Genomic DNA, 57671 nt, shown 5'->3' with positions numbered 1-57671 from the left:
AAATACGGCAATAAAGTATGCTGCAGTTTTGGCAACTTTGGTTTTTATTTTATTAATGGCTTTTCCGGAAGCCATAACAAAAATGTTTACCAGCGATGTTGAGGTTATTAAGCAAACACCAAGCGATATGCGTTGGGTATTTGCTGCTACACCAATTATTGCGCTGCAACTTATCGGAGCAGCTTATTTTCAAGCTATTGGTAAGGCGACCCCCGCTTTATTGTTAACGTTGTCAAGACAAGGGTTTTTCTTCATCCCGTTGATTTTAATATTACCAAAGTTTTATGGAGAATTAGGTGTTTGGATGTCTTTCCCGATTTCAGATGTATTGTCAACTTTGGTTACCGGATATTTTTTAAACCGTGAAATTCGAAAAGATTTAATTGCTAAAACTGAATAAATATTAGTTTATGTTATGGAATATTACAACTACATAAAATCGTTGCACCTTATTTTTGTAATTACATGGTTTGCCGGATTGTTTTATATTCCGAGGTTGTTTGTTTATCAAATTGAAGCTTCAGAAAAGCCATCGCCAGAAAAGGAAATTTTAGGTAAACAACTGGCGCTTATGGCAAAACGTTTGTGGAATATTATTACCTGGCCATCGGCTATTTTAGCAACTTTTTTTGCAGTGTGGCTACTTGTTTTAGTGCCGGGTTATTTACAACAACCATGGATGCATGTAAAGTTAGCTTTTGTTGTATTGCTTATTATGTATCATTTAAAAACGCATCAGTATTACAAACAATTGCAAAAAGGGCTGGTAACCAAAACCTCTAATTTTATGCGTTTATGGAATGAAGGCGCAACCTTTATTTTATTCGCGGTAGTATTTTTGGTTATTTTAAAAAGCGCTATTAATTGGGTGTTTGGCGTGGTTGGTATCGTTGTTTTAGGGGTTTTAATCACCTTAGGATTTAAAGTTTATAAGAATATTCGCGATAAAAATCCGGAAGCTTAGATGCTTATTCTTTATTAAGACAATATTGGTGTGATTATTGCTATATTTAGTCAATTATTTAGATAAATGAAATTAAAAAAGTTGTCTTTACGAACCCGTATTTTCTTAGCCATGATTATGTTGGTGTTCTTAGCTTCGGTACTTATTTCGGCTGTAGCAATTTACCAATATAAAGAGCAGAGTGAAGCCTATCATAATGAGAATTTAGAGAATAAGGAGCGTAATATTCAAACGCATTTAAAGCGTATTTTAAATGGACGACAAAATACCTGGGAGGTAAAAACAGAGAATATTCCCATTATTTTTAAGGAAGAAATTTTCAATATTGCCGATATTCACAAATTACAAATTAACCTTTACGATCTGGATGGTGGATTGTTAATTTCATCGCGAGCTGGAATACAGAGGCAAGAGGCAGATAGTTGTTTAAAGGCTGAAATTCTAAATGCTATATCTAATACCGCCGAGCATATGTATATGGATGTGCATAAGGAAAATGGTGAGATTTTCCAGTCGTCGTATACGTATCTTCTCGATCAGCAATCCAAAGCTATTGCGATTTTAAATTTACCTTATTTAACAAAAGACGACTTTTTAACTAATGAAATTTTAGCCTTTTTACAACGCATTGCTTATGCGTTTATTTTTGTATTGTTACTGGCTATAGGTATAGCATTTTTGCTGTCAAAATACATTACAAAATCATTACAGACTATAAGCGAAAAAATTAATGCGACACGTTTAGAGCGCCGAAACGAAAAAATTGATATTGAAGAAACCAGTGAAGAGATTTCAATTCTGGTGAATTCGTATAATAGTATGGTTGATGAGCTTGAAGAAAGTGCTATTCAGTTAGCCCGAAGTGAGCGCGAGCAGGCGTGGCGAGAAATGGCGAAGCAGGTGGCTCATGAAATAAAAAACCCGCTAACGCCTATGCGCTTAACAGTGCAGAATTTTCAGAGGAAATTTAATCCTGAAGATGAAAATATCAATGAAAAACTTGACGAGTATAGTAAAACGTTAATTCAGCAAATTGATACCATGAGTGCGATAGCTTCTGCGTTTTCGAATTTTGCAAAAATGCCAGCGCAACAAAACGAAACTTTAAATGTGGTTAAAGTAGTGAAGTTAGCACTTGATATTTTCACCGAAGACTATATTCATTTTCATGCCAATGAAGAAGAAATTATTGCTAAATTTGATAGAACACAGCTAATTCGTGTGATTACGAATTTGGTGAAAAATGGCATTCAGGCCATTCCGGAAGATCGAGATCCTAAGATTGATATTGAAGTTTCATCAACCAATAAAGATGTAATTATGACTATTAGGGATAATGGTTCAGGGATTTCAGAAGAAAATATCGATAAGGTTTTCGAACCTAAATTCACCACAAAATCAAGCGGAATGGGACTTGGTCTGGCGATGGTGAAAAATATTGTTGAAACATACAGAGGTTCGATAACAGTAACCTCAGAAAATAATGTAGGAACAACATTTAAAGTGATGTTTCCAAAGGAGTTTATAGATTCTTAATTCTAAATAAAATTAAATCATGACGTTTAACAACATTCTTTTTGAAGAAGACAATAGTATAGCAACCATAACCATTAATCGCCCAAATAAGCTGAATGCGCTTAATAAAGAAACTATCGCAGAGCTTCATAGAGCCGTGAAGTTAGCTGAAGAAGATGGTGATATAAATGTAATTATAATTACAGGAAGTGGAGAAAAAGCTTTTGTAGCAGGTGCTGATATTAGTGAATTTGCCAATTTTTCTGTTGAAGAGGGTACAAAACTGGCAGCTAACGGACATAAGATGTTGTTTGACTTTATAGAGAATTTATCCAAGCCGGTTATTGCAGCTGTTAATGGTTTTGCCTTAGGTGGCGGGCTTGAGTTGGCTATGGCCTGTCATTTCAGATTAGCAAGTGATAATGCTAAAATGGGGCTCCCTGAAGTGTCTCTTGGTGTTATTCCTGGTTATGGTGGTACACAGCGTTTGCCTCAATTAATTGGTAAAGGTCGTGCTATGGAAATGATTATGACAGCTGGTATGATTGATGCCAATAAAGCCTTAAGTTATGGTTTGGTGAATTATGTAACTACTCAAGATGAACTACTTCCGTTTTGTAAAAAAATAGCAGCAAAAATCTGCAATAACTCACCCGTTGCGATTAGCTCCGCAATACAAGCTGTAAACTCTAATTTTAAATCAGGTGTTAATGGTTATGATGTTGAAATTAAAGAATTCGGTAAATGTTTTGGAACAGCTGATTTTATTGAAGGAACTACTGCCTTTTTAGAAAAGCGTAAAGCTAATTTTACCGGAGAATAAAAGGTAAGTTACTATACCATACAATATAAAAAAAAGGTGAGCATATTGCTCACCTTTTCAGTTGTTTTAAGTGTTATGTTTGTGTGTTTTTATTTTGTTATTTCTTCGGTAAAAACTTTACCTTCAGTCTTGTAAACAATTTTGTAATCACCTTTGTTTAAGCCAGAAAGTCTGAATATTCTACTTACGTTTTCGGTGTTTGTAACAGTTTCAGAATGCATTAATTCTGGAATAGAAGTTACACTGTCTTCGCTTGTAAAGTAAACATTAATTTCTAATGGTGCTTTGTTTAAAGATAGTCTGGAAATATAAACCATTTCACCTTTAACTCTTGTAACTGGTTTAAACATTGTGTTTTCTAATTCTTTTTGAAAAGAAACAATGTCGTTGTTAACAGTAAAAGGAATTGTTGTGATTTCTACATCTTTATCTAATTCAAAAAAGTAACTACCATTAGGAAGCGATGTTAAATCGAATCCTTTAGTGTAAGTTCCGGTTTTCTGGATTAGCTCTTTATATAGTACAATTCCGTTATTATCTTTAATAGATAATAGGTTGCCTGCTTTAACATCACTTAACGTTACAGAAGTCAATTTAGCATCTTCTTTAATTGTAAATAACGATGCATCGTTCGCGAAACTTAACAAGGTAGCAAACATTGTTACCATTAAGAATCTTTTTCTTGTGTTGTTTAATACGTTTTTCATGATTTGGTGTTTTTAACGTTTCACAATGTAAAGATATGTCGGTAATTTTGTTTGTAAAACACTGAAATTGACTTATTTATATACTAAATTATCCATTATTTAATTGTGAATTTTTGGTTAAGTCAATTTGGTTTATAAAGAGGTTAAATGTCTATATAATTAGATTTTTGTAAGAATTTATTATCAAACTTGCTTAGTTCATTTCTCTTGCATTAAAGTGAACGTAAAACAAAGAGCAAAAAAAAAAGTGAGCCACCACAGCTCACTTTACCAACTAAACTAAATAAGACATTAAACTAATTATTAATGAATTTCGTGTATTCCTTGTTATCAGAGACAAATACTATTTTATAGTCACCTTTCCCTAATTTATATGCTTTTTCAATAGACTGAACACCTTTAATTCTTTCAGAGTGAATTAATTCGTAGTCGCTATTGTTGTTTGCGTAGATGTGAATGTTTAAAGCTTCTTGCTTTGGAGCTAACTTTGTGATGTAAACAATACCATTTTCTTGTCTTACATAAGGTTTGTAGCTTGTAGTTTCCTTTTCTTTGTTAAAGTAAACATTTTCAAAGTTTACAGTAAAAGGAATTGTTTTAACTTCTAGGTTTTTGTCGATTTCGAATGTGTACTCACCGTTTGGTAAAGCAGATAGATCGAATCCTTTTTTATACGTTCCGGTTTCTTTAATTTGTTCTGTATAAAGAACAACACCGTAGTTATCTTTAAGAGATAATATGTCTCCAGCTTTAACATGGTTTAATGTAATAGCTGTTTTAGAAATTTCTGCAGCATTTGTTGAAACTATAATATCGCTAGCGTTACTTAATAAAGATGTAGAAACTGCTAATAATAAAATACCTTTCTTTAATACGTTAATTGTCTTTTTCATAATGATTTGTTTTTCAACGTTCAACGAGACAAAGATATGGCAGTTATAAGGTTAAGAAAACATCGTTTTTGATGAGTTTATGTGCTATTTTATCAATTAATGCTATGTTAAATTAATGTAAAGTTAAAATAGTATATAATGTGGTTAAATGTTTATATAATGGTGTTTTTAATGGCTTTTTTGGTTCAAATAATATTAAGTGATTTGATTTTTATTAAATACTCTGGATAAAATAGGATATAAATATTTAGCTAGATGTTGCCTGATATTATAGAGAATTTCCAAAGTTGTATCTACTTTGAATTTCTATTAATTGCGAGATTTATATTATCAATTTTAATGATAATTAAATTTATATATACTGTATAGGATGAGGAAGGAAGATCTAAAAAATAGACAAAAAAAAAGTGAGCCACCACAGCTCACTTTACCAACTAAACTAAATAAGACATTAAACTAATTATTAATGAATTTTGTATATTCTTTATCGTTAGAAATAAATACTAACTTGTAGTTAGATCCTTTTTCTAATCTGTAAACACGTTCTATAGATTGTATTCCTTTTATTTTTTCAGAGTGAATTAATTCGTATTCATTATTGTTCAAAGTATAAATGTTAATTTTTAACATTTCATGTTTTGGAGCTAACTTAGAGACAAACAGCATTCCGTTTTCATGTTTTAAGAACGGTTTGTAAATTGTCGTTTCTTTGTTAAAAGCAACTTTATCAAAAGTTACTGTAAAAGGAATTGTTTTAATTTCTAATGATTTTTCAACTTCGAAAAAATAATCTCCATTTGGTAATGACGAGAAGTCAAATCCTTTTTTATAAATTCCTGATACTTTAATAGCCTCATTATATAATGTAGCACCATTTATATCTTTTATAGATAACAAATCTCCGGCTTCTACATTATTAATAGTAAATGCGGTATTTGTAATTTCGTCATTGTTAATAGACACAGATACTTCGTTAGCGCTACTTAATAATGAAGTAGATAAGGCTAAAGCTAAAAAGCTATTCTTTAAAAATTTTACTGCGTTTTTCATAATGTGTTGTTTTTAATTGTTCAACGGTACAAAGATAGGGTAGAGTAAGAGGCTAGAAAACAACTGTTTTGACGAATATATATGCTATTTTATCAATAAGTATGCTTTTTTGCTTTTAATATGAAAATTTAGTTTAAATTTGAGTTAATTAAGCATATAATGTGATTTAAGGTATGTATAATTAACAGGGAATTTTAAATTAGTAACGAAATGAAGATAAAATAGTGCAAAAAAAAAGTGAGCCACCACAGCTCACTTTACCAACTAAACTAAATAAGACATTAAACTAATTATTAATGAATATTGTAAACTCTTGTATCGAGTTATATTTATATCGAAATTTCTTATTTAAGAAATTCTAGATGTCAAAATTTTATTTTTCTTAAAATTTATCTCTTTAAATACGAAGGATTTTAAGAACCCGTTGTTATCATAAATCAACAATACAAATATAGCACAGGTTAAGTGTCAAGAAAACAACTAATTTACCGTATTTATATGCTATTTTAACTGTTAACTAAATGTTAAATCAATGCTAAGGTAAAATAACATATAATTGAGATAATAAAAAATATGTTTGCACTGTAATATGTTGTAAATTTGCTTTAAACCCAATTTGTTATGATTAATAAAAAGCCAACATTCAGAAAGCTTACTCCAAGTTTTGGTAGTTCGATATTAGTTAAGCAACATGTCGATACCGTAGATAAGAGCTTTGCCTACTGGCATTTCCATCCAGAATTAGAGCTCATTTATATAAATAAGGGGCAAGGGAAGACACATATAGGAAACCATTTATCATATTTTAATAATAGTCAGTTAATATTAATCGGATCAAACTTACCACATAATGGGTTTACCGATAGGTTAACAGCTAATGGAACAGAAACAACTATACAGTTTAAGTCTAACTTTTTAGGTAACGATTTTCTTGAAGTTCCTGAAATGGCCAATATCGTTTCATTATTCGAGCGCGCTAAAAAAGGTATTCGTTTTCGAGTAGAAACCAAACAAAAAATTGGTCCGAAAATCGAAAAGTTAATGAAATACCAGGGACTTAAACGTGTTTTTAAGTTTTTAGAAATTTTAGATTATCTGGCAACAACCGATGATTACACCATTTTAAATGCTGATGGTTTTTCATTTGAAACTGAAGCTCAGGATAGTTCTAAGGTAGATGTTATCTATAAATATGTAAACAAAAACTTCCAGAGACATATTAGTTTAGATGAAATTGCTGAAGAAGTTAGTATGACTGTACCTGCCTTTTGTAGATACTTTAAAAAAGCTACGGGCAAAACATTTACGCAATTGGTAAACGAATACCGTGTGGTGCACGCTACCAAATTGCTTAATGAAAGCCAGATGAGTATCGCCGATATTTGTTTTGAGTGCGGATTTAACAACTTCTCACATTTCAATAAGCAGTTTAATGAAATTGTGGGGAAAAGCGCTTCGAATTATCGTAAGGAAATTAAAATGATGATTGGATAGCCTGTTATTTTAGGCCGTTCCATTCGTTGTAAAACTGATCTAAGAACTGAGTCATATATATATGACGTTCAGTAGCCACTTTTTGTGCCGTTTTGGTATGCATTCTATCTTTAAGTAGTAATAATTTTTCGTAGAAATGATTGATGGTCGGAGCGTTTGACGCTTTGTATTCTTCCTTAGTCATATTCAAATTAGGCTTTATTTCCGGATTGTAAAGCGCACGATTTTTGAATCCGCCATAATTAAAGCATCGCGCTATGCCAATAGCTCCAATAGCATCTAAGCGGTCGGCATCTTGAACAACATCAAGTTCTGGTGATTTAAATTTTTGAGTTTCATTACCACCTTTAAACGAAATATTTTCAATAATGTTAACGACATGCTCAATAACGGTAGAGTCTACGTTGTGCGTAAACAGGAATTCTCGAGCCACTTTTGGCCCAATGGTTTCATCACCATCATGAAATTTACTGTCGGCAATATCATGTAATAAGGCGCCAAGCTGAACCACAAAAAGATTTACAGGTTCCTGTTTCGCTATAAGTACAGCGTTATTGTAAACACGTAAGGTATGAAACCAATCGTGTCCGCCTTCGGCATGTTCCAAAGTGTCTTTTACAAAGACTTTGGTTTTATTGATGATATTGTCATTGTTCATGGTGCAATAAAAATAAAAATTCCTTTCGGTTAAGAAAGGAATTTAAATAAATTTATCTAGATGATTATTTTACAGTTGCTGGTTCTACCCATTTAAACTGATATGAATTTTCAGGAATTTTCATTCGGTCTGCCAATCGGTACATTCTATCCGGAAGCTTCATTAAATAGTCTCTTGCTTTTTCGGCTTCATCGGTTAGGTTGGTGATTTTATCAATTTCCCAACGATCAATCAGTTTTTGAAGAATATCTACATAATCTCTAGAGGTGTAAACACCAATACGTTGTGCTGTATTAGAGAATTCTTCGAAAGCCGTACTTATTTTATCTCCAGATTCACGTAAGAAGTGTGCTGGCATCGTGATTTTTTGTTTCATCATATAGTGAAACGCCATCATCATCTGGCTAGGGTCTACTTTAAAAATACGATCAACAAAATCTGAATACGCATGGTGGTGACGCATTTCATCTCCAGAAATAATCTGACACATTTTAGCTAAACGTTTGTTTCCGTTCTTTTTCGCAATTTTTGCCACACGGTTATGCGAAATGTAAGTTGCTAATTCCTGGAAACTAGTGTAAACAAAGTTTTTGTAAGGGTCACGGTCGGTACCAATATCAAAACCATCAGCAATAAGGTATTGTGTGGTTTTTTCAATTTCCTTCATGTTAACACGACCAGAAAGGTATAAGTATTTGTTAAGTACGTCGCCATGGCGGTTTTCTTCAGCTGTCCATTGTTTTACCCATTTAGACCAGCCGTTTCCGCCGTTTTCAACCTGGTTAACGCCTTCAACGTCCATAAGCCAGGACTCGTATGTTGGCAGGGCTTCTTCGGTAATCATATCACCTACTAAAACCACCCAGAAATCGTATGGTAATTCTTTTGCTAATTCTCTTATTTCGCGTACCTCTTCAAAAAAGGTATCATCAGTAGTTTCTGAATTTGGTAAAAAATCGGTAGGTTGCCAGATACTTTCAATAGGAATTAAATATTTTTCCATTAAAGCATCAACGTCTTTTTCCAAAAACTGCATCACTTCTAATCTCACATTCTTTAACGACATTTCTCTAGGGTTTTATGAGTGAATACTGTTGGTAATAGTAGTTTCTATACTATTTATAAGCTCTTCTTTATTTGCAAAGGTACTAACTTTTAAAGGCTTATGAATGGTAAATGTAACATGATTGCCTAATCCCATAGGATATTTACCATATTTTAACATTTTCCATGAATTATTAATACTTACAGGAACCACGTAAGCCGAAGGTATTTTTTTAAATAACATTTCTAAACCTTTTGTTTGGAATGGTTTAGGTTTACCTGTTTTACTTCGGGTACCTTCCGGGAAAATCACCGCAGCACGTTTGTTGGTTTCAATATATTCACCAAATTTCATAAGTGCAGGTAAAGACTGTCTCGGATTTTTACGATCGATTAAGGCTGCTCCTCCATGACGTAAGTTATAAGACACGCTGGGAATCCCTTTTCCTAATTCTATTTTACTAATGAATTTAGGATGATGTTTACGCATAAACCAAGTAAGCGGATAGATATCGTGTAAACTCTGGTGGTTAGCTACGAAAATAATAGGTGTATCCTTAGGAATGTCGTATTCGTTAATACATGAAAAACGTGTACCTAAAATGTAGCCACAAAGCATTAAACAGTACTGTAAAGCATCAACACTTAATTTATGAGCCTGGTAACCAAAAAGGTTAAAGCAAATCCATTGAATCGGGTGAAAAATGACCAGTGTTAAGAAAAAACACAAGTAATAAATAGCCGTTAGCGGGTATGATAATAGTTTTAACATGCCGCAAAAATAAGTAAAAACTGTGCTTAATAAATAGCGATACAGGTGTTATTTTCGCAGGTAACTTCTTTAGGAGGCGAAACAAACATACAATCTGAAAAAATACCCCACTTTTTATTGTAGTCGGCTTGCTTTTCATTGTATTCTTTTACCAGTGCCTCCAAAGCTTCAATATCAATTGAAGTTGAATATACAAGATAACTCCATGGACCACCACAAGGTTTGCTTCCAAAAGCAATATACTTGCAAGTTGTGGTTTCGTTACATTCTGAACTTGCAGCTAAATTTTCTATTTTGATTTGTAGTTCGGTTAACGCCTTTTGGTCGTCTTCTTGAGATGAAACGCCTTCATCATCACATTTTGTAGACATGAGAACCAATGGTAATAGGAATATAAAAAGACGTTTCATAGCATGTTATTTTGGTTATAGATGCTATATATGAAGAAAGGTTGCGTATGTAAACAAAAAAGCCACGATAATTCGCGGCTTTTTAAACTAATATTTTGTTTTATTTAGCAGTACTCGTTGTAAGCATCAACAAGGTTTTCTGCAATTAATTCTGCCGGACGACCTTCAATGTGGTGACGCTCTAACATGTGTACTAATTCACCATCTTTAAATAAAGCCATACTAGGAGAGCTTGGAGGGAATGGTACCATGTGTTGTCTTGCCTGAGCAACCGCTTCTTTATCAACACCTGCGAAAACAGTAACGATATGATCTGGTTTTTTAGCGTTTTGCAAACTTAATCTAGCACCTGGACGCGCATTTGCAGCCGCACAACCACAAACAGAATTTACTACTACAAGTGTAGTTCCTTCTTTTGCTAAGGCAGCATCTACAGCCTCAGGAGTATGTAATTCTTCAAAACCAACTTTTGTTAAATCTTCACGCATTGGTTTTACTAATTCTGCTGGATACATATTTTAATTTTTAAAAATTAACAAATTGAGATTGCAAAGATACCAATTGTGTAACAATTAGCACTTTCAATCTACTAACAAATATTATATTTACACTCATTTTTTTACAATCAATAAAACAGTGAGTGTTACCTGCTTTAGCGATTTTCTGATAAAAAACAGAAATGCTTGGTAGGTTTGACGTTAAACCATATTTATACTTACATGAATTTTTCAAAATGGATAGGAGCGGCCTTAGGATGGTCGTTTGGAGGACCCATAGGGGCAATTATTGGATTGGCATTGGGAGGCATAGTTGACTCGATGGGAAATGGTTCAGAAACCAATTACGATACACAACAACGAAACAGACAAAGGCCGGTAACGCAGCCGGGAGATTTCGAGGTTAGCCTCTTAATATTAGCATCGATAGTTATTAAAGCTGATGGAAAACAAGATCAGCGTGAGCTGGATTATGTGCGTGCGCATTTTGCCAATATGTATGGAAAGGAGCGAGCGAATCAATCTTTTCGATTGTTTAAAGAGATTAGTAAGCAAAAGAATATTTCTACAAGACAGGTATGCATGCAAATCAGACAAATGATGCAGCATCCATCGCGTTTACAATTGATTCATTTCTTGTTTGGTGTGGCTAAAGCCGATGGGGTGGTGACTGAAAGTGAAGTGTCTGTAATTCAAACCATGGCAGGATACCTCGGAATTAGCCATTACGATTTTGAGAGTATCAAAGCCATGTTTTATGAATCGGCTGATAATGCTTATAAAATTCTGGAGATTGATAAGTCTGCAACTAACGACGATATTAAAAAAGCCTACCGTAAAATGGCTAAGAAATATCACCCAGACCGTGTTATTCACTTGGGTGAAGAACATCAAAAAGGTGCTGAGGAGAAGTTCCGTCAAGTGCAACAGGCTTATGAACAGTTGCAAAAAGAGCGCGGGTTTATTTAAAACTAAAAAACCAATTATGCCTAAGGGTATAATTGGTTTTTAAATGGTTCTTTTTTTAAGAATAAATTTTCGCTGCATATTTAGTATTCCAGTTTTTGATTACCGGTATACTCAACAACCTGTCCTTCCTTTTTAAACACTAAAACAACTTTGTCGTTGTCATCTAGATATTTGGCTTTCAATTCCCATCCATCTTTACTTGCTGAATCAATTAAGCATTGGCGTACATCAGGATTGTTAAGGTTCAAATTTAATTCAACAGCTTTTACATTAGCAGTAAGTAAAAGCATTCCTGTAAAAAGTAAAATTTTTTTCATAGAAAACATTTTAGGGTTATAAATTGCTTTCTACTAAGGTATTACATGATTTATGGATTGGTGAATTTTATGGTTGATTGTTGTTTTTTAACGATGAATTCAACGTTTTTACCAAAATAAAGAGCACGATTGTCTCTTTCATGACCAGCAGGCATATTGAATGCGATTGGGAAATCATAATCTTTAAGCACATCTAAAATAAGTTGTTCTACTGAATACCCCCATGGTGTGGTGTTGCGTTTTACTTTGGTCATATCGCCAATAAGTACCCCGGCACAATGGTCGAAATAACCGGCACGTTTTAAACTTTGCAACATGCGATCGATGTGATATTTATATTCTCCAATTTCTTCGATAAACAGAATTTTTCCTGAAGTGTCAATACTAGTGTCTGAACCTAAAAGACTTGCCAATAGACTTAAATTGCCACCAACAACAGGTGCTGTTACCGACCCTTCCTGATTGTAATTTGAACCTTCTAAAATATATGATAAAGGTTCTCCAAAAATAGATTTTCTAAAAGTTTCAATGGTTTCAGCGATGGTTTCGTTGTCATCTTGCAGACTGGTGCACATCATGGCGTGTATGCTCTCATAACCCTTAACCTGCATTAAGTTATGTAATGCTGTGATATCTGAATAGCCAATGAGCCACTTAGGGTTGTTTTTAAATTTCGTAAAATCTAATTTATCCAGAATTCTCACAGCTCCGTAACCCCCTCGGGCACACCAGATAGCACTAATGGTTTTGTCATCCATAGCCCATTGAAAATCTTCACATCGTTCCTCATCGGTTCCTGCAAAATGATTATTCTGGTTAAACACATGTTTTCCTATCACGGTGTGTAATCCCCAATTGGCAAGAAGTGTTTTTGCTTTTTCTATTTCATCGGTTCGATTTATTAAAATACCTGAAGGCGCTACAATAGCTACAGTATCGCCAGCTTTTAAGTATGGAGGCTGTATCAATTTTTTAGAATTAGTTGTTGAAATGTTTTGAGCAGTAGCGTTCAATTTTCCGAAGAAAAAAATGGCTATAAATGTTAGGCTAAGTAATGAGATTTTTGACATAAGGTAAATGTACATTTTTTTTCCAAATTCATAACAAAGAAACCTTCAATGAACCTTGGGAGCTTTGAACAGAGTAGTATATTGTTTTTAGTGCTTACGGCAGAGTATTTTTAAGTCTTAAATGTCGAGTAAAATATGTACTTTTGTGGCTTCAAAAAAAGAAATAACAATGTCAAAAAGATATACAATTACCTCGGCGTTACCGTATACTAACGGGCCTATTCATATTGGGCATTTAGCAGGGGTTTATGTACCAGCCGATATTTATGCGCGCTATTTACGATTAACAGGAAACGATGTGGTTTTTATTGGTGGAAGTGACGAGCACGGTGTGCCGATTACCATAAAAGCTAAAAATGAAGGCGTAACACCTCAGGATATTGTAGATAAGTACCACGCTATTATTAAGCAGTCTTTTGAGGAATTTGGTATTTCGTTTGATAATTATTCGCGTACATCGGCGCCAATTCACCATGAAACAGCTTCAGAATTCTTTAAAACACTTTACGATAAAGGGGAGTTTATTGAAGAAACTACTGAACAATTATATGACGAAAAAGCGAATCAGTTTTTAGCCGATCGTTTTGTTACAGGTACTTGCCCGAAATGTGGTAATGAAGAGGCTTACGGTGACCAATGTGAAAAGTGCGGAACCAGTTTAAATGCGACCGATTTAATTCATCCGAAGTCGGCTTTAACAGGAAATGTGCCAACATTAAAGCAAACCAAACACTGGTTTTTACCATTAGATAAGCACGAAGCTTTCTTAAAAGAGTGGATTTTAGAAGGACATAAAAAAGACTGGAAACCGAATGTTTACGGACAAGTAAAATCCTGGATTGACGATGGTTTACGTCCACGTGCCGTAACCCGCGATTTAGACTGGGGAATTCCGGTTCCAGTTGAAGGTGGCGAAGGAAAAGTACTTTACGTATGGTTCGATGCGCCTATCGGATATATTTCATCAACAAAAGAATGGGCAGAACGTGAAGGGAAAGACTGGGAGCCTTACTGGAAAGATGAAGATACCAAGTTGGTACACTTTATTGGTAAAGATAATATTGTATTCCACTGTATTATTTTCCCTGCCATGTTACAAGCAGAGGGTAGCTATATTTTACCAGACAATGTGCCAGCTAACGAGTTCTTAAATTTAGAAGGGAATAAGTTATCAACGTCTAAAAACTGGGCAGTTTGGTTGCCAGACTATTTAAAAGAATTCCCAGGTCAGCAGGATGTTTTACGTTATGCACTAACAGCAAATGCCCCGGAAACTAAAGACAACGATTTTACATGGAAAGATTTCCAGGCACGAAACAATAACGAGTTGGTTGCCATTTTTGGTAACTTCATTAACCGTGTTGTTGTTTTAACAAACAAATACTATAACGGCGTTGTTCCAGCACCAAGTGCATTATCTCAAGTAGATGAAGAAACTTTATCGGCAGTTAAAGCCTATCCAAACGTGATTGCAAGTTCTGTAGAGCGTTACCGTTTTAGAGAAGCACAACAGGAGTTAATGAATCTGGCACGTTTAGGAAATAAGTATTTAGCAGATGAGGAGCCTTGGAAAGTGGTTAAAGAAGATGAAGCACGTACACAAACTATTATGTATGTAGCCTTACAGATTGCTTCGGCTTTAGCAACCTTGAGTGAACCATTTTTACCATTTACATCAGATAAATTAAAAGGTATTTTAGCATTAAATGAAAATGCAAATAGCTGGGATGAAGTTTCTGTTAAGGACGTGTTGCTTCCTGTAGGTCATCAAATAGGTCAATCGGAGTTGTTATTTGCTAAGATTGAAGATGAAACCATTCAATTTCAATTAGATAAATTGGAAGCAAGTAAAAAGGCTAATGAAGCCGCCAATAAAGCGGTAGAGCCGCAAAAAGATACCATTACGTTTGATGATTTTACGAAGCTTGATATCCGTGTAGGAATGATTATTGAAGCCGAAAAAATGCCTAAAGCGAAGAAATTATTAGTGTTGAAGGTTGATACAGGAATCGATACAAGAACTATAGTTTCTGGTATTGCCGAAAGCTTTACTCCAGAAGAAGTGGTTGGAAAAAAAGTAACGGTTTTAGTCAACTTGGCACCAAGAGCGTTACGTGGTGTGGAAAGTGAAGGGATGATTTTAATGACTGAGAATGCTGAAGGGAAACTGGTTTTTGTTAACCCAGACGATTCTAATGTTGCTAACGGATTACAGATTAGTTAGAACTTCCAAATAAATAAAAAAAAAGAGCCATATACTATGTAAATGGCTCTTTTTTTGTTTTTAGATATGAAAATTCTGAATTAGATTTCAGTTTTGGTTGTGAATTATTACAGTTATAATAAGGGTGAAATTAAAAATGTAATTTTTAACATTTTAACTTATTTAGATTTAATAAAAATAAATATATTTGCCTGAGGTAATTCATTTATTAATAGACTCTTGGGTAAAAAGAAGAAAGAAAAAGCCATAAAAAAGCTTAAGAAGTTAGAAGCAGCAGGCATTGTCCTTCCTGAAAAAGTGAAGACTAGCTGCTGTAAAAAATTTAAAAAAGGAGAGAATAAGCGTTGTAAAAAATGCCCTTGTTTCGATTTGCTTAAGAAGGTAGCCTAAATATTAGGAACAATTTTTTTATTCATACATATTTGAAAAACAGATGATTCATTTCGGGTTATCTGTTTTTTTGTTTTATAGATGTTACAAAGTCAATTTTTTTGTGTCTAAAAAGGCAAACATGCAGTTTTATATGGGGTTTTCAGAAGTTATTTTTGTCAGAATGTAATCTATAACCATTAACCTTTCGTATATTAGTGTGTGCTATTAATTAATTTAAAAAAATCTATGAAACGTTTAATTTTATTGTTTGTGGCCGTAACAATGATGGCCTGTGGTGGATCGAAAACCGTAAGAGTATCTCAAAAAGTAATCAAAGGAAACTGGAATTTAAGTACTATAACTTATAGTAAAGCCGGAAAATATGATGTGACTTTGTTAAATGACGCTGAAAAATCATGCTTTGAGGGTAGTACCTGGCAGTTTGTCCCGAATAATAACACAGGGATTTATACTATTGAAAAGTATGCTTGTGAAACTGGAGATCGTCATTTCATTTTCACCATTGATGAAGTCGATAAGGCAACCGGTCTTTACGACTTTTTATTAAAGCCAACTGATGAAAAAGGTAAATCGGAAACTAATAAGGGTTTTAGATTGAGTTTAACATCGTTGTCAGATACACAAATGCAATGGCAACAAACGGTAATTGTCGATAATCAGCCGTTTACCATTTCGATGAATTTCAGTAAACTATAATTATTAAAAATCTTAAAAAAGAACTATTAATATGAGAAAGTTAATAAACAAAATAGGAGTTTTAAGTCTAACAATAGCGTTAGTTGTATCGGCAGTTAGCTGTAAGTCTATCCAAAATGCTAATAATGCACAAAAAGGCGGTGTTCTTGGTGCAACCGGAGGAGCTATTCTTGGTGCTATTATTGGTAACAATGTTGGTAAAGGTGGTAATGGTGAACTTGGTGCTGTTATTGGTGGTGTTGTTGGTGGTGGTGCCGGTGTACTTATTGGTAACAAAATGGATAAACAGGCACAACAAATTGAAGAGGAAATTCCAGGAGCTCAAGTAGAACGTGTAGACGAAGGTATTGTTGTGACCTTTGATGAAACCAGTGGTGTGTATTTCGATACTGCTAAATACAATATTAATGCGGCTTCTCAAGAAACATTAAACAAGCTTATAGGTGTGTTTAAAGAGTATCCAGATACAAATATTTTGGTAGTTGGGCATACAGATAGTGCTGGTGCAGACGATTATAACATGACTCTTTCTAAAAATCGTGCCAATGCGGTTACTTCATATTTAAAAGCTAACGGAATTTCTTCTGGTCGATTAACAACAAACTGGTTTGGTGAAGAGCAGCCTATTGCAGATAATTCAACTTCTGAAGGTCGTGCTAAAAACCGTCGTGTAAATGTAGCGATTGTACCAAATGATAAAATGATACAAGACGCAAAAGCGGAAGCAGGCGAATAAAAAGCCTTTTTATACTTGCTTAAATCTCGTTTTCAATGTTTCTTTGAAAACGAGATTTTTTTTGCAATAAACCCAAAGTAATGACGTCACTAATTCAATATATCACCTCACAAACCCAATTACCAGAATCTTCAGTAAAAAACACGGTAGACTTACTTAATGAAGATTGTACCATTCCTTTTATATCCCGCTACAGAAAGGAACGTACAGGGAATTTAGATGAGGTTCAAATTGGAGATATTGTAAAATATAAAGAACAATTTGAAGCTTTAGAAAAACGTAAAACGGCGATTTTAAAAGCTATTGAAGAACAGGGAAGTTTAACCCCTGAACTTCAAAATAAAATTGAATCGACTCAGGATTTAACAACGCTTGAGGATTTATACTTACCGTTTAAGAAAAGTCGAAAGACCAAAGCTGAAAAAGCACGGCAAAACGGATTAGAGCCGCTGGCGAAAATCATTATTAGTCAGAATGCGAACGATGTTGAATCGATTGCTTTTAAATATGTGAAAGGAGAGGTTAACTCGGTTGATGAAGCTTTAGAGGGGGCACGTCACATTATTGCCGAATGGATTAACGAGCGTACCGATATTAGAAATAATATCCGTTATCAAATGGAGCGTTTTGCTTTGATTTCAACAAAAGTGGTGAAGTCAAAAGAAGACGATGAAAATGCGCAGAAATTCAGAGATTATTTCGATTGGGAAGAAAATTTAAGTCGTATACCTTCACATCGTTTATTGGCTATTTTGCGCGCAGAATCCGAAGGGTTTATCAAACTGAAAATTTCTATTGATGACGAACGAGCATTATCAAAAATTGAAGATCGTATTATTCGTTCTAATAATGCCTGTGCAGCCCAAATAGAAATAGCTATCGCCGATGCTTACAAACGTTTGTTATTGCCTGCGTTATCCAATGAAGCTTTACAAATTGCCAAGGAAAAAGCCGATGCTTCAGCCATTTCGGTATTTGCAAAAAATTTGAAGCAACTTTTGTTAGGTTCACCGTTGGGTGAAAAACGCATATTAGCTATCGATCCCGGATTTAGAACAGGTTGCAAAGTGGTATGTTTAGATGCGCAGGGGAGTTTATTGTATAACGAAACGATTTATCCGCATCCGCCTAAAAGTGATAGCACAGGCGCTATTAAAAAGCTGAGTTCTCTTTGTGAAGCTTACAAAATTGAAGCTATTGCTATAGGTAACGGCACAGCCTCGCGTGAAACGGAAGCGTTGGTTCGCAAGATTCATTTTAAGAATGATATTCAAGTCTTTGTGGTAAGTGAAGCCGGTGCGAGTATTTATTCGGCTTCAAAAATTGCCCGTGACGAATTTCCGGATTACGATGTTACCGTTCGTGGTTCGGTGTCTATTGGTCGACGTTTGCAGGATCCCTTAGCAGAACTGGTTAAGATTGAAGCAAAATCCATTGGTGTTGGTCAATATCAGCATGATGTCGATCAGACTAAATTGAAAAAGGAATTAGATAAGGTTGTCGAGAGCTGTGTAAATGCCGTTGGTGTTAATATAAATACCGCGAGTGTTAGTTTGCTTAGTTATGTTTCTGGAATAGGCCCTAAACTGGCCGAAAATATTTTTAATTACCGAAATGAAAACGGGATGTTTACATCGCGCGGTGCTATTAAAAAAGTACCCAGATTAGGTGATAAAGCGTTTCAGCAGGGGGCAGCCTTTTTGCGTATTAAATCGGCTAAAAATCCACTAGATGATTCGGCTGTACACCCTGAGAGTTACGCTATTGTTGAACAAATGGCGAAAGATTTAGATAAAGATGTCAAGGCATTGATTGGTAATGAATCTGTTTTAAATGCTATCGATTTAAAAAAATATTGCACCAAAACCACAGGGTTGCCAACACTTGAAGATATTGTAAAGGAACTTAAAAAGCCGGGATTAGATATTCGTGAACAGGCAAAGGTGTTTACGTTTAATCAGAATATAAAAACCATTAACGACTTGCAGGAGGGACAATTACTTCCGGGAATCGTGAATAATATTACCAATTTTGGAGCTTTTGTTGATATTGGGATTAAAGAAAGCGGCCTGATTCACGTTTCAAATTTGTCAGATAGTTTTGTGAGCGATGTCAATGCACATGTGAGTTTGCATCAGCAGGTTATTGTTAAAGTTTTAGAGGTAGATATTCCGCGAAAGCGTATTCAATTAAAGCTTCATAAATAGCAGAAGAAATTTAACATTTATTTGCTGATTTCAGTTTTTCACATCCGTGATAATAACTATTTTTAGCGGCTTGTTAAATGGTTAATTTTTAGTTGAATGAAAAAGGCGAGATTGGCTTTGGCTATTGGAATATTATGCATTTCCATATTTCCGATTTTAGTGAAGTTGAATTTAACTCCAGGGGTAATTTCGGCCTTCTATCGCATGGCATTTTCTTTGGTGTTGTTATTACCATATGTATTAATTACACGTCAGTTTGAAATTCCGAATTTAAAAACGGCTTTATTAGCCATATTGTGTGGTGTTATTTTTGGAAGCGATGTCGCTGTTTGGAACATCGCCATTCAGGAATCTACGGCAACGCAAGCGTCGTTGTTAACCAATTTATCTCCGGTTTGGGTGGGTGTTTTAGCGCTATGTTTTCTAAAAGATAAACCTAAAGTAAATTTCTGGATTGGTACGGTAATCGCGGTTTTTGGAATGGTGATGTTGGTTGGTTTTTCGGTTTTTCAAAATTTAGATTTCGATTTAGCTTTTAGCTTTGGCGTACTGTCAGGAGTTTTTTATGCCTTTTATATGTTAATAAGTAAAGAAGTTTTGAAGACCATGAACGTGCTAACCTTTATGGCTTTAAGTTTAATGGCTTCTTCGGTTTATCTGGCAGGCGTAAGCTATGCTTTAGAGGAACCTTTTTACGGGTTTTCTAACACTGGCTGGCTGGTATTGGTTGTTCAGGCGGTTTTATGTCAATTACTGGCTTGGATTCTCATTAGTTATGCTACTCAGCATATGCGAGCAACACGTGTATCTGTTAGTTTACTGGGACAAGGTATTTTAGCTTCGTTTTTAGCATGGTTGTTTATAGGTGAAGCTATATCATTTCAAATGGTGGTTGGCGGTTTAATTTTGTTATTTGGCATTCGAATAACTTTTTACGACAAACCTATTTTTGTAAATCTTCAAATCAAGAGGCAAAAGTCTGCTTTATAATGTTTTTATCATCGGCTGATATTTGTTTTGTGTAACACAAGTTGCTGATATTGTCTTAATTATTCTTGAAATTAGACTATAATTAAAGAATGATTAAAATGAAAACATATCGTAAAACTTCAGTGATTTTAGTTTTGCTGTTTTCTACGGTTATTTCGTTATTGTATGCATGTGATTCTAATTCAGATAATAATGAAATTAATAGTAACGACAAGGCTATAACAAGTGCAGATCGAGATGCATTATTGTTTATGCTAGAAGAAGAAAAACTAGCAAGAGATACTTACACATATTTAAATGATAAGTGGGCGATTAATCAGTTTGCGAATATTAAAAATAGCGAGCAAACACATATGGATGCCATTGAAAGTTTGTTGATTGAATATGACATTGATTATTCCATATTACCAATGGGACAATTTAAAAATACGGAGTTACAAGCTTATTATAATCAATTTGTAGTTGATGGTTCTGTAAGTCAGCTTAAAGCACTTAATGTTGGGGCGACTATAGAGGATTTAGATATTGTTGATTTGCAGGAGTATATAGATACAACTGAGAATGCTCAGGTAATTTCAGTGTTTGAAATGTTACAATGTGGCTCTAGAAATCATTTAAGAAGTTTTGAGCAAGCCATTGATGTGTTTGGAAGTACATATGTACCTCAGTTTTTAAGTGTTGAGGACTATAATGCCATAATTAGTTCGGCTAATGAAAAGTGTGGTCAATAATGATAAAGTAATTTTAAAGTATAAAAAAAGCGAACCTATTTGGTTCGCTTTTATGTATTTAGACGAATAATAATTATTTATTCATATTTCTCATTTCATCTGTAAACGTATCTAAGTCTACACCATTGCTTACTAATGTTAAAGCTTTGTCTACAATGTATTTTACGTTTTCAGGGTGAAAACCAAGACCAACAGCTATTTTTCTAAGTAAAAGCTCTTCAAGGTCTCCTTTAATATGATCTACATAAACCATACGAGCTAAATCGAATAAACGCTCTAAACGTCTTTCGTAATCGTGTGGTGGATTAATAGGATGCGATTTATAATCTTCTAAAATTAAGTTATAATCAGCCTCACTAATATCTAAGTTTCTTGCTAATCTGTCTAAAAAGGCTCTTTCATCAAGAGAAATAAAACCATCAGCCATTGCTACGCGAACAATAGCAGCAAAATGGTCTTCATTACGCTTTTTAAACCCACTATCAAATAAATCTGAAAACGACATATGTTTTAATTGTTTTTAAAGTGCTGCAAACGTACATATTTTTTGGCAATTTTATTATAAAAAACAGTTTGAAAATCTGATTTTTTCATCAATAAGTAACCTTAATAAGGTTAGAGTGTTCATGTCTTATTTTCAACAAGATAATAAGAATTAAAATTATCTCAAAGCTTTAAAAAAAAAGATTGTAAACTGTATCTTTGTTGCTTTAAAACCCAATACTTAGGTGAGTAAAACAGATATCGCCCAAACCTACGAACAGCTTTTGCAAACGCAAAAACTGCAAATTGCTATTGCCAATACTCAAAGTAGAATACATTTAAAAGGCCTTGTCGGATCTGCGTTGTCTTTTGTAATATCGAATGCGTTTAAAAACAGTGATAAGCCGTTTTTAATGGTGTTTAATGATAAGGAAGAAGCAGCCTTTCATTTAAACGATTTAGAACAGCTTTGCGGAAAAGACGATGTGCTTTTTTATCCGGGAAGTTACCGCAGGCCTTATCAAATTGAAGAAACCGATAACGCCAATGTGTTATTGCGTGCCGAGGTGCTTAACCGCATTAATTCTCGTAAAAAGCCGGCTATTATTGTTACCTATCCCGATGCGCTTTTTGAGCAGGTAGTTACCAGAAAGGAGTTAGAGCGTAACACATTGAAGATAGCGGTAAACGATAAGTTGTCTATAGATTTTGTAAACGAGGTATTATTCGAGTATCAGTTTAAACGCGTTGATTTCGTTACCGAACCAGGTGAATTTTCTGTTCGAGGAGGTATAGTCGATGTCTTTTCGTTTTCACACGACGAACCTTACCGTATTGAGTTTTTTGGTGATGAGGTCGATAGCATCCGTACGTTTGATGTCGAATCGCAATTGTCGGTCGATCAAATTAAGAAGATCAATATTATTCCGAATGTTGCCAATAAGTTATTGGAAGAAAGCAGGCAGAGTTTCTTAAAGTACATTGCACAGAAAACAGTAGTATGTTTAAAGAATGCCGATTTATGTTTTTCTCGTATCGACGATTTTTATGAAAAGGCAGAAGAGGCTTTTAAAACCTTATCTTCAGATATAAAGCATGCTAAACCAAACGAATTGTTTTGTCATGCAGATTTACTGAAAAAGCAATTACTGGATTTTTCATTAGTTGAATTTGGAAGAAATTCGGTGTTTAATGCTTCCGAAGTTATCGAATATCATACCACGCCGCAACCATCTTTCAATAAACAGTTCAATTTGTTAATTGAAGATTTAAACGCCAATCATGAAAAAGGGTATACCAATTATATCGCTTGTGTGAGTGAGCAGCAGGCGAAACGTTTTCATGATATTTTCGACGATTCGCATTTGGATGTTAAGCAGTATTCAACCATTATTTTGTCTTTGCATCAAGGGTTTATAGATGCCGATAGTAAAATGGTGTGTTATACCGATCATCAAATTTTTGAACGTTATCATAAATTCAGTGTTAAAAATGGCTACGCTAAAAAGCAAGCAATTACACTGAAAGAGTTGACCAATCTGGATATTGGAGATTACGTAACACATATCGATCATGGTATCGGGCGTTTTGGTGGACTTCAAAAAATAGATGTTGAAGGAAAGAAACAGGAAGCTATAAAACTAGTATATGGTGAGCGCGATGTCTTGTATTTAAGTATTCATTCGTTACATAAAATTACCAAGTTTAATGGAAAAGATGGTAAGCCACCTAAAATTTATAAATTAGGGAGTGCCGCCTGGAAAACCTTAAAAGAAAAAACAAAGTCGCGTGTAAAACATGTGGCATTTAATTTAATAAAACTTTACGCGAAGCGTAAAACTGAAAAAGGATTTCAATACAAGCCTGATAGTTACATGCAGCATGAGTTGGAAGCGTCTTTTATTTACGAAGATACTCCGGATCAAAGCTCAGCTACAGCCGATATTAAAGCCGATATGGAAAGCGAACGTCCTATGGATCGATTAGTTTGTGGCGATGTTGGTTTCGGTAAAACCGAAGTTGCTATTCGAGCAGCTTTTAAAGCGGTTGATAACGGTAAACAAGTGGCTGTATTAGTGCCGACAACGATTTTAGCATATCAACATTACAGAACCTTTAGAAAGCGATTGAAAGATTTCCCCGTAACGGTAGATTACGTGAATCGTTTTAGAACAGCAAAGGAGAAAAAGGAAACGCTTACTGGTGTAGAGAGCGGTGCTGTTGATATTATTATAGGAACACATCAATTGGCCAATAAAACGGTAAAGTTTAAAGATTTAGGCTTGCTAATTGTAGACGAAGAGCAGAAGTTTGGAGTAGCCGTAAAAGAGAAGCTAAAAACTATAAAGGATAATGTTGATGTGTTAACCTTAACGGCAACACCAATACCGAGAACACTTCAGTTTAGCTTAATGGCAGCTCGCGATTTATCGGTAATTACCACACCACCACCAAATCGTTATCCAATAGAAAGTCATGTCATTCGTTTTAATGAAGAAACCATTCGTGATGCCGTGAGTTATGAGATTGAACGTGGCGGTCAAATATTTTTTATTCATAACAGAATTGAAAATATTAAGGAAGTGGCCGGTATGATTCAGCGTCTGGTGCCAGATGCTAAAGTAGGTGTAGGGCATGGGCAAATGGATGGTAAAAAACTGGAAGAATTGATGCTATCATTTATGGATGGTGCTTTCGATGTGTTGGTGAGTACTACCATTATTGAAAGTGGACTAGACGTACCTAATGCCAATACCATTTTTATCAATAATGCGAATAATTTCGGATTGAGCGACTTGCACCAAATGCGTGGTCGTGTTGGTCGTAGTAACAAAAAGGCCTTTTGTTATTTTATTACTCCTGAATATTCAGCAATGACCGATGATGCCAGAAAACGTATTACAGCGTTAGAGCAGTTTACCGAGTTAGGAAGTGGTTTCAATATTGCTATGAAAGATTTGGAAATTCGTGGAGCCGGTGATTTGTTAGGAGGAGAACAAAGTGGATTTATTAATGAAATTGGGTTCGATACGTATCAGAAAATCTTAAACGAAGCTATTGAAGAGTTAAAACAAAACGAATTCAAAGACTTATACGACGAGAATGAAGATGAGAAAGAATACGTAAAAGACGTGACTATCGATTCCGATTTTGAGCTTTTGTTTCCAGATGATTATGTTAATAATATTACCGAACGATTGAGTTTATATACGCAGTTAAACGGGTTTAAAACTGAAGCTGAATTGCAAAAGTTTGAAAGCGAACTAATCGATAGATTTGGCGAATTACCAAAGCAGGTTAAAGACTTGTTGAACAGTGTGCGTATCAAATGGATTGCTACTAAAGTCGGTTTTGAAAAAGTGATTATGAAACAAGGTAAGTTTATTGGTTATTTTCTTAACGACCAGCAAAGTAGCTTCTACCATAGTAAAAACTTTACCAAGGTACTACAGTTTGTGCAAACGCATCCTTCGGCATGTAAAATGAAAGAGAAACAAACGCGTAGCGGTTTAAGATTATTACTTACTTTTGATAATGTTAAAACCGTAGACCAAGCTTTAAAAGCGATACAGCCTATAATGGCTTAAAAATTGATTATAAATAATTTACAAATACCCTGAATTTTGAAAAGGTTTTTAATACTAATTGGCTTAATCTCAAATGTGTTAATGGCGCAGCACAGCATCAAAGGTGTGTTTTCACCGCCTGAAGATTATCGTGTGGCGGTGTTGTATAAGGTAACACCAACCATTTCAGAGTATATTACCCATGCCGAAGTTAAGAAGGACGGGAGATTTGAAATTCCTTTAGATTCTACGGTTTCCAAAGGCATGTATCGTATTGTGTACGCTATTCCGGAAGAAGATTATAACTTCGATATTATTTATAATAAGAAGGAAGATATCAACTTAACATTTAATTCTGAAACAGGTTTGAAGATTCTTTCTTCTGCAGAAAATAAGTTAATGGCATCGTATAGTAACAGTATGTCCATGATTACGCATAGCATTAATAACTTTTATAGTGAAAAGAGTAAGGATACCACGGCTTTAGTTTCTATTTTTAAAACACAGCGCGAAGCTCAAAAGGGGTTTGAAGATTTGGCTAAGAATACCATTGCTTTAGCGTTTATTAAAGCAAACAAGCCTTATATTCCGAAGCATTATGAAGATGTTGATACCTATAGTAAAAATGTAAAAATACACTATTTCGATCATGTGAACTTTACGAATAAAACACTTCAAAGTTCTAATTTCTTGAATGAACGCATGGTGAATTATATTTTTGGAGTAGTTACCGATTCGATTAACCGAGAAGCAAACTACAAGAAAAACATCAATGTGTTTTACAATGCGATGAAAGAGGCCCCCATAGAAATTAAGCGTACTTTATTGGTCGATCTTTGGGAGCAAATGCGTGATTTGAATTATGAGAAGACTGCCAATTATATTTCAGATACTTACTTGATTAATATAGCGAAGCAGTTAAAAGATAAAGATCTTATTGAAGGTTTAACTTTATATAAGAACATCTCTATTGGAAAGGTAGCACCAGATTTTTCTTTTGAACAGGAAAAGAATGGTGTTAAGACTACAAAAAAGCTGAGTGAACTAATAGGAGCTAAAAATTATATTCTGGTATTTTGGAACAGTACATGTGCTCATTGTTTAGATGAAATTCCTCAGTTGGAAGCTTTTGTTAAAGACAAGAAAAAGGAAGAAGTAACAGTAGTTGCTATTGGCTTGGAAGATTCACCGGAGTACTGGAATCGAGTTGTAAAACGTCTTCCGGATTTTATTCATGTTTATGGTGCCGGATATTGGGATAATGAAATTGGAGATAGTTATGGCGTAACAGCTACACCTACTTATTTTGTGTTAGATTCAGAAAAGCATATTGTTGCTAAACCTGAAGATATTGATGAGTTAAAACTGTATTTTGAAAAACAAAAAAGCAAGGCTAAGAATAAAGCTTCTCAAAAATGATAAAAGGCATCTTTTAGGTGTTCAATATGGTAGCTTTTACCATGTTTAACGATCGCAATAATATCAAAACGGACTTCTACATCTAATTGATTTTCGGTAACATATTCATCAACAGCTTTCACTAAGTTTTTAATTTGTTTGGGCTTCACAAAATCCTGTGGGTTGCCAAAATCGGTATTCGAACGGGTTTTGACTTCAACGATGGCTAAAGTATCGTTTAGTTGAGCTATAATATCCACTTCGGCTTTATCAAATCGGTAGTTCCGCTCTACAATAGTATAGCGATGTTCTAAGAGAAAGTCAACTGCTAATTGTTCGCCTTTTTTACCTAATTCATTATGTTGTGCCATACCTTGTTTGGTTGAATAATAGGTCTTAATTTAGAGAATTGAAATTGTATTTACCTCATTTAAATTAAATTAAATTTTTAGTCTTGTCTAAAAATATTTTTAACATCATATAAATTAAAGTATATTTGTTTGTGTTTTGAGCAAAACTTGGAACATTTAAATCTCGATTATAGAGTAAATGTTATACATAAACTTGTTATATGTACACGTATAATCCCATATCAGCACTACTTGTGTTTTTTGTTATTGGAGGTCTTTTGTATTTTTTATTCAGACCTTCTAAAGGATGGTATTGGATTTTAAAAAATCAGTTTTCAAGTAACGAAAAGACTATTATTGAAGACGTTTTAAAACAACTGTATCATTTTGAAAACTCGAATAATAAGGTCGATATGAAAACCTTAGTTCATATGTTGAGTTTTAGTAACAAAAAAATTGTTGAAGCCATTAACAAAATGACGATTAACGATTTAATTTACTTTGAATCCGACATACTAAAACTTACCGAAAAAGGCCGTGAATATGCTTTACGTATTGTTCGGGTTCACAGGCTTTGGGAACGTTATTTGGCCGATAAAACAGGATTTCATAAAATCGAATGGCACGATAGAGCGGAGTCTATGGAGCATAGATTAACGCATGATGAAGTTGAAGAATTGTCGATGCATTTAGGTCACCCAAAGTTCGATCCGCACGGTGATCCTATACCTACGAAAACAGGGAAAATGGCACAGGTAAAAGGTGTCGAATTGCCGTTGTTACAAGTTGGCGCCGTGGGTAGAATTACGCATATTGAGGACGAGCCTGAAGTAATTTATAAGCAGATTTTAGCTGAAAATATTCATATGGGTTCATTAATTAAAGTGGTTGAGAATAATGCTACGCGTATTGTATTTCTATCGGAAGGTGAAGAATTTAAATTGGCGCCCATTGTTGCTGCAAATTTAACGGTAGCACCTTTAGAGAAAGAAGTTGCTGTTGAAGATAATGTGGCACGATTATCTAGTTTAAATGAACATGAAACAGCAAAAATCATCGGGATTTCCCGCGAAAGTCGAGGAGAAAGTCGCAGACGTTTACTCGATTTGGGTTTTGTAAAAGGGGCCGATGTGAGCATAGATTTGGTAAATCCTTTGGGTGAGCCTAATGCATATTTAATTAAGGGAACGTCAATTGCTTTGCGTAATGATCAGGCGGCTAAAATCCTTATTAAGAAAGAGTAAGTAGATTATGGAAACGAAAATAAATACAGCCTGCGAAACTTGTGAGCATTTCAATAAAGACGGATTGAAAAAATTGGGCGTTCGTACCGATAATTTCGATTTTGTTGTGGCTTTGGCAGGAAATCCGAATACAGGAAAAAGTACGGTGTTTAATTCGCTTACCGGGTTGCGCCAACATACAGGAAACTGGCCAGGAAAAACGGTGACAAGAGCCGAAGGTGGTTTCGAATATAATACTAAAAAATATAAATTAGTCGATTTACCGGGGACCTATTCCTTGTTATCTACCTCGGAAGATGAAACTGCTGCAAGAGATTTTATTCTCTTCGGAAAGCCGGATGTTACGGTTATTGTCGTTGATGCCAACCGATTGGAACGTAACCTGAATTTAGTACTCCAAATTCTTGAAATTACAGATAAAGCCGTGCTGTGTCTAAACCTTATGGATGAAGCCGAACGTAACGAAATAGAAATTGATGTACGCACCTTGTCACGCGACTTAGGAATTCCTGTGGTACCGGCCAGTGCGCGTTTTAATCGTGGTATTCCAGAGCTCATTCAAACCATAAGTGAAATTGCCAGAGGTAAAATTGTATGTAAACCGCATCGTATTAAAAGTGTACCTGAAAATATTGAAAGGGCTGTTAAAACCTTAACGGTTGAAATTGAAAAGGAATTCCCGAATATCTCTAATAGCCGATGGATTGCCTTCCGATTATTAGAAGGTGATAAGCAAATTATTGAGGCACTTAGAACGGGAGAATTTGTTTAAATATTAAACATAATGAAGGAAAATAATATAGATCATATCATCGAACTATCTAACGAATTACGCTGGCAAATTGGTGATGAGTTTCACGATAATTTAACGGAAAGTATTTATGCTGATGCCGCAGATATTGTTAAAGATTCAGTAAGAACCAGTAATTCAGATAAACGTTTTAGGTTAGATGCGAAAATCGATAAAATTGTAACTAGTAAACGATTTGGGTTTCCAATCATGTTTTTAATTCTGGGAACAGTTTTATGGATTACCATTCAAGGGGCCAATTATCCGTCGTCTTTGTTAGCAAATGTATTATTGGATCATATTCATCCTGCTTTAAAAAGTGGAGCTGCAGGTATTGGTATGCCTTGGTGGTTAGATGGGTTTTTAATTGATGGCGTGTACTTAGCGGTAGCTTGGGTTATTGCAGTGATGTTACCACCTATGGCTATCTTTTTCCCTATGTTTACTTTGTTAGAAGATTTCGGGTATTTGCCCCGAGTGGCCTTTAATTTAGATGCCTTATTTAATAAGTCTGGAGCACATGGAAAACAGGCATTAACTATGAGTATGGGCTTTGGTTGCAATGCTGCAGGTGTTGTGGCTGCGCGAATTATTGATAGTCCCAGAGAACGGCTTATTGCCATTTTAACCAATAATTTTTCATTGTGTAATGGACGCTGGCCAACCCAAATTTTAATTGCAACAATTTTCATTGGGGCCGTGGTACCGAAATCATTGTCTAGTTTGGTGTCTTTATTAGCGGTAATTGGTGTGGCAGTCTTGGGTATGGCTTTTATGTTTGGGGTATCATGGGGATTGTCAAAAACGGTTTTAAAGGGTGAAGTGTCCACATTTAATCTAGAATTACCACCATACAGGCCACCACGTTTTTGGAAAACCATTTATACGTCTTTGATTGATCGTACGTTAATTGTATTGTGGCGTGCTGTTGTATTTGCTGCGCCGGCAGGAGCCGTGATTTGGCTCATTTCTAATGTCCATATAGGTAGTGAAAGTATTGCCGCCTGGGCGATAAATGGCATGGATGGTTTCGGATTTCTTTTAGGATTAAACGGTGTGATTTTATTAGCCTATATCGTTGCGATTCCGGCGAACGAAATTGTAATTCCAACGATTTTGATGCTTACGGTTTTAGTAACAGGAGTGGCAGGTGGAGAAGGAGCAGGTGTGATGTTTGAACTGGATTCTATTAATGCCACAGCTGATGTGTTAAAAGCTGGAGGCTGGACCTTGCTAACTGCTATAAACTTGATGTTGTTTAGCTTACTTCATAATCCATGTAGTACCACGATTTATACGATTTACAAAGAAACCAATAGTGTGAAATGGACCGTTGTGGCTTCGGTAATGCCCGTTATTTTAGGGTTTATCGTAACCTTTTTGGTAGCACAAATTTGGCGTCTTATTTTTTAGGTTTTTATTTCAGGGAGTACCGTAATCCAAAAAACAATCTGCGTCCTTGATTTGGTCCGTAAATATAAGACGGGTCGAAGGTTAGGGCATAAGGGTTATTAGGGGTTGATATGGCATTTCCGTTGTTGTCAAAGATTACGTCTTCATCAAAAGGGTCCTGAGCTCTGGCTATAATAAACGGGTTGCCTTTGTTAGGTGTCCAGTTCAATAGATTTTTTATGCCTCCGTAAATTTCAAAATTATTTAAGCCATCAAAGGTGAATTGAATATTTTGAATACTCCAAACGGGAGATTCAGGAAGTCTGGGGTCTAAATCGCCAAGTAAAGGTAATCGCATCGGGCCGTAAATATTTCCGGTATAATCGAAAGTTAGGTTGTATTTGTAGTTTTTGTAGGTCGCTGCCCAGGTTCCAGTAAAACTTTCGGTGAGCATTTGTTGTTCCGTAATACCGTTTTCAGTTTTAGATACATCCTGAAAAGTTACTCCTGTAAGTAGTTTTATACCGTTTGAAAACATAGTGTCTATGTTTAAACTCACCCCTTTGCTAATAGCTTTTCCATCTAAATTATCATAAATTATTTGATTTGGATTGGTATCGTAATCAGGTAGAATAATATTCGTGAAATGGGTGTACCATGCCGAGGCATCTAAACTAACTATAATGCCACTTTTGGTGTATAGTTTGGTTAAATAATTCAGGTTTATATTATAGGAACGTTCCGGTTTTAAAGCTTCAGTAATAACTACGTCTCTGGCGCCGGTTAAGGCGGCGTGTTCTTCTGTAAATAAATTAACGACTCTAAATCCTGTACCTGCATTTAAGCGTAAAATATCATGTTTTGAAGGTTTGAATTTATAAGCCATTCTTGGAGTGAATATGTTGCCATGTCTTTTATCGTAATCATAGCGCGCACCTAATAAAATATTATGGTTTTCACTGAAAGCGATTTCATCCTGAGCAAAAAATGACGGAATAACTATTTCGTCAGGAATTGGAGTTGCGGGTGTGTTATCGTTGTAGAAATTATAGCGTGTTGCGGCTCCAAAAAGTAAATCATGATTGGTTATTGATTTGTCCCATGTAAACTGTCCAAATCCAATGCGTTGCGTGGCTAAGTAAGGTGTGTTACCATATACTGAATTTTGATTGTGGTCTGTATACGAGAATTGAAATAGGACGTTTTCATTAATTGGTAATTGATATTTTCCGAGGAGTTCAAAACGCTTTGTGTAAATGCTTTCGCCATATATTTCGTCCCCGCCTCTGTAATTTGAATTCCATTGCATTTCGCCTCCCCATCGGTCTTCATAAAAAAAGCGTCCGGCAACAGAAAAAAGGCGATTGTTATTTCGGTTAAAGTTCCATTTTTGAAATACTGAAATGCGGTCTTGTAAAGTTAAATCGGTGAAATTATCGTTGTTATTATCTGTGGGGTTACTGTAGTTGAAGTAATTAATTCCTGTTAGTATATCTGCTTTATGGCCTAGTTTTGTTTTAAAACCTAAATCGGTATTGACTTCTCCCCAGCCAGAAATGTAACTATCTGCAAAAACAATTGGCGCATTTTCCGGAAGCTTTGTTATAATGTTAATTAAACCACCAACGGCTTCACTACCGTAAAGTGATGATGCGGGACCTTTAACGATTTCAATTTGTTCAATTAATGAGTTCGGAATACCCGATAAACCATAAACGGTAGATAATCCACTTACAATAGGCATACCGTCTATTAAAACCAACGTGTAAGGACCTTCCAATCCGTTAATATGTATATCTCCTGTGTTACAGACGTTACAGTTAATTTGAGGGCGAACACCATTAACGTTCTGTAGAGCTTCAAAAATATTTGGCGTTGGGTTTTTCTTTAAGAAAGTAGGGGTGTAAACTTCGACAGGAACAGGGCTTTCAAGTCTTGAAACAGCTTTTAAAGTTCCGGTAACGACTACTTCGTCAAGCATATCAGATTCATCTAAATAAAAATTAATGTTTAGAGCTTCTTCGTTAACTTTAATACGTTTAGTTTGGGTTTTATAGCCAGTAAATGAAGCTGAAATGGTATAAGTGCCAGTTTCAATATGAGCTATATTAAAGAAACCTTCTTCATTAGTAATAGCACCTTTAGAAATCTCTTTGATAAAAACATTAACATAAGGAAGCGGATTATCTTCAGAGAAAACACGTCCGCTAATGTGCTGTGCATTCGAAGAAATTGAGATTATTGTTATTAAAAATATTAGGGTTCTCATTAATTTTGTTTTTGCAAATGTAAATATAAATTTAGATTAGTCTAAAAATAGTTTTAAAATAATGATTAATATATATTTGTCATAAATAAAAGCAGAACCATGATTACGCTAACAGAGGAGAATTATATTAAGTCTATTTATCAATTGGGTAGATATGGAACCATGACTGTAAGTACAAACAGTATAGCAGAAGCTTTAGAGACAAAGGCGTCTTCGGTGACCGATATGGTAAAGAAGTTAGCGGAAAAAGGTTATGCGAACTATAAGCGTTATCAAGGCGTGTCTTTAACATCACAGGGTAAGAAAATTGCTTCCGATGTGGTTAGAAAGCATCGTTTGTGGGAGGTTTTTTTGGTAGAAAAGCTGAATTTTACCTGGGATGAGGTGCATGATATTGCGGAGCAATTGGAGCATATAAAGTCGGAAAAACTAATTAATGAACTGGATAAGCTTTTAGATTTTCCAACGCATGATCCGCATGGCGATCCTATTCCTGATAAAAATGGCGATATTAAGAAAACAGATAAAATACTTTTGTTTAATCTGGCTGAAAATAACAAAGGCGTTTGTGTGGGTGTAAAAGATACGTCGTCTTCGTTTTTGAAATATTTAGATAAGCATAAAATAGCTTTAGGTTCTGAAATTACGGTGGTTTCTCGCGAGGACTTTGATGACTCTATGGTAATTCAAATTAACGGAGTAACGACCATGAGTATTTCTCAGGCCGTTGCCAATAATCTTTTCGTTAAGGAAGAAGCTATCGGTTAAATATTTTAATGACAACCACAATCGTCGTTGCCGCAAGATTTTTTTGATGTCTTTTTTTTCCAAAGGAATTTTCTAATTAAAAACAGCAAGGCTAAGGCTACTGCCGAAAAAACAAGTATGTTTTGAATGATAGTGTTCATGTAACTTTAGCCGATATTTTTTAGAAAACCTTTCTTCTTTTTATTTTAAGAACTGATATGCTATTAAAGCTACAGCATAAGCTAAGCCAGTCATAAATACCAATTGTAGTGAAGGCCATTTCCAACTGTTGGTTTCTCTTTTAACAATTGCTAAGGTACTCATACATTGCATGGCGAATGCATAGAATAATAGTAACGATATTCCGGATGCAAAGTTAAATAACGGTCCGCCTAAAATTGGGTTGACTTCAGCAGCCATTCGGTTTTTTATCGTGGCTTCGTCATCACTTCCAACGCTGTAAATGGTAGCTAAAGTACCAACAAATACTTCACGGGCAGCAAAACTACTTACAATCGCAATACCAATTTTCCAGTCGTAACCAAGGGGTCTGATAACCGGTTCGATAGCGCGACCTGTAATACCAATAAAGGAATGCTCTAATTTAAACGAGGCTATATGTTGTTGTAATTCGTCTTCAGATAAATTCTGAGAAGCATATTCTTTTGTGATGATGTCTTCAGCTTTATTGAAGTTGTCTCCAGGTCCGTAAGACGCCAAAAACCATAAAATGATTGAAATAGCTAAAATGATTTTACCTGCACCAAAAACAAACGATTTTGTTTTTTCTAATACCGTTAATCCTACATTTTTAAATAAAGGCAATTTGTAGTTTGGCATTTCGACTACAAAGAAAGATTTGCTTCTAATTTTTAAAACTTTATTTAAAATATAAGCTGAACCTACGGCCGCTCCAAATCCTATTAAGTACAAAAGCATTAAAGTTAATGCCTGATAACCTAATCCGAAGAAACGTCCTTCGGGAATCACTAATGATATAATGATTAAATATACAGGAAGTCTTGCCGAACAGGTCGTAAATGGCGTTACTAAAATGGTAATTAAACGTTCTTTCCAGCTTTCAATATTTCTTGTAGCCATAACAGCAGGAATGGCACAGGCGGTTCCAGAAATTAAAGGAACAACGCTTTTTCCGCTAAGTCCAAAACGGCGCATAATACGATCCATTAAAAAGACCACACGGCTCATGTATCCGCTTTCTTCTAAAACAGAGATGAATAAGAATAAGAAAGCAATTTGCGGTATGAAAATAACAATTCCACCAAGGCCTGGAATAATACCTTCGGCTAATAAATTGGTAAAAGCACCATCTGGTAATTTTTCTTTGGTCCATTCACTTAATGAAGCGAATGTGCTATCTATAAAGTCCATTGGTACACTAGACCAATCGTAAATAGCTTGGAATATTACTAATAAGATTAGGAAAAATATAAGGTAACCCCAAACTTTATGAGTTAATATTCTGTCCAGTCTGGTGCGTAAATCTTTAGCTTGGGAGGTGTCAATAGTCTGACCAACTTTAAGTACGTTGTTTATAAACTGGTAACGTTTAATAGTTTCTTTTTGTTGAAGTCGCTTAAGGTCGGCTTTACTTTTTGTTTTGAAATCATCTAAAGCTTCAACTTCATTTCTGTCAATTTTTCCAAAGTTGACATCCTGTGTAATCACCAACCAAAGCTTGTAAAGTAGCTGATTAGGGAAGGCTTTTCTTAGACTGTTAAAATAATCAACATCAACTTCCGAAGCATTTAAACAAGGTTCATCAGAAACCTCTTTATAATTGGTGATAAGTTGCTTTAATTCTTCAATACCTTGTTTTTTTCGGGTGCTGACTAAAGCAATCTTGGTTTTAAGTTCTTTTTCTAAATAAGGGATATCTAAAGAAATACCTTTGTATTCCATCCTATCGGCCATATTAATGACCAAAATGGTTGGGATTTCTAAGTCTTTTATTTGGGTGTATAAAAGTAGGTTTCGTTTTAAATTTTCAACATCGCTTACAACTACAGCAACATCGGGGAAATCTTTATCGTTTCTGTTAAGTAGTAATTCAATCACTACATTTTCATCCAACGACGATGCATTTAAACTGTATGTTCCTGGTAAATCGATAATATGTGCCTTAACACCACGAGGTAATTTGCAAATACCTTCTTTCTTTTCAACAGTAATCCCTGGGTAGTTTCCTACCTTTTGATTTAATCCGGTAAGGGCGTTGAACACAGAAGTTTTTCCTGTGTTTGGATTACCAATTAAGGCGACATTTATTTGTTTACTCATCTACTTTTTCAATTAGGATATGATTAGCAGTTTCTTTTCTAATCGCTAAATGCGACCCGTTAATGTTTAAATACATAGGGTCTTGAAAAGGTGCTAATTGTACAAGCTCGACAGTATTTCCAGGTAAACACCCCATTTCTAAAAGTTTTAGCGGAATGTGAATAGACGAAACATCGGTTATAGTTGCTTTTTCGCCGCGTTTTAGATGTGCTAAAGTGTGTTGCAAGCTTATTTAGATTGAATTTAAAGAGGCAAAAGTAATGTAAAAATTTAGGCTAAAAAAATTGAGGCTAAAAAACTATTGTTCATACTCTTGTTTTAAGATGCTGATATCCTGAATGAGGCGTTCAATATCTTCGGGATTTGTGCCATCGTAAAAGCCACGAATTTGTCGTTTTTTATCAATTAGCATAAAGTTTTCGGTATGAACCATATCGAATGGGCCACCGTCACCATCGTCTTTTACGGCCAGATAACTTTTCCGCGCAAGCGCGTAAATTTCTTTTTTATCGCCGGTTACTAAATTCCATTTTCTATCTATAACACCTTTTTGAACAGCATATCTTTTAAGTTGTTCTACAGAATCTATTTCAGGCGTTACCGTATGAGATAGAAGCATGACATCGTCGTATTTCATAATAGCGGTTTGAATATCGACCATGTTTTTTGTCATAATCGGGCAAATGGTTCCGCAGGTTGTAAAAAAGAAATCGGCCACGTAAATTTTATCCTTGTAATCTTCTTGAGTAATTGTTTTTCCGTTTTGATTGATTAGGGAGAAATCGGCTATTTTATGATATTTTTTTTGATACTGAATGGTGGTATCGACCAACTCGGTGCTTACCATAGCTGGTTGGTAAATAGGTAGCGGTTGGTAAACATTCAACGTGTTGTAAATAAGAGATATGATGATAACCGAAATGATAGCAAAAACTATAGCAAATGTTTTGTATCCTTTAAAAAACGAAAGCATTTCTGAAAAATTTGATTCTTGCAAAAATACATTGAAAATTAGAGACGCCGCAGGGATTATCTTTTAATTTCTTGTTAAAAACCAAGCGATTAAACAATTGTCTTTTTAAAGTTGGTTTAAAAGCTTACTTTTGGGCGACATAAAAAAATTGAATGACGTTATATGGAGTTTGTTATTAAAATTTCTCAATTCTTACTTAGCCTTTCGTTACTTATTATTTTACACGAATTAGGCCATTTTATACCAGCAAAAGCATTTAAAACACGCGTAGAAAAGTTCTACTTATTTTTCGATGTGAAATTTTCATTACTTAAAAAGAAAATTGGGGAAACTGAATATGGAATAGGGTGGTTGCCACTTGGAGGTTATGTGAAAATTTCCGGGATGATTGATGAAAGTATGGATACAGAACAAATGGCGCAAGAACCGCAACCTTGGGAATTTCGCTCTAAACCAGCTTGGCAACGTTTAATTATTATGTTGGGTGGTGTTACTGTAAATTTCTTGTTGGCTATATTGATTTACATAGGTATGAGTTATTTTTATGGCGATATCTTTTTACCAAACGAAAATATTAAAGACGGACTTTTAATTGAAAGTACCGTGGCGAATAAGGCAGGTTTATTAACAGGAGATAAAATTTTATCGGTTGATGGGCAAAAGATAAATACGTATTCTGAAATTTCTGAAAAGGTTTTATTCGGTAAAGATGTGACTATTGAACGCGACGGTGTACAGTCGGTAGTGCATTTACCGGAAGATTTTTTAGCACAATTAATTGATTCTAAAGAAAAATCGTTTATCAGTCTTCGTGAACCATTTGTAGTTGTTCAGGTGCCAGATACGTCACTTAATGTATCTAGTGGATTGCAGAAGGGAGATATCGTTGTTAAGGTTAATGGAAACAAAACAAGGTATGCCGATCAGGTAAAAGGATATTTAGATGAGTTTAAAGGACAGGAAGTAACAGCTACGGTATTAAGAGACCAGTCTGAATTAGAACTGCCTTTAAAAATTGATTCAGAAGGTAAATTAGGATTGGTTTATGCCGGAAGATCGACTTCAGAAACATTAGAAGCATTAGGATACTACAAATATGAAACAAAGGAATACGGTTTATTAGAATCGGTTCCGGTAGGTATAACCAAGTTTAAAGAGCGTATTGTGTCTTATTGGGATCAGTTAAGTGCTATTTTCACACCAAGTACAGGTGCTTATAAAGGCGTAGGTGGATTTAAAGCCATTTATGATATATTTCCAAGTTTTTGGAGCTGGCAAGTGTTTTGGGGAATAACAGCATTCTTATCAATCATGCTTGGTGTTTTAAATTTATTACCAATTCCAGCTTTAGATGGAGGTCATGTTATGTTTTTACTATACGAAATCGTTTCTGGAAGAAAACCTGGAGATAAATTTTTAGAGTACGCACAAATGGTTGGATTCTTGATTCTCATTGCTTTAGTGTTGTTCGCGAACGGGAATGATATTTTTAAAGCAATTTTTAATTAAAATTTTTTCAAAAAATGTTTGCAGATATCAAAAAGGGTCTTATATTTGCAACCGCTTAGCGAAAGCAACGCATTAACACTCCTCCTTAGCTCAGTTGGTTAGAGCATTTGACTGTTAATCAAAGGGTCCTTGGTTCGAGCCCAAGAGGGGGAGCAAAATTTAAGCCTTACAGAAATGTGAGGCTTTTTTTGTGGAGTAAAATTAGGGGTTATATGTGTTTAATCTGCAGTTTGGTACATACTCATATAGACTATAATTTCTTCTGTTAAGTTAAGTTGGTCTAAAAAGGAGGTGTTGTTCCTGTAATTTTCTTTATAAACAGTAAAACTTCTAGCAATAGTCATATCTGATGCGTTTAAGCTTAACTTAATTTTTCCATCTGCATTTGTAGTTCCCCTTGCCAGTATATTAGTGCAAAAATAGGCGCTGTTGCAAATTTCAACTATTGCATTTTCTATAGGTTCCAGGGAATCGGAATCTAATACCTGAATATTAAATACGGTACTTTTACTATTAGATTCATCAGAGGAGCATGATGAAAAAGTAGACAGTATTATAGGGGCTAGAAGAAAATAAATTAAATAATAATGAAGTCGTTTCATGATAAAACAAGTTTGTATTGAATTAGATTTTATCTTTTAGATAAATATTAATGAACTCATTTTTGTCGTTCAAATAAAATGTATTCTACCTTGTTACTCGTAACATTTTCAAGCTCTTTGTATAAAGTTATTAAATATATTTTCTTCTAAATGCCAACTTGCCAAGTTTTTTCTTCTAAAAAGGTGTTCTATTAGGTGTTCCTTCCTTTTCTTCAGGTGTTCCATTCTAGTTATTTAAAAAACTAAGAATTAATACATGGTATTTTTCTTATATTTAAGAGTTAAACCTTAAATAATTTATCATGGCAAAATTTGAAATTTACCCTGACAATTCAGGAGAGTTTAGATTTAGATTACTAGCAGGTAATGGACAGAATATTTTAGCAAGTGAAGGATATTCTGCAAAAGCAGGTTGTTTAAATGGAGTTGAATCTGTTAAGAAGAATGCTCCAGATGATTCAAAGTATGAACGTTTAGAATCTAAAAGCGGCAAACCCTATTTTAATTTAAAAGCAGGCAATAATCAAGTAATCGGTACAAGTCAAATGTATTCTTCAACTAGTGCCATGGAAAATGGTATAGAATCGGTTAAAACAAATGCCCCTACGGCAGAAATAGTAGATTTAACATAATACATAATCACAATTATAGAGCTAAGGTTACAAGAAATTGTAGCCTTTTTTTTGTGGTTATTTAAAACGTTTGATAATCATGAAAATAAATATATTATTTTATTTAAGCAAGAAGCAGGTTAATGCATCAGGGAGATGTCCCGTTAAATGTAGATTAACATATGATAAACAGAGAAAGGAATTCTCTACAGGTCAATTCGTAAATCCTAAAAACTGGGATTCTAAGCAACAGGTTGTAAAGCCACCTGAACCAGATGTAGATTATATAAACTCACAATTAAGCCTTATTAAAACTAAAATTAATAGGGCTTTTTTATTGCTTCAAGTTAAGGAAGAAGCTTTTGCTGTAGTTGATGTTTATAGCCTGTATAAAGGTGTTAAAAGAGCTAAAGAGTATAATATTGTTGAATACTTTGAACGTTACTTAAAACGTCTTAAAACGCTTGTTGGAGTTGAGATAAAGCAAGTGACTTATGAAAAGTTTGAATACATTAAAAGTGATATTAAAGCTTTTATAAAATGGAAGTATAAAACTAAAGATTATCCATTAAAGAAGCTTGATATGAATTTTTTAACTGAGTTAGACTACTACTATAAAGTAGGGCATAAAACACAGCTAAAACAAGTTACCATTAATAAAAAGATTCAGCGTTTCAGAAAGATAATTAAAGTTGCTGTAGCTGAACGACATTTAGATTTAGACCCATTTATGCTTTATAGAGCTAAAAAGGTAAAAAAAGTGGTTGTTTTCCTTTCTCCAGAAGAGTTAGTTCTACTTGAAGGTTATGAATTTAGACAGCCTAGACTAAAACTAGCAAAGGATTTATTCATCTTCAGTTGCTATACAGGCTTACCATATTTAGAGCTTATGAATCTAAAAGCGGCTAATATTGTTGGAGGATTTGATGGTAACAAATGGATTAAAATAAAGCGAGAGAAAACATCTAAGGATTTATCTATACCCTTGTTGCCAAAAGCTTTAAAAATATTAGATAAGTATGCTGGAAATGAATTTGTATTCCCAAGAATTAGTAATCAGCGTTATAATTCATATTTGAAGGAAATAGCAAGTATAGTGGGTGTAGATAAAAATCTAACAACTCATATGGCTAGACGTACTTTTGCTAGTACAGTATTACTTTATAATAATGTGCCTATGGAAATTGTTAGTGAACTTTTAGGGCATTCAGATTTAAAAGTAACTCAGGAAAGCTATGGTAAGGTCGTACAGAGGAAAATTAGTGATGAGATCGGTAGATTAAAAAAAGAATCTTTATAAAATTTTAAATGCCTTATATAATGTCTTGATTAAACCTTGGTAGATTTTATTGGACATTTATTTATATGGAGTTTGTAAATTTATAGTAATGAGATAATTATATGAAATATGAGTTTTAAATTAACTAAATTTTGTTTGCTAATCTTCATCTTAATAGGGTGTAGTGATCCGCATGATAGAGGCAATTTAACAATAGATCTAGTGGTATATGTTCTAGATATAAATACGAGTTTACCCATAGATGGAGCTCAGGTTGCATTAACGGGAACTCGTGAGGGGTGTTCCGAATGTGGAGGCACATTAGTGCCTAATATTGATACAGATTATGAAGGAAAAGTTTCATTTTCTCTTGGACTTAATGCAAGAATAGATGAAGTAATAGCTACTGCATTTGGGTATATTAGGGTTAAGAAAAAATATAATTCAGAAGATATTATGACTATTTACCTTGCTCCAGAGGACTGGAATAACTGAATTTAAAGGGAAGTGTTTAAGCTTTTAAAAACATCATTAATTTCATTAAGATTAAAATCTCTATTTGCTACCATTAACAAATTTTGTGCTAGTTCATCATCTAGCTTAATCTTTTTTGCGTCTAGCGCTAATGCAGCATAAAAGGGGTAGTTCTTTGATTTGAAGAATTTAATGTAATAATCAATTTCTTTTAATGAGTAAGTTAAGAATGCAGTATCCATTTGCATCTGACTTTTAATTTCAGCAGGTATAGTAATATCTCTCCAGGAGGTTGTAAAATTATTTGGGGAAAAATTCTTGTTGTTCTTTTTGTCTAAATCATTTTCTTTAGAAAGACTAATATTAGGTAATGTAAAAGAATTATCTAATTTCTGTTCAATATATTTTTTGTTTAAAAAGTCAAATATGGACTCAAGAGAACCAATCTGATTTTCAAGCCATTCTTCGTTAAGTAATAGAACATACTCCTCTACACCATCAACTTTTAAAGCTAGAACACAATCGTCTATAAAACCGTGTTTAAAAAGAAAAGTTCCTGAATCTCTGTCTATTAAAATCGAATTATTTCCTAAGTATTCCCATGTTCCTTTTTCTATTTTACCATTATTAGAAATCAATAGCTGATTATTTTTTTCTCTAAAAATAAATACATTTTTCTCTGAAGAACTTTCATTAAAAATAACCCAATGCTTGTTTGTAAGAATAGTTAAATCATCAAGCTTTTGGCTAAATCTTTGAATCTTTGGAATTATATCAAGAAAGTAAGTCTTCATAATGTTTTAACTTTTAAAAAGATAAAAGAGGGTTGCTATATAAGAACTAAATTACAAATATGGACTGATCCTTCCAAACTTAAATTTGAATGATGTTATAATTGCTTTTTAGTTTTAGGATAACAATATTGTCAAATCAGAAGCTTCATTTTTATAAGAAGAATGTTAGTTCTTTTAAGGGAAAGTTAAAGGTGTTTATGAGATAAGGAAAACCGTATGGTTTTTATTTTATAGTGTTGTATATTAGGTTTTTAAAATTTTTAATTACTATGAAAAAAATTATATTAATCTTAATAGTACTAATACCAATGTTAAGTTTTTCTCAAGTAAATAGGTATTCAAAAGTTAATCTTCCTAAATATAATCCTATTACATTTGAAGAAATGCTAAGTGCATATCAAATATCTCAAAGAAATTATAATAAAGTCTCATGTAGTGAGGTAATTAAAGTTTTGGAGAATAGTAAGCTTATTAAAGACCAGATAAAAAACTATACTCTAAATTCATCTTGGTTGAAAACGGTTACTAAATACACCTATGAAAATCAAAACTTTGTCATAATTGAAGTGCTTGAAAATGAATATAGTTATAAAACAAGTAAATATATTTTCTGTGGCATTCCTACTTTGAATTGGATAAATTTTAAAACGGGTTTATCAGGAACATATGGAGAAAGATTTCATAAATACATTTTTAAGTATAAATGTGACTGTGAGTAGTTTTAATATTTAGGAAAGAAATAGGAAAATTTAATACTCGTAAGTTTTAACTTTTTTAAAATATTTAATTAATGAGGATTTTTAAATTATATTTATTTGTATTCATGTATGGTGTTTTTGGTTTATCAGCCCAAACCAAAGAAGAAACTTTAGAATGGTTGAATGATAAATTAGACCAAAATACTAAAATTTACCCGCTAGGAAAGTTTAGCATTAGTATTGAAAAAGATCCTGATTATGGAGATATAATCGTAATTACTAAGCAATTAAAAATATTAGGAGTAAGTACTTCCTATTTTTCATTTTTACCAAATACTATTAAGGATGTTAGGCTTACTAGTAAATATAGGACTTCTTCTGAATTTACAGATATAGAATTTGTTTCTAAAGGAACAACTATATATGATGTGCAAACTAAAGAATTAAAGAAGTATGTAGAAATCCTTTGGGATGGTTCTAAAGATGATTTAGTAAGAGTCCGTAAAGGAATAATACATTTATTAGACCTATTAGGTAATAAAATAGAACAAAAGGAACTCTTTACCGATTAAATTCCACCCCTCTCTCCAAGAACGAGTTAATCCAAGCATCACCCGCCCTGCTATATTAGTTTGGGAGATACCCCTCCCTTAGTACTAATTAAAAACTTTAAAAATTATGGTAATCGTAAAAGATTTAAAACCTATCTCTAAAGATGATGGGGCGACCTTCTATTGTCTAATCGTAGAAGGTAGTATGGAGCCTGTGCGCTCTGAACGAACTGGAAGAATGTATTTCACAGCAAGAAGAGCTACTGTTCCGACTACGCTTGATGAAAAAGCTTGTAAAGCTGCCATTGGAACCACCTTTGAAGGTGATGTTAAAAAAGTACCATGTGATCCTTATAAATACATAATAGAGGATACAGGTGAAGAAGTAGAGCTTACCCATCGGTGGGAGTTTGTAGATCCAGCTACCGAGATTATGGATAAGCATATGGTCAAAGACAAACAGACCATTAAATAACTTAAGTACAAGGAGCTAATTCGGCTCCTTTTTTTATGAATTAAAATTAAAAAAGATGAATTTAAAAACTGCACAAAGAGAAGATGTTAAGCTTCGTATCGGAATTTCAGGTGCCAGTGGAACTGGGAAAACGTATTCAGCCTTGCTTTTAGCCTATGGTATAACTGAAGACTGGACAAAAATAGCCGTAATAGATACTGAAAATGGTTCGGCAAATCTATACTCAAGCCTTGGTAATTATAATGTTTTAGCATTAAATGAACCTTACAGTCCAGAACGTTATATAGAGGCTATTAAAACCTGTGAGAAAGCCGATATGGAGGTGGTAATTATTGATAGTGTAAGCCAGGAATGGCAAGGTACAGGAGGATGCCTTCAAATACATGAATCATTAGGGGGGCGTTTTCAAGACTGGGCTTTAGTGACGCCACGTCATCAAGCGTTTGTTGATGCTATACTGAATGCTACTTGTCACATGATAACAACTGTGCGAAGCAAGATAGATTATGCTATGGATGTTGGTTCAAATGGAAAAACTAAAGTGGTAAAACATGGTTTAAAGCCTATTACAAGAGAGGGGTTGGACTATGAATTAACACTGTTCTTTGAGTTGATTAACGACAAGCACATGGCAAGAACAAGCAAGGACAGAACAGGTTTGTTTTCTGATAAGCCTGAATTTTTAATAGGAAAAGCTACTGGTAAAAAATTAGTGCAGTGGAGTAACCTAAATTCTTTAAAGGAACTATCCAGCAACGAGATAAAAGAATGTACTACGCTTGAAGGGCTAAAGCATATTTATAACAAGTATCCTGCTTTAAAAGAAGAGTTGTATCCTCTAATTCTCAACAAGAAACGTGAGCTTGAAAATCAAATTATAACCGAAGATAAAATCGTAAAACATGGAACTGATTCAAAGGAATAATCAAGTCATAAATGAAAATGATGTCGTAACAGTAGCATCACCATTTATAGAAGCAAATACAAAGCGAGTAAGTTTAGAGCATCTAAAGAACGAATGTACCATACCTGTATTTAGTAAGGATAATGAAGTAACGATTAGTCACTATCAGTTTATAAGTAAAACTATTGAATTACTTAAAAAGTACTATCCGACAGATGATATAAAGAGTCCAGATATTCGTGTGTCACATATTATCAAAGGACGTGTGCCATCTGCTATTGGTAAACCTGTTAAAGAGCTTTTAGATCATGAAAAAACGATTTACTATGAACGTTGTGCTTTTGTGGTGAATATACCATCTGTTACGCAAACCATAAATGGTAATACACTTTGTTTGTCAGCAGGTGGTGTTAGGGCTTATAATCAGGAAAATCTTTATGCTAAGAAAAGTTTGGAGAAGTTTAAGTTGTTTATAGGTTTCAGAAATAAAGTATGCACAAATACATGTGTGAGTACCGATGGTTTAGCTGATAAAATACGCGTAGGTTCTGTAGATGATTTAGAAACGCATATTGCAGAAGTGTTTCAAACATATTCTATGCAGGAGCATTTAGATGTAATGACAGGAATGGCACGGTATAGGTTATCCGAAAGGCAGTTTGCTCATTTTATAGGTCGTGCTAGAATGTTACAGTATTTGGATAAAAAGCAACATAATAATGTATTTCCATTAGCCTTGAATGATAGTCAGATTAATACGGTTGTTAAAGAGTATTATACCTGTGAAAACTTTTCAAGAAGTAAGGACGGCAGCATTAGTCTGTGGAATTTATATAACCTGCTTACCGAGGCCAATAAGTCTAGTTACATAGATAGTTTTTTGGAGCGCGGTGTTTCTGCCTACGAGTTTGTGAAAGAACTAAGCATATCTATAGAAAACAAAACGCCCAATTGGTACTTGAATAATTTATAATACTTAAATGAACAGAAATGAATTAGCTGAACTTTTAAAATATGCGTCACCATATTCTATTTTGGTTGTGACATATCTAAATAAAATTATTGAATTAAAGACGCCTTTTAGGGTTCAGCTTAAAACAGATGTTGGCGAACTTCGTACTGGAGACATCGTAGAAGTAGAGCTGATTAAATTGTCTACTAATTTAAAAACGGTGTTTGTTATTCAGGGCGAAGCCTATTACTACTTTCATTTTAACATACTAATAGATTAGCTGTTATGCTGTATTTTGGATAACCAAGCTTTTGAGACGGTTTCAGCTTTATCAAAAAACCACTGAAAAAGGCCTATTTTCCTAGGGTTTAAGCCTCAAATCTACTTTTTTTGAAAAAATGTTTAATTTTATTTGCATTTTATTAAACAAAATATTTACATTTGCAAAATGTTAAGAAGAGCGCTCAGACATTAATTTTAAAAAAAACTTCACATTACATTAAGCTCTCACTTATAAAATGCAGTAAAATGCTGCATCCGACACTTCTTATTTTAAATTATTAAAAATGTTTAAAGAAGTAGAAAAGTATCTTGTTAAGGGATACGACTTTACCAAAGATGTGGTAAAGAATAGAATTCTGTTTAAAAAAAAGAAAGAAACGGAGTTTAAAATCCTAAGGGAAATTGATTTAAATTCTATTTACAGAGAATTACAACATAAAGGAAAATCCATTTCATTTGCTAACTTAAAAAAATTGTTGGAATCTGATTTTGTTCCAGAGGTTAATGCTATTAAAGATTATTTTAGCAAATTACCTGCGTGGGATAACAAAACAGATTATATATCTCAATTGGCGAAAACTGTTAGTACTCATGATGATGCTTTATTTGAAAAGGCATTAAGGAAATGGATAGTAGCCACGTTGGCGTGTGCCATAAATGACAAAGATATAAATCATACAGCCCTTATTTTAGTAGGTCCGCAAGGCTGCGGTAAAACAACTTGGTTATTAAAATTAATACCTATGGATTTGCATGATTATGTGACCTCAAGTCAAATAAAGCCAGGTGATAAGGATTCGATGCTGCGGCTTTGTGATAATATCCTGATAAACATGGATGAAATGGCATCATACAGTAATACTCAAATTGAATTTTATAAAGAATTAATTACTAAAGATAAAGTTTCAGAGCGTAGAGCATATGCCCAGTTTTCTGAAAATTATATTAGAAGAGCTTCGTTTGTTGGAAGTACGAATAATTCAAAAATTTTAGTTGATACAACTGGTAATCGTAGGTTTTTAGTTTTTGAGGTTAAAAATATAGATTATCTACATCAGGTTGATTTAGATATGGTTTATGCTCAGGCTAAAGCTCTTTTGGATAGTGGTTTTCAGCATTGGTTTGATAATACTGAAATCCAACTTTTGGAGAAAAATAATGCTAATTTTAGACAACTGTCTACTGAAGAGGAGTATTTGGATATGTATTTTAGAAAGCCTAGTGTTTCTGAAACCAATAGTGTTGAATATATGAACGCCTCGGAAATAATAGCTTATATAAAAAAGGAGTCTTCTGTTCCAGTTTTACTTAATAATGTTGCTTTAGGTAAAGTTTTGAGAGCTAAAGGATTTAGTGAGAAAAAAATTAGTGGAGCTAAAAAGTACAGTGTGATTAGATTAAAATAGAGGTAAGAAGGGTAAGATAGGCAGGTTGTTTTTTTAGTTTAAAAATAATGAAGTTTAAAAAAGTTTGGTAATAATGACCTGCCTAGCCTGCCTTTTTTGGTTTGAAGGAACGTAACTAAGCAACAGAACAAAAGTATCAGTAAGGGTGTTATGTGTTATAACATTTAGACAGATACGATGTAATTTTTTTTATTGTAGATGATAAATGAAGAAGAAAAAAAGTGCAGGAATTATTTATATAGCTAAATGTAAGGTTACTGGAGAACATTACATAGGCGCCACAACCAATTCTCTAAAACAACGTAGGCTAGACCATGAAGAACGCGCTATCAGAGGGGAATCCAATAGGTTTCATGAGGCTATAGCCACTTATGGTCCAAGTGCATTTACTTGGGAACAAGTCGATACAGCTAGTACTACAGATGAATTAGCACAAAAGGAAAAACAGTACGTTTTAAAGTTTAATGCTAAAGATGAAGGCTATAACGCCGATGCAGGTGGTGGGTTTAAAAAAACGGTATATCAGTATGATGCCAAAGACGGTAGTTTAATTAATACTTATGACTGTTTAGAAAATGCAGCTAATGCAATAAATGTATCTAAAACATCAATTGGTAATGCGTGTACAGGACAAAATAAAACCTGTAAAGGGTATTACTGAAGTTATGATTTTAAAGTGCCTTATATCAAGATTAAGGACTTGCGTAAAAAGAAAGTTGTTCTTTACTCATTAGCCGGAAAGCCATTAGCGGAGTTTCAGTCAGTGGCTGAAGCTAGTAAAAAGACTGGTGTAAGCAAAACGTGTATAGCACGATGTTGTAGAGGTGAACGACCTCATAGTGGTGGTTTTATCTGGAAATATAAATAGTTAATAATATTAGTGAATTAAGGCGGCGTAATAGCTGCCTTTTTTTTATTTTAGAACCTTAATTAAAAATGTAAGAATGTTCGAGCAAACGTTTAAAAATATTGATGATATCCTGTATAAGGATTCTGGTGCAGATAGCGAGTTAGATTACATAGGGCAGACCTCTTGGGTTATGTTTTTACGTTACCTTGATGAGTTGGAGCAAGACAAAGCTGATGAAGCAGCTTTAATGGGGAAGGAGTACAATTTTATTTTAGATGAAAAGTACCGTTGGGCAAGTTGGGCGATGCCAAAAGATGCCGAAGGTAAAGTAGATCATCATGTGGCATTAACAGGGCCAGATTTAGTACAGTTTGTAGATGGTGATTTATTCCCTTACTTAGCGAAATTTAAACAAACAGCGGATAGTGCACAGACCATAGAATACAAAATCGGTGAAATCTTTTCAGAGCTTAAAAATAAAATTCAAAGTGGTTACAACCTGCGTGAGATTTTAGAGTATGCCGATGAATTACCATTCCGCAGTACTAAAGACAAACACGAATTAAGTCACCTGTATGAAACCAAAATTAAAAACATGGGGAATGCAGGGCGTAATGGTGGACAGTACTATACCCCAAGACCGCTAATTAGAGCCATGATTAAGGTGGTTAATCCACAAATGGGCGAAACGGTTTACGACGGTGCAGCAGGCTCTTGTGGCTTCTTATGTGAAGCCTATGAGTACATGTACCAGAAGATGGATAAAACCACTACGAATCTGAAAACTTTACAGGAAGACACGTTTTATGGTAAGGAAAAAAAGAACTTAGCATACGTTATTGGTATCATGAACATGATTCTTCACGGTATAGAGGCGCCTAATATTATCCATACTAACACCCTTGGGGAGAGTATTAGCGATATTCAGGAGAAAGACCGTTTTAATGTTATTCTGGCGAATCCACCGTTTGGAGGTAAGGAGCGTAAAGAAGTACAGCAAAACTTTGATATTAAAACAGGAGAAACAGCCTTCTTGTTTATGCAGCACTTTTTAAAGAGTCTAAAAACAGGTGGTCGTGCGGCTATAGTTATTAAGAACACCGTGCTAAGTAATGCCGATAATGCCTCAATAGGGTTGCGTAAACTTATTTTAGAAACCTGTAATCTGCATACTATTTTAGATATGCCGTCTGGTACCTTCTTAGGGGCTGGTGTAAAAACCGTTGTTCTGTTTTTTGATAAAGGCGAACCAACTAAAAACATTTGGTATTACCAGTTAGATCCAGGGCGTAATATGGGTAAAACAAATCCATTAAATGATAAGGATTTAGAGGCGTTTGTAGAGCTTCAAAAGTCAAAGCCAGAGACAGGGCAGTCATGGAATTTAAAAGTTGCTGAAATAGACGAAACCACCTTTGATTTAAGTGTTAAAAACCCCAATACACCTGAAGAAGCACCATTACGTACCCCAGAGGTTATTTTAGCGGAGATGGAAGCTTTAGATGTTGAAACCAATACCATTTTGAAATCTATTAAGGAGTTGATATGAGAGAGAGGTGGAGTTTTGTAAGCCTTGGTTCTGTTTGTGATATAGTTGGAGGAGGAACTCCTTCAAAGGCAAATAAGAAATACTATGGAGGAAAATTTCCTTGGGCTACAGTTAGAGATATGAACTCAGAATTTCTAGATAAGACAGAGTTAACTATTACTGAGGAAGGGGTTAAAAATAGTTCTACAAATATTATTCCTGAGGGTAATGTTATAATAGCTACAAGGGTTGGTTTAGGTAAGGTATGCATGCTTAGCCATAATACCGCAATAAATCAAGATTTAAAAGGAGTAATTCCAAGAAAAAATAATGTGTTACCAAGTTATGTGTTTTGGTGGTTTAAGAGTATTTCAAATGATATTATTGAAGCTGGAACAGGCTTGACTGTAAAGGGAGTAAAACTTCCATTTATCAAGCATTTATCTTTTCCGTTAATATTATTAGAAGAACAACAACAAATCGTAGCTATTTTAGATAAAACCTTTGCTGCTATAGACCAAGCCAAAGCTAATATAGAGCGAAATATAGAAAACGCTAAGGAGTTGTTTCAGTCTAAACTTAACCAGATTTTTAGCCAAACAGGTGATGGTTGGGAGGAGAAAACTTTAGGCGAAGTATGTTCTTTGTATCAAGGACTTGCGATTAATGCAAAAACAAAACATTTACTAGTAGAGAAAAGTAATTTACCATTGCTTAGAATCAAAGATTTGAAGAATAGTACTGAAGAGCAATATGTTTCAGAAAATGGTTATCCTGAAAATTCTAAAGTGGATTTGGATGATTTAATTTATACCCGAACAGGTTCTCTAGGTTTGGTTTTTAGGAATAGGAGGGGGATTTTACATAATAATTCCTTTAAGATTGAACCCGTTAAGGGTTTATCTAAAAACTTTCTATTTTGGTGGCTTCAACACGAGAATTTTAGAAAAAAAATAGTTTCACTTGCTTCAAAGGCAGCTCAACCAGATATAACACATAAGTTATTTAAGCAGCAGTTAATTAGTTACCCGTCTTTTGGGGAGCAGGAAAAGTTTTATCAAGATATTGAAAGTTTGCATAAGGAACTTAAGGAGATAGAATTAAATTATCAACGAAAATTAACTAACCTAGAAGAACTTAGAAACTCAATTTTACAAAAAGCATTTACAGGTGAGTTAACCAACAAAGAAGTAGTGGTGTAGGTGTAAAATTTTATTTGATGGTTATTTGATAGATGGTGGTTTTAAGCTTTGTAAGCCCTTTAAAATAAGAGTTTTTTATTTGATGGGTATTTGATGAAAGTGGAAAAAGCAAGTGACAAAACAAATATGTAACTTTGCAGGTTGAAACAAATAGTAGTAAATGAAAGGAATGTATTATAGACGGAAAGTAGTTTTAGCGTTATTGCAGGCGTTTAATAATGGTAAGCTTGAGAAGTTAAGCTTACAAAAGCTATTATTCTTACTGACTAGGGAGCAGGCAAACAAGAGCTACGATTTTGTGCCTTATAAGTTTGGTTGTTTTTCATTTCAAGCTAATGCCGATTTACGTACGCTTACCAAATACAACCTCGTAAAAGATTCAGACAATAATTGGGAATGTATAGATGATTTGGATTATTTTAATGCTTTAAAACAAGAAGATAAGGCGGCGATACTTTGTGTAAAAGAGAAATTTAGCAATTTAAATTCCAAAGAATTAATACAATACACCTATCAGAATTATCCTTTCTATGCTACCAAAAGTACTATAGTTAAAGAGGTATTAAATGACGAGGAATTGGAAAAAGTAGCAGCTCAAAAAAGAATTGGAACCGATACTGTATTGTTTACTATTGGCTATGAGGGTACAAGTCTGGAAACTTACATTAATAAGCTCATATTAAATGATGTGAAAGTTTTATGTGATGTTCGCAAAAACTCGTTTAGTATGAAGTATGGTTTTAGTAAATCACAACTCAAAACAGCTTGCGAGGGAGTAGGAATTGAGTTTTTACACATGCCTGAGGTGGGTATAAAATCTGAGAAAAGGCAAGTCTTAAATTGTCAAGCAGATTATGATGCACTTTTTGTAGATTACAAAAAAACAGTATTGCATAACGAAACAGAAAAGCAATATGAGATTTTAAAATTATTAAAAAATAAAGGTCGTATCGCACTTACTTGTTTTGAGAAAAATATACATCAATGCCATAGAAAGCACTTAGCAAATTCCATAAAACATTTAGAAGGGTTTAATTATATTGTAAAACACATTTAATGGCAAAAACTAAAGTTCTAATCACAGTAAAAACCTATCCGTCTATTTCTACAAAATACGAGGAGACCGTATGTACGGCGGGGATGAGGGAAGATGGAACTTGGATTAGAATTTACCCAATGCCGTTTCGTAAGTTGCCCTATGCGCAACAGTATCCAAAATATCAATGGATTGAAATGGACTTGGTTAAAAATAAAAGTGATTTTAGACCAGAAAGTCATCGCCCATCAAATGTAGATGTAAATGATTTGATTTGTTTTGGGAATAAGCTTGATACCAAAAATAAATGGGCTAAACGAAAAGAAATAGTACTACAAAATATTTACACAGATTTAACAAAGCTTATAGATGAAGCTAAAACTGAAGGGAAGTATACTTCGTTAGCAGTGTTTAAACCAACTCGAATTAAAAATTTTATTGTAGAAAAATCTGCTAGAGATTGGAGTGAAAAACAAAAAGCAACTTTACAGCAGGGAAATTTATTCGAAGATAAAAGTGACTTTGAAGTAGTGAAAAAATTACCATATAAGTTCAGTTATACATTTGAGGATTGCAATGGACGTGAAAGTACACTAATGAATGAAGATTGGGAGGTTGGAGCACTGTACTGGAATTGTTTAAAAAGAAATAATGGAGATGAGGAAGCTGCTTGTGCTGATGTAAAGAAAAAATATTGGGATGATTTTGCTAAAACAAAAGATCTTTATTTATTCTTAGGTACTACTAAGCTTAACCAATTAAGAGCACCAAATCCATTTGTGATAATAGGGACATTTTATCCACCCATAGAGTTGCAACAGCGTTTATTTTAACTATGAATGAAGCCCAAACCAGACTAGATCTTATTGATCCTGCCTTACGCGAAGCAGGGTGGAATGTAGTTCCAGAAAGCCGTATTAGGGTTGAGGTTATAACGTTGGGTAGAATCGTGGGTAAAACACCAAAAGGGGATAATCGTAGGGAGAAACCATTATCATGCGATTATGTTTTGGAATATAAAGGGCGTAGGTTAGCGGTAATAGAAGCCAAGGCAAGAGATAAATACTATACAACAGGATTAGGACAAGCTAAAGACTACGCAAATAGGTTAAATACACGTTATGCCTATTGTACAAATGGCTTAGAGATTTATGGCGTTGATATGCACGAGGGTACAGAAGGCGATGTATCTAAATACCCAACACCAGATGAGCTTTGGGAGATGTGCTATCCAGCCCCTAAAGAAGATTATAAGGTAGAAATAAATCAATGGAAGGAACGCTTTACAAAAGTGCCTTACGCCTTGTTTAAAGGGCAATACAAACCCAGATATTATCAGCAAAATGCCGTAGAAAGGTGTTTAGATGCTATTGCGGAGAAGAAAGATAGAATTCTAATTACAATGGCTACGGGTACAGGTAAAACAGCTACAGCATTCCATCTCTGCTGGAAGTTATTTCATGCCAAATGGAATTTAAAACGTGATGCCAGTCGTGCTCCAAGAATCCTTTTTTTAGCAGATAGAAACATTTTAGCAAATCAGGCTTTTAATGCTTTCAACGATTTTGATACGATTGATGAAAATATAAAAAAACGTATCAGTCCTGATGAAATTCGTAAGACAGGTAAAGTGCCTAAAAATGGCAGTATCTTTTTTACTATTTTTCAAACCTTCATGACTTCAGCACAAGGAAATACAAACTTTGAGCAGGAAGAAGAAATGCAAGAAATGGCAGCTGAGCCAATGGTAAAATACGCAACTAAGTCTTTTAATTTCGGACAGTATCCTTCAGATTTCTTTGATTTTATCATCATAGACGAATGTCATAGAGGTGGTGCTAACGATGAAAGCAGTTGGAGAGATATTTTAGAGTATTTCTCACCTGCGGTACAGTTAGGATTAACAGCGACGCCTAAACGTGACGTAAATGGCGATACCTATGATTATTTTGGAGAACCTGTCTATACCTATGCGTTAAAAGATGGTATTAATGATGGTTTCTTAACGCCATTTAGGGTGAAACAAATAGAGACCAATTACGATGAATACACAGTTACCAAAGACGACACGATTATTAGTGGAGAAGCTGAGGTAGGTGATACATTTACGTATAAAGATTATGGTAGAAAAATCATTATAGAACAAATAGAACGCTTTAGGGTTAAGAAGTTTTTATCTCAGATAAATCAAAACCATAAAACGCTTGTGTTCTGTGCAACTCAGGTACATGCAGCAGCGATTAGAGATTTAATTAATCAGGAATGTGATAGTAAAAATCCAGACTACTGTCAACGTGTAACAGCAGAAGATGGCAATTTAGGGGAGCAGTCCTTAAAATACTTTCAAGATAACGAACGCATCATCCCTACTATTCTAACGACTTCACAAAAGCTGAGCACGGGGGTTGATGCTCCAGAAATTAGAAATATAGTCCTATTACGACCTGTGAATTCTATGGTGGAATTTAAACAAATTGTAGGTCGAGGTACACGCTTATCAGATGGTAAGGACTATTTTACAGTTTACGATTTTGTTAGAGCGCATAACCACTTTAAAGATCCAGCTTGGGATGGTGAGCCAGAACCAGTAGAACCACCAACAGGAACAGGAAGTCAAAGAGTTTGTAATGTATGTGAACAAAGACCATGTGTGTGTGAAAAGCTAGAACCTGAACACTGTGAGGAATGTGATGCGACCCCTTGTATTTGTGAAACACCACCTAGCCAATTAATAAAAATTAGGCTTTCTGATGGTAAAGTTAGAGAAATCGATGCTACCGTAAAAACAACATTTTGGAGTCCAGAGGGTAAGCCTATTGGTCAGGAAGAGTTCATGAACCAATTGTATGGTGATTTACCGTCTTTATTTAAAAGTGAAGAAGAATTACGTGAAATATGGAGCTTACCAAGTACCAGAAGACGTCTATTAGAAGAACTGGGAAGTAAAGGTTACACCGATGCTCAGCTTGAAGATTTAAGAGAATTAATTCATGGTAAAGACAGCGACTTGTACGATGTGCTAAGTTATGTAGCCTATCATAGAGACTTAGTACCTAGATTGGAACGTGCAAGTAGGGCTAAAGTGCATTTTAAAAACTATAATCCGGCACAGCAAGAATTTTTAAATTTCGTGCTAGACCAGTATGTTAAATCAGGCGTACAGGAACTAGATGAAGAAAAACTAAGTAACTTACTAGTACTTAAGTATAATGCTCTAGCAGATGCTAAAGCATCACTTGGAGATATACCATCTATTAGAAATACGTTTATTGGATTTCAAGGACATTTGTACGGATAGAATCTATTTTATTAAGCATTTATTCATCAGAGATTTTATTTTTGTAGAAAATTACAGCAACTGATGCAGTAGTTTAATACCTAAAACTTTAATCTACATGAAAAAACTTAATTTATTTTTAAAAGCAACATTAGTATTAACCTTAGCTTTTTATTCGTGTTCAAGTGAGAGTAACGAGCCTGAATGCACACCTACACCGACCTTAACGACTAATGATGTAACTGAGTTAACAGATGTTACGGCTACGTTCTCAGGTAAAATAGTTGCCCCTACATGTGAGAGTACAGTAACGTCACAAGGGTTTGTCTATGCTAAAACAACACTTCCTAAAACAGATGATATTGTAATAGAGGTAAATGGAGAGAATATTTCATCTGAAATTACAGGTTTAGAGAGAAATACATTGTATTATATGCGTACATTTTTCGTTAATCCTACAGGTGAATACTATGGAGAACAAGTAGAATTCAAAACAGCAATTGGAGAGATAGTATTATTTACAAAAGAAGCTACGGATATTACAAATAATAGCGCGGTAACAGGAGGTGTTATAGAAGATAATGGTGGGGCGCCAGTTATCAGTAGTGGAGTATGCTGGAGTACTTCGTCAAATCCAACCGTTAATGATTCTAAATTAGAAAACACATCAGGAAATACAGATTTTACTTTACAGTTATCAGACTTATTAGAAGATACAACCTACTATGTTAGGGCATATGTAACAAATGAAGAAGGTACGACTTATGGTGAAGAAAAAACGTTTACCACTCCAAAGTTGTTATACAAGGTTGAAGTAAGTATAGGCGGGACTCCAGTAGCTTGTGGTGAGCCTGCAAGTTATTTTTACTTTGAATTAACTCATAAGTTTGATAGTAATGATGTAATATTTGATGCAGCAGAAGGGGGTGACCAGCGAAACTTAAGTTATGTAAAAGAAGATGTAATTAATGATAACTTAGAGATTATAATACATCTTGCTAAATTTAATCCAGAGAATCCGACTGGATATATTGGAGGTGGAGCATTAAATAATATGAAGGTTGTAATTACGAATTTAGGAACTAATGAAAAAGTAGTAGATATAACCTTACCTGAATTATTTATTTGTACTGATTCAGCGTATAAGAACATAATAAATTTTAATCCTGTGGATGGCAGTCACACTGTAGAAAGATTAACCTACGGCTTTTAAAATCAGTTGAAAAGGGCATCTTTTAGGTGCTCTTTTTACTTTGTGTGTTTTATGTGGTTAAAAATCAATGTATTGTAGGAGTGTGTTTCTCCCCTACAGAGGGAGTAATATTCTAGTCTGTAAGCAGTTTATCTAAAATGTGTATTTGTAATAAAATACGTCGTATATAATTTTTATCTTGCCCGTTATTATTGTTTTCTGAGTTTTACCTACATGAGATTTTTTTTAAGTTTTATCATCCTACTGTTAGGAGTTAATTTAAGTTTATTTAGTCAAATAAAACTAACCCATAATGTAGGTGATAATCTTGTAAGGTCCTATGTTGGATCTTGTGAAGAAACAGAGCATTTAGCTAGGACATTTACGCTTTTAGATTTTGGTGTTAATCCAGACGAAGAATTTATTATAGATCAAGGAGAAATTGGTCTTTACATGTCGGTTGCTGATAACTCCAATTTAAGTTTTAATATTTATGAGATAGATTTTGATTTTCCCAATAGCTTTGACGAATCTAAATTAATAGGAAGTAGTCAGGTAGAATTAGCTCCGCCTGCATGGTCTGGTAATAAGGTGATATTTACGATTAATTTTGAAACACCAGTTATTGTTCCGGCGGGAGTAGAAAGGATATTGGTAGAAGTAAAAAAGGAGGCTTCTCCTGGAGGAATTGGAGTTTCAGCAGTTCAATTGGCAGGAACAGAAGAAGGGAATGATTTTTCATGGTATAAAGGGTGTTTAGGTACTCGGTCTTATATAAAATCAACAGATTTTGGTAGTGGTAGACCTCCTTCTAATTTGTTTATAAATGTTACTGGAGTACCTAGGAAAACAAAAGAAATTCCTTTCAGTGTTGAGAATTTATGTTTTGGAGATACAGCTAAATTTATTCTTGAAGAAACAGTATATTCAATCCATTGGGATTTTGGAGATCCAATTTCAGGAGCTAATAATACTTCAACAGATTTAGAGCCTACACATGTGTTTTCTGAAGCTGGAACCTATGAGGTTAGTGTTATTGCGTCCTTAGGAGGTAATACAGTAACAGAAGTAACTACGATTACAATATATGAGCAGCCAATAGCAAGTAAACCTAATGATATAGGGTTATGCACGTTGTATGATGATAATTCTTTTGATTTGTATGGTCATAATAAATATGTTTTAAATGGTCTAGATTCTAATGTTTTTGGAGTGCATTATTATGAAGGAATAGAAAATTATAATAATGGGATAAAAATTAATGCACCTGAAGCTTATACAAATGCCTTAGGGTTTTTTACACAAGAAATTATTGCTGAAGTTTATAACAAACAGAACCCGGAATGTAATGATATTACGAAGTTTAACATAGGTGT

55 protein-coding genes, 1 tRNA gene and 1 pseudogene (2 of these 57 only partly in view) are annotated in these 57671 nt (G+C 34.3%); 38 read left to right on the top strand and 19 right to left on the bottom strand.

What is annotated here, in order from left to right; genetic code table 11:
• From NO995_RS05510 to NO995_RS05495, 4 genes are all read left to right on the top strand, one after another.
• Positions 1 to 400, top strand: the 3' end of a protein-coding gene (locus tag NO995_RS05510) for an MATE family efflux transporter (RefSeq protein ID WP_258226610.1). It extends 953 nt beyond the left edge of the window; the window shows 400 of its 1353 coding nt (coding positions 954-1353); its start codon lies beyond the left edge, outside the window; the stop codon is at positions 398 to 400.
• Positions 401 to 415: 15 nt separating this feature from the next.
• Positions 416 to 964 (top strand): CopD family protein, encoded by a 549-nt coding sequence (locus NO995_RS05505; RefSeq protein ID WP_258226609.1) that lies wholly within the window; start codon positions 416 to 418, stop codon positions 962 to 964.
• A 66-nt stretch (positions 965 to 1030) separates the two neighbouring features.
• On the top strand, positions 1031 to 2500 hold the full coding sequence (locus tag NO995_RS05500; protein WP_258226608.1) for an ATP-binding protein: 1470 nt from the start codon (positions 1031 to 1033) through the stop codon (positions 2498 to 2500).
• 19 nt (positions 2501 to 2519) lie between these two features.
• The gene (locus NO995_RS05495; RefSeq protein WP_258226607.1) at positions 2520 to 3302 is read left to right on the top strand and encodes an enoyl-CoA hydratase/isomerase family protein; all 783 of its coding nucleotides are present in this window, start codon (positions 2520 to 2522) and stop codon (positions 3300 to 3302) included.
• 89 nt (positions 3303 to 3391) lie between these two features.
• Here the strand turns inward: NO995_RS05495 and NO995_RS05490 are convergent, their stop codons facing one another.
• The 3 genes from NO995_RS05490 to NO995_RS05480 form a co-directional block, all read right to left on the bottom strand.
• Positions 3392 to 4009, bottom strand: coding sequence for a hypothetical protein (locus NO995_RS05490; RefSeq protein ID WP_258226606.1), 618 nt, complete (start codon positions 4007 to 4009; stop codon positions 3392 to 3394).
• 296 nt (positions 4010 to 4305) lie between these two features.
• Positions 4306 to 4902: a hypothetical protein gene (locus NO995_RS05485; RefSeq protein ID WP_240572348.1), complete on the bottom strand. Its 597-nt coding sequence runs from the start codon at positions 4900 to 4902 to the stop codon at positions 4306 to 4308.
• A 456-nt stretch (positions 4903 to 5358) separates the two neighbouring features.
• Complete coding sequence (locus NO995_RS05480; protein ID WP_258226605.1) at positions 5359 to 5952, bottom strand: hypothetical protein; 594 nt, start codon at positions 5950 to 5952, stop codon at positions 5359 to 5361.
• A 621-nt stretch (positions 5953 to 6573) separates the two neighbouring features.
• Between NO995_RS05480 and NO995_RS05475 the strand changes: the two genes are divergently transcribed.
• Positions 6574 to 7446: an AraC family transcriptional regulator gene (locus tag NO995_RS05475; RefSeq protein WP_240572346.1), complete on the top strand. Its 873-nt coding sequence runs from the start codon at positions 6574 to 6576 to the stop codon at positions 7444 to 7446.
• Between the two features lie 4 nt (positions 7447 to 7450).
• Here the strand turns inward: NO995_RS05475 and NO995_RS05470 are convergent, their stop codons facing one another.
• The 5 genes from NO995_RS05470 to NO995_RS05450 all read right to left on the bottom strand — a co-directional run bounded on the left by NO995_RS05470 (position 7451) and on the right by NO995_RS05450 (position 10845).
• Entirely contained in the window at positions 7451 to 8104 is a 654-nt protein-coding gene (locus tag NO995_RS05470; RefSeq protein ID WP_258226604.1) for an HD domain-containing protein, read from the bottom strand.
• 64 nt (positions 8105 to 8168) lie between these two features.
• Complete coding sequence (locus tag NO995_RS05465; RefSeq protein WP_258226603.1) at positions 8169 to 9170, bottom strand: acyl-ACP desaturase; 1002 nt, start codon at positions 9168 to 9170, stop codon at positions 8169 to 8171.
• 12 nt (positions 9171 to 9182) lie between these two features.
• Complete coding sequence (locus tag NO995_RS05460; protein ID WP_258226602.1) at positions 9183 to 9920, bottom strand: 1-acyl-sn-glycerol-3-phosphate acyltransferase; 738 nt, start codon at positions 9918 to 9920, stop codon at positions 9183 to 9185.
• 26 nt (positions 9921 to 9946) lie between these two features.
• Positions 9947 to 10330: a hypothetical protein gene (locus NO995_RS05455; protein ID WP_258226601.1), complete on the bottom strand. Its 384-nt coding sequence runs from the start codon at positions 10328 to 10330 to the stop codon at positions 9947 to 9949.
• Positions 10331 to 10434: 104 nt separating this feature from the next.
• On the bottom strand, positions 10435 to 10845 hold the full coding sequence (locus NO995_RS05450) for a BrxA/BrxB family bacilliredoxin (protein WP_188214396.1): 411 nt from the start codon (positions 10843 to 10845) through the stop codon (positions 10435 to 10437).
• 204 nt (positions 10846 to 11049) lie between these two features.
• On the opposite strand from NO995_RS05450, the gene NO995_RS05445 reads away from it, so the two are divergent.
• Positions 11050 to 11796 (top strand): TerB family tellurite resistance protein, encoded by a 747-nt coding sequence (locus NO995_RS05445; RefSeq protein WP_258226600.1) that lies wholly within the window; start codon positions 11050 to 11052, stop codon positions 11794 to 11796.
• 80 nt (positions 11797 to 11876) lie between these two features.
• Here NO995_RS05445 and NO995_RS05440 read toward each other — a convergent pair whose 3' ends face one another.
• Both NO995_RS05440 and NO995_RS05435 read right to left on the bottom strand, forming a co-directional pair.
• Entirely contained in the window at positions 11877 to 12113 is a 237-nt protein-coding gene (locus NO995_RS05440; protein ID WP_240572340.1) for a hypothetical protein, read from the bottom strand.
• 50 nt (positions 12114 to 12163) lie between these two features.
• Complete coding sequence (locus tag NO995_RS05435) at positions 12164 to 13183, bottom strand: LD-carboxypeptidase (RefSeq protein WP_258226599.1); 1020 nt, start codon at positions 13181 to 13183, stop codon at positions 12164 to 12166.
• Between the two features lie 121 nt (positions 13184 to 13304).
• Between NO995_RS05435 and metG the strand changes: the two genes are divergently transcribed.
• From metG to NO995_RS05405, 6 genes are all read left to right on the top strand, one after another.
• Positions 13305 to 15407, top strand: coding sequence for a methionine--tRNA ligase (metG, locus tag NO995_RS05430; protein WP_258226598.1), 2103 nt, complete (start codon positions 13305 to 13307; stop codon positions 15405 to 15407).
• Positions 15408 to 16025: 618 nt separating this feature from the next.
• Complete coding sequence (locus NO995_RS05425) at positions 16026 to 16496, top strand: lipocalin family protein (protein WP_240572336.1); 471 nt, start codon at positions 16026 to 16028, stop codon at positions 16494 to 16496.
• Positions 16497 to 16527: 31 nt separating this feature from the next.
• Positions 16528 to 17232, top strand: coding sequence for an OmpA family protein (locus NO995_RS05420; protein ID WP_258226597.1), 705 nt, complete (start codon positions 16528 to 16530; stop codon positions 17230 to 17232).
• A gap of 80 nt (positions 17233 to 17312) precedes the next feature.
• Entirely contained in the window at positions 17313 to 19439 is a 2127-nt protein-coding gene (locus tag NO995_RS05415) for a Tex family protein (RefSeq protein WP_258226596.1), read from the top strand.
• Between the two features lie 96 nt (positions 19440 to 19535).
• Complete coding sequence (locus NO995_RS05410) at positions 19536 to 20429, top strand: DMT family transporter (RefSeq protein WP_258226595.1); 894 nt, start codon at positions 19536 to 19538, stop codon at positions 20427 to 20429.
• 98 nt (positions 20430 to 20527) lie between these two features.
• On the top strand, positions 20528 to 21160 hold the full coding sequence (locus NO995_RS05405) for a DUF2202 domain-containing protein (protein WP_258226594.1): 633 nt from the start codon (positions 20528 to 20530) through the stop codon (positions 21158 to 21160).
• A gap of 73 nt (positions 21161 to 21233) precedes the next feature.
• Here NO995_RS05405 and NO995_RS05400 read toward each other — a convergent pair whose 3' ends face one another.
• A complete protein-coding gene (locus NO995_RS05400; RefSeq protein WP_240572331.1) occupies positions 21234 to 21665 on the bottom strand; it encodes a TerB family tellurite resistance protein in 432 nt (143 codons plus the stop codon).
• 223 nt (positions 21666 to 21888) lie between these two features.
• Here NO995_RS05400 and mfd point away from each other — a divergent pair, with 223 nt between their 5' ends.
• Both mfd and NO995_RS05390 read left to right on the top strand, forming a co-directional pair.
• Complete coding sequence (gene mfd / locus NO995_RS05395) at positions 21889 to 25230, top strand: transcription-repair coupling factor (protein ID WP_258226593.1); 3342 nt, start codon at positions 21889 to 21891, stop codon at positions 25228 to 25230.
• A 36-nt stretch (positions 25231 to 25266) separates the two neighbouring features.
• Entirely contained in the window at positions 25267 to 26628 is a 1362-nt protein-coding gene (locus NO995_RS05390; RefSeq protein WP_258226592.1) for a TlpA disulfide reductase family protein, read from the top strand.
• Here the strand turns inward: NO995_RS05390 and NO995_RS05385 are convergent.
• The gene (locus tag NO995_RS05385; protein WP_258226591.1) at positions 26619 to 26978 is read right to left on the bottom strand and encodes a YraN family protein; all 360 of its coding nucleotides are present in this window, start codon (positions 26976 to 26978) and stop codon (positions 26619 to 26621) included. The genes NO995_RS05390 and NO995_RS05385 overlap by 10 nt on opposite strands.
• A 200-nt stretch (positions 26979 to 27178) precedes the next feature.
• On the opposite strand from NO995_RS05385, the gene NO995_RS05380 reads away from it, so the two are divergent.
• Positions 27179 to 28201, top strand: a complete 1023-nt coding sequence (locus NO995_RS05380) for a metal-dependent transcriptional regulator (RefSeq protein WP_258226590.1) — start codon at positions 27179 to 27181, stop codon at positions 28199 to 28201.
• Between the two features lie 19 nt (positions 28202 to 28220).
• Positions 28221 to 30404: pseudogene (feoB, locus tag NO995_RS05375) on the top strand (ferrous iron transport protein B).
• Between the two features lie 4 nt (positions 30405 to 30408).
• On the opposite strand, the gene NO995_RS05370 reads toward feoB (NO995_RS05375), so the two are convergent.
• Positions 30409 to 32652 (bottom strand): TonB-dependent receptor, encoded by a 2244-nt coding sequence (locus tag NO995_RS05370; protein WP_258226589.1) that lies wholly within the window; start codon positions 32650 to 32652, stop codon positions 30409 to 30411.
• 102 nt (positions 32653 to 32754) lie between these two features.
• Between NO995_RS05370 and NO995_RS05365 the strand changes: the two genes are divergently transcribed.
• Positions 32755 to 33420: a metal-dependent transcriptional regulator gene (locus tag NO995_RS05365; protein WP_240572680.1), complete on the top strand. Its 666-nt coding sequence runs from the start codon at positions 32755 to 32757 to the stop codon at positions 33418 to 33420.
• A 5-nt stretch (positions 33421 to 33425) separates the two neighbouring features.
• Here NO995_RS05365 and NO995_RS05360 read toward each other — a convergent pair whose 3' ends face one another.
• The 4 genes from NO995_RS05360 to NO995_RS05345 form a co-directional block, all read right to left on the bottom strand.
• Complete coding sequence (locus NO995_RS05360; protein WP_258226588.1) at positions 33426 to 33560, bottom strand: FeoB-associated Cys-rich membrane protein; 135 nt, start codon at positions 33558 to 33560, stop codon at positions 33426 to 33428.
• Between the two features lie 40 nt (positions 33561 to 33600).
• Positions 33601 to 35700 carry a ferrous iron transport protein B gene (gene feoB / locus NO995_RS05355; protein ID WP_258226587.1) on the bottom strand — a complete coding sequence of 700 codons (2100 nt, stop codon included), beginning with the start codon at positions 35698 to 35700 and terminating at the stop codon, positions 33601 to 33603.
• Entirely contained in the window at positions 35693 to 35926 is a 234-nt protein-coding gene (locus tag NO995_RS05350) for a FeoA family protein (RefSeq protein WP_240572323.1), read from the bottom strand. Before NO995_RS05350 ends, feoB (NO995_RS05355) begins: the two co-directional genes overlap by 8 nt.
• Before the next feature lie 72 nt (positions 35927 to 35998).
• Entirely contained in the window at positions 35999 to 36673 is a 675-nt protein-coding gene (locus tag NO995_RS05345) for an SCO family protein (RefSeq protein WP_258226586.1), read from the bottom strand.
• A gap of 162 nt (positions 36674 to 36835) precedes the next feature.
• Between NO995_RS05345 and rseP the strand changes: the two genes are divergently transcribed.
• Both rseP and NO995_RS05335 read left to right on the top strand, forming a co-directional pair.
• Positions 36836 to 38182: an RIP metalloprotease RseP gene (gene rseP, locus NO995_RS05340; RefSeq protein WP_258226585.1), complete on the top strand. Its 1347-nt coding sequence runs from the start codon at positions 36836 to 36838 to the stop codon at positions 38180 to 38182.
• Positions 38183 to 38261: 79 nt separating this feature from the next.
• Positions 38262 to 38335, top strand: a tRNA-Asn gene (locus tag NO995_RS05335).
• 65 nt (positions 38336 to 38400) lie between these two features.
• Here NO995_RS05335 and NO995_RS05330 read toward each other — a convergent pair.
• On the bottom strand, positions 38401 to 38784 hold the full coding sequence (locus NO995_RS05330) for a hypothetical protein (protein WP_258226584.1): 384 nt from the start codon (positions 38782 to 38784) through the stop codon (positions 38401 to 38403).
• Between the two features lie 302 nt (positions 38785 to 39086).
• Between NO995_RS05330 and NO995_RS05325 the strand changes: the two genes are divergently transcribed.
• The 3 genes from NO995_RS05325 to NO995_RS05315 all read left to right on the top strand — a co-directional run bounded on the left by NO995_RS05325 (position 39087) and on the right by NO995_RS05315 (position 41169).
• Positions 39087 to 39416, top strand: coding sequence for a YegP family protein (locus tag NO995_RS05325; RefSeq protein ID WP_258226583.1), 330 nt, complete (start codon positions 39087 to 39089; stop codon positions 39414 to 39416).
• 79 nt (positions 39417 to 39495) lie between these two features.
• Entirely contained in the window at positions 39496 to 40695 is a 1200-nt protein-coding gene (locus NO995_RS05320; protein ID WP_308813189.1) for a tyrosine-type recombinase/integrase, read from the top strand.
• A gap of 201 nt (positions 40696 to 40896) precedes the next feature.
• Entirely contained in the window at positions 40897 to 41169 is a 273-nt protein-coding gene (locus tag NO995_RS05315) for a hypothetical protein (RefSeq protein ID WP_258226581.1), read from the top strand.
• A 2-nt stretch (positions 41170 to 41171) separates the two neighbouring features.
• On the opposite strand, the gene NO995_RS05310 is transcribed toward NO995_RS05315, so the two are convergent.
• On the bottom strand, positions 41172 to 41942 hold the full coding sequence (locus tag NO995_RS05310; RefSeq protein ID WP_258226580.1) for a hypothetical protein: 771 nt from the start codon (positions 41940 to 41942) through the stop codon (positions 41172 to 41174).
• A gap of 269 nt (positions 41943 to 42211) precedes the next feature.
• Here NO995_RS05310 and NO995_RS05305 point away from each other — a divergent pair, with 269 nt between their 5' ends.
• From NO995_RS05305 to NO995_RS05230, 16 genes are all read left to right on the top strand, one after another.
• Positions 42212 to 42661 carry a hypothetical protein gene (locus NO995_RS05305; RefSeq protein WP_258226579.1) on the top strand — a complete coding sequence of 150 codons (450 nt, stop codon included), beginning with the start codon at positions 42212 to 42214 and terminating at the stop codon, positions 42659 to 42661.
• 71 nt (positions 42662 to 42732) lie between these two features.
• Complete coding sequence (locus tag NO995_RS05300; protein WP_258226578.1) at positions 42733 to 43212, top strand: hypothetical protein; 480 nt, start codon at positions 42733 to 42735, stop codon at positions 43210 to 43212.
• A 106-nt stretch (positions 43213 to 43318) separates the two neighbouring features.
• A complete protein-coding gene (locus NO995_RS05295) occupies positions 43319 to 43666 on the top strand; it encodes a hypothetical protein (RefSeq protein WP_258226577.1) in 348 nt (115 codons plus the stop codon).
• A 55-nt stretch (positions 43667 to 43721) separates the two neighbouring features.
• Entirely contained in the window at positions 43722 to 44591 is an 870-nt protein-coding gene (locus tag NO995_RS05290; RefSeq protein WP_258226576.1) for an ATP-binding protein, read from the top strand.
• Positions 44569 to 45543, top strand: a complete 975-nt coding sequence (locus NO995_RS05285) for a DUF3871 family protein (protein WP_258226575.1) — start codon at positions 44569 to 44571, stop codon at positions 45541 to 45543. Before NO995_RS05290 ends, NO995_RS05285 begins: the two co-directional genes overlap by 23 nt.
• 7 nt (positions 45544 to 45550) lie before the next feature.
• Positions 45551 to 45802: a hypothetical protein gene (locus NO995_RS05280; RefSeq protein WP_258226574.1), complete on the top strand. Its 252-nt coding sequence runs from the start codon at positions 45551 to 45553 to the stop codon at positions 45800 to 45802.
• Positions 45803 to 46088: 286 nt separating this feature from the next.
• Positions 46089 to 47210, top strand: coding sequence for a VapE domain-containing protein (locus NO995_RS05275; protein WP_258226573.1), 1122 nt, complete (start codon positions 46089 to 46091; stop codon positions 47208 to 47210).
• A 205-nt stretch (positions 47211 to 47415) separates the two neighbouring features.
• Positions 47416 to 47871 (top strand): NUMOD1 domain-containing DNA-binding protein, encoded by a 456-nt coding sequence (locus NO995_RS05270; protein WP_258226572.1) that lies wholly within the window; start codon positions 47416 to 47418, stop codon positions 47869 to 47871.
• A gap of 39 nt (positions 47872 to 47910) precedes the next feature.
• Positions 47911 to 48078 (top strand): NUMOD1 domain-containing DNA-binding protein, encoded by a 168-nt coding sequence (locus tag NO995_RS05265; RefSeq protein ID WP_258226571.1) that lies wholly within the window; start codon positions 47911 to 47913, stop codon positions 48076 to 48078.
• 76 nt (positions 48079 to 48154) lie between these two features.
• The gene (locus tag NO995_RS05260; RefSeq protein WP_258226570.1) at positions 48155 to 49609 is read left to right on the top strand and encodes a type I restriction-modification system subunit M; all 1455 of its coding nucleotides are present in this window, start codon (positions 48155 to 48157) and stop codon (positions 49607 to 49609) included.
• Entirely contained in the window at positions 49606 to 50790 is a 1185-nt protein-coding gene (locus NO995_RS05255; protein WP_258226569.1) for a restriction endonuclease subunit S, read from the top strand. The genes NO995_RS05260 and NO995_RS05255 overlap by 4 nt, the downstream gene beginning before the upstream one ends.
• Before the next feature lie 160 nt (positions 50791 to 50950).
• Positions 50951 to 51847, top strand: a complete 897-nt coding sequence (locus NO995_RS05250; RefSeq protein ID WP_258226568.1) for a DUF488 family protein — start codon at positions 50951 to 50953, stop codon at positions 51845 to 51847.
• Positions 51847 to 52659, top strand: coding sequence for a hypothetical protein (locus tag NO995_RS05245; protein WP_258226567.1), 813 nt, complete (start codon positions 51847 to 51849; stop codon positions 52657 to 52659). Before NO995_RS05250 ends, NO995_RS05245 begins: the two co-directional genes overlap by 1 nt.
• Positions 52660 to 52661: 2 nt before the next feature.
• Positions 52662 to 55124 (top strand): EcoAI/FtnUII family type I restriction enzme subunit R, encoded by a 2463-nt coding sequence (gene hsdR, locus NO995_RS05240; protein WP_258226566.1) that lies wholly within the window; start codon positions 52662 to 52664, stop codon positions 55122 to 55124.
• 97 nt (positions 55125 to 55221) lie between these two features.
• Positions 55222 to 56316 (top strand): hypothetical protein, encoded by a 1095-nt coding sequence (locus NO995_RS05235; RefSeq protein WP_258226565.1) that lies wholly within the window; start codon positions 55222 to 55224, stop codon positions 56314 to 56316.
• Between the two features lie 213 nt (positions 56317 to 56529).
• Positions 56530 to 57671, top strand: the 5' portion of a protein-coding gene (locus NO995_RS05230; RefSeq protein WP_258226564.1) for a T9SS type B sorting domain-containing protein. 2215 nt of this gene lie beyond the right edge of the window; 1142 of the gene's 3357 nt are visible here — the first part of the coding sequence; its start codon is at positions 56530 to 56532; its stop codon lies beyond the right edge, outside the window.

This window comes from Aestuariibaculum sp. M13 (genome assembly GCF_024723255.1).
Lineage (GTDB): Bacteria > Bacteroidota > Bacteroidia > Flavobacteriales > Flavobacteriaceae > Aestuariibaculum > Aestuariibaculum lutulentum.
The sequence above is the reverse complement of the archived record's forward strand: the minus strand, read 5'-3'. Positions and strand labels throughout refer to the sequence as shown.

Bases quoted from the DNA above. Each gene is read 5' to 3' on its own strand.
- NO995_RS05505 (WP_258226609.1), top strand. From the start codon at position 416: ATGGAATATTACAACTACATAAAATCGTTGCACCTTATTTTTGTAATT.
- NO995_RS05500 (WP_258226608.1), top strand. From the start codon at position 1,031: ATGAAATTAAAAAAGTTGTCTTTACGAACCCGTATTTTCTTAGCCATG.
- NO995_RS05495 (WP_258226607.1), top strand. From the start codon at position 2,520: ATGACGTTTAACAACATTCTTTTTGAAGAAGACAATAGTATAGCAACC.
- NO995_RS05490 (WP_258226606.1), bottom strand. From the start codon at position 4,009: ATGAAAAACGTATTAAACAACACAAGAAAAAGATTCTTAATGGTAACA.
- NO995_RS05485 (WP_240572348.1), bottom strand. From the start codon at position 4,902: ATGAAAAAGACAATTAACGTATTAAAGAAAGGTATTTTATTATTAGCA.
- NO995_RS05480 (WP_258226605.1), bottom strand. From the start codon at position 5,952: ATGAAAAACGCAGTAAAATTTTTAAAGAATAGCTTTTTAGCTTTAGCC.
- NO995_RS05475 (WP_240572346.1), top strand. From the start codon at position 6,574: ATGATTAATAAAAAGCCAACATTCAGAAAGCTTACTCCAAGTTTTGGT.
- NO995_RS05470 (WP_258226604.1), bottom strand. From the start codon at position 8,104: ATGAACAATGACAATATCATCAATAAAACCAAAGTCTTTGTAAAAGAC.
- NO995_RS05465 (WP_258226603.1), bottom strand. From the start codon at position 9,170: ATGTCGTTAAAGAATGTGAGATTAGAAGTGATGCAGTTTTTGGAAAAA.
- NO995_RS05460 (WP_258226602.1), bottom strand. From the start codon at position 9,920: ATGTTAAAACTATTATCATACCCGCTAACGGCTATTTATTACTTGTGT.
- NO995_RS05455 (WP_258226601.1), bottom strand. From the start codon at position 10,330: ATGAAACGTCTTTTTATATTCCTATTACCATTGGTTCTCATGTCTACA.
- NO995_RS05450 (WP_188214396.1), bottom strand. From the start codon at position 10,845: ATGTATCCAGCAGAATTAGTAAAACCAATGCGTGAAGATTTAACAAAA.
- NO995_RS05445 (WP_258226600.1), top strand. From the start codon at position 11,050: ATGAATTTTTCAAAATGGATAGGAGCGGCCTTAGGATGGTCGTTTGGA.
- NO995_RS05440 (WP_240572340.1), bottom strand. From the start codon at position 12,113: ATGAAAAAAATTTTACTTTTTACAGGAATGCTTTTACTTACTGCTAAT.
- NO995_RS05435 (WP_258226599.1), bottom strand. From the start codon at position 13,183: ATGTCAAAAATCTCATTACTTAGCCTAACATTTATAGCCATTTTTTTC.
- metG (WP_258226598.1), top strand. From the start codon at position 13,305: ATGTCGAGTAAAATATGTACTTTTGTGGCTTCAAAAAAAGAAATAACA.
- NO995_RS05425 (WP_240572336.1), top strand. From the start codon at position 16,026: ATGAAACGTTTAATTTTATTGTTTGTGGCCGTAACAATGATGGCCTGT.
- NO995_RS05420 (WP_258226597.1), top strand. From the start codon at position 16,528: ATGAGAAAGTTAATAAACAAAATAGGAGTTTTAAGTCTAACAATAGCG.
- NO995_RS05415 (WP_258226596.1), top strand. From the start codon at position 17,313: ATGACGTCACTAATTCAATATATCACCTCACAAACCCAATTACCAGAA.
- NO995_RS05410 (WP_258226595.1), top strand. From the start codon at position 19,536: ATGAAAAAGGCGAGATTGGCTTTGGCTATTGGAATATTATGCATTTCC.
- NO995_RS05405 (WP_258226594.1), top strand. From the start codon at position 20,528: ATGAAAACATATCGTAAAACTTCAGTGATTTTAGTTTTGCTGTTTTCT.
- NO995_RS05400 (WP_240572331.1), bottom strand. From the start codon at position 21,665: ATGTCGTTTTCAGATTTATTTGATAGTGGGTTTAAAAAGCGTAATGAA.
- NO995_RS05385 (WP_258226591.1), bottom strand. From the start codon at position 26,978: ATGGCACAACATAATGAATTAGGTAAAAAAGGCGAACAATTAGCAGTT.
- NO995_RS05380 (WP_258226590.1), top strand. From the start codon at position 27,179: ATGTACACGTATAATCCCATATCAGCACTACTTGTGTTTTTTGTTATT.
- NO995_RS05370 (WP_258226589.1), bottom strand. From the start codon at position 32,652: ATGAGAACCCTAATATTTTTAATAACAATAATCTCAATTTCTTCGAAT.
- NO995_RS05360 (WP_258226588.1), bottom strand. From the start codon at position 33,560: ATGAACACTATCATTCAAAACATACTTGTTTTTTCGGCAGTAGCCTTA.
- feoB (WP_258226587.1), bottom strand. From the start codon at position 35,700: ATGAGTAAACAAATAAATGTCGCCTTAATTGGTAATCCAAACACAGGA.
- NO995_RS05345 (WP_258226586.1), bottom strand. From the start codon at position 36,673: ATGCTTTCGTTTTTTAAAGGATACAAAACATTTGCTATAGTTTTTGCT.
- rseP (WP_258226585.1), top strand. From the start codon at position 36,836: ATGGAGTTTGTTATTAAAATTTCTCAATTCTTACTTAGCCTTTCGTTA.
- NO995_RS05330 (WP_258226584.1), bottom strand. From the start codon at position 38,784: ATGAAACGACTTCATTATTATTTAATTTATTTTCTTCTAGCCCCTATA.
- NO995_RS05325 (WP_258226583.1), top strand. From the start codon at position 39,087: ATGGCAAAATTTGAAATTTACCCTGACAATTCAGGAGAGTTTAGATTT.
- NO995_RS05320 (WP_308813189.1), top strand. From the start codon at position 39,496: ATGAAAATAAATATATTATTTTATTTAAGCAAGAAGCAGGTTAATGCA.
- NO995_RS05310 (WP_258226580.1), bottom strand. From the start codon at position 41,942: ATGAAGACTTACTTTCTTGATATAATTCCAAAGATTCAAAGATTTAGC.
- NO995_RS05305 (WP_258226579.1), top strand. From the start codon at position 42,212: ATGAAAAAAATTATATTAATCTTAATAGTACTAATACCAATGTTAAGT.
- NO995_RS05300 (WP_258226578.1), top strand. From the start codon at position 42,733: ATGAGGATTTTTAAATTATATTTATTTGTATTCATGTATGGTGTTTTT.
- NO995_RS05295 (WP_258226577.1), top strand. From the start codon at position 43,319: ATGGTAATCGTAAAAGATTTAAAACCTATCTCTAAAGATGATGGGGCG.
- NO995_RS05290 (WP_258226576.1), top strand. From the start codon at position 43,722: ATGAATTTAAAAACTGCACAAAGAGAAGATGTTAAGCTTCGTATCGGA.
- NO995_RS05285 (WP_258226575.1), top strand. From the start codon at position 44,569: ATGGAACTGATTCAAAGGAATAATCAAGTCATAAATGAAAATGATGTC.
- NO995_RS05280 (WP_258226574.1), top strand. From the start codon at position 45,551: ATGAACAGAAATGAATTAGCTGAACTTTTAAAATATGCGTCACCATAT.
- NO995_RS05275 (WP_258226573.1), top strand. From the start codon at position 46,089: ATGTTTAAAGAAGTAGAAAAGTATCTTGTTAAGGGATACGACTTTACC.
- NO995_RS05270 (WP_258226572.1), top strand. From the start codon at position 47,416: ATGAAGAAGAAAAAAAGTGCAGGAATTATTTATATAGCTAAATGTAAG.
- NO995_RS05260 (WP_258226570.1), top strand. From the start codon at position 48,155: ATGTTCGAGCAAACGTTTAAAAATATTGATGATATCCTGTATAAGGAT.
- NO995_RS05255 (WP_258226569.1), top strand. From the start codon at position 49,606: ATGAGAGAGAGGTGGAGTTTTGTAAGCCTTGGTTCTGTTTGTGATATA.
- NO995_RS05250 (WP_258226568.1), top strand. From the start codon at position 50,951: ATGAAAGGAATGTATTATAGACGGAAAGTAGTTTTAGCGTTATTGCAG.
- NO995_RS05245 (WP_258226567.1), top strand. From the start codon at position 51,847: ATGGCAAAAACTAAAGTTCTAATCACAGTAAAAACCTATCCGTCTATT.
- hsdR (WP_258226566.1), top strand. From the start codon at position 52,662: ATGAATGAAGCCCAAACCAGACTAGATCTTATTGATCCTGCCTTACGC.
- NO995_RS05235 (WP_258226565.1), top strand. From the start codon at position 55,222: ATGAAAAAACTTAATTTATTTTTAAAAGCAACATTAGTATTAACCTTA.